Here is a 54,302-nt window from a genome sequence, read left to right as displayed (position 1 = left end):
CCTGCTCGCGATGAGGCCGGTACAGGCAACAAAAATGCCCAACAGAGGCAGCACCTCTATCACCGTGAGGCCAAAACCGTGATCAAGACCCTGACCCATCTCCCGCACCCGTACGAGAACGCGGCCGTCCTCGCCGGTCACTTCACCGACCTGGCGCCGCCGCTCAACGACCGACAAGCCCACCTGGAAGCCTCGCGCTGCCTGTATTGCTACGACGCGCCCTGCGTCAACGCCTGCCCCAGCGAGATCGACATTCCCTCTTTCATCCGCAACATCCACCAGGAAAACGTCCAGGGTGCCGCGCAAAAAATCCTGTCGGCCAACATCCTTGGCGGCAGCTGTGCGCGGGTCTGCCCCACCGAGATCCTCTGCCAGCAAGCCTGTGTGCGCAATAACGCCCATGAGTGCGCGCCGGTGCTGATCGGTCTGCTGCAGCGTTATGCCGTGGACAACGCGCATTTCAGCCAGCATCCCTTCCCTCGCGCCGCCGCCACCGGCAAACGCATCGCCGTGGTCGGCGCAGGTCCCGCGGGATTGTCCTGTGCTCATCGCAGCGCCATGCACGGCCACGACGTGGTGATTTTCGAAGCACGGGAAAAGGCCGGCGGCCTGAATGAATACGGCATCGCCAAGTACAAGCTGGTGGACGACTACGCACAGAAGGAACTGGATTTCCTGCTGGAGATCGGCGGCATCGAAATCCGCCATGGGCAGAAACTTGGCGACAACCTGAGCCTCAGCGAACTGCATCAGCAATACGACGCGGTGTTCCTCGGCCTTGGCCTGAACGCCAGCAAACAACTGGGTCTGGCCAACGAAGAGGCCCCCGGCCTGCTCGCCGCCACCGACTACATCCGCGAATTGCGCCAGGCCGATGACCTGACCCAACTGCCGCTGGCCGACCACGCCATCGTCCTCGGCGCCGGCAACACCGCCATCGACATGGCGGTGCAAATGGCTCGCCTCGGTGCCCACGATGTCAACCTTGTGTATCGGCGTGGCGTCGAGGACATGGGCGCCACTCACCACGAACAGGAGATCGCCAAGGCCAATCAGGTGCGTCTGCTGACCTGGGCGCAACCGGAAGAAGTGTTGCTCGATGACCAGGGCCAGGTGCGCGGCATGCGCTTTGCCCGTACCCACCTGGTGGAGGGCCGCCTGCAGACCACCGGCGAAACCTTCGAACTGGCGGCCGACGCGATCTTCAAGGCCATCGGTCAGAGCTTCGACGACAGCGCCCTCGCCGACCCGTTGGCCGGCCAACTCAAGCGCCAGGGCGATCGGCTGCTGGTGGACGAGAACCTGCGCACCAGCATTCCCGGCGTGTATGCCGGCGGCGATTGCACCAGCCTCGATCAGGACCTCACCGTGCAGGCTGTGCAGCACGGCAAACGGGCCGCCGAGGCCATTCATGCTCAACTGATGCTCAACGTGGAGGCTGCGTAAATGGCCGATCTGTCGATTGTCTTCGCCGGCATCAAAAGCCCTAATCCGTTCTGGCTGGCCTCCGCGCCGCCCACCGACAAGGCCTACAACGTGGTCCGCGCCTTCGAGGCCGGCTGGGGTGGCGTGGTCTGGAAAACCCTGGGTGAGGACCCGGCGGCGGTCAACGTCTCGTCACGCTATTCGGCGCACTACGGCGCCAACCGCGAGGTGCTGGGCTTCAACAACATCGAACTGATCACCGACCGTTCGCTGGAGATCAACCTGCGGGAAATCACCCAGGTCAAGAAGGACTGGCCGGACCGCGCGCTGATCGTGTCGCTGATGGTGCCCTGCGTCGAAGAATCCTGGAAACACATCCTGCCGCTGGTGGAAGCCACCGGCGCCGACGGCATCGAACTGAATTTCGGCTGCCCCCACGGCATGCCGGAGCGCGGCATGGGCGCGGCGGTCGGCCAGGTGCCGGAGTACGTCGAGCAGGTCACGCGCTGGTGCAAGACCTATTGCTCGCTGCCGGTAATCGTCAAGCTGACGCCGAACATCACCGACATCCGCGTCGCCGCCCGCGCGGCCCATTGCGGTGGCGCGGATGCAGTGTCGCTGATCAACACCATCAACTCGATCACCAGCGTCGACCTGGAACGCATGGTGGCCAACCCGATCGTCGGCAGCAAAAGTACTCACGGTGGTTACTGTGGTTCAGCGGTCAAGCCGATCGCCCTGAACATGGTCGCCGAAATCGCCCGCGATCCGCAGACTGCCGGCCTGCCGATCAGCGGTATCGGTGGCATCAGCAACTGGCGCGATGCCGCGGAGTTCATGGCGTTGGGCTGCGGGTCGGTGCAGGTGTGCACGGCGGCCATGCTGCATGGCTTTCGCATCGTCGAAGAGATGAAGGACGGCCTGTCGCGCTGGATGGACAGTCAGGGCTACGCCAGCATCGCCGAGTTCTCCGGACGCGCCGTGGGCAACACCACGGACTGGAAGTACCTGGACATCAACTATCAGGTCATTGCGAAGATCGACCAGGAGGCCTGCATCGGCTGCGGCCGCTGCCACATCGCCTGCGAAGACACCTCGCACCAGGCCGTGGCCAGCCTGAAGAAACCCGACGGCACCCACAGCTATCAGGTGATCGACGAAGAATGCGTGGGCTGCAACCTGTGCCAGATTACCTGCCCCGTACAGGACTGCATCGAGATGGTCCCGGTGGACACCGGCAAACCGTTCCTGGACTGGAACCATGATCCGAGGAATCCCTATCACGTTGCCGTTTGAAATTTGCGGCGTCTGAACCGACGCCTTCGCGGACAAGCCTCGCTCCTACAGGTTTTGCGGTCGTTTGCCGGATAACCCTGTAGGAGCGAGGCTTGCCCGCGAATAGGCCGTCCGCAACAGCGACAACCTCAAGGCTCCAACCCAATCCCCCGCAAGATCACCTGCGTCACCGTCTGCACCGCCCGCTCGAACTGCATGTCCGACAGCGCCTGATGCTCGTTGAGAATGTTCACCTGATGATCGAAATCCGCGTAATGCTGGGTCGAGGCCCAGATCATGTGGAGCAGGCTTGAGGGCTCCACCGGCAGGATGCGTTTATCGTCGACCCACTGGCGGATCTTCGCTTCCTTCATCTTGGCCCAGTCATAGAGGCTGGCGTCCAGGGCTTCGCCCAGGGTCGGGGCGCCGTGGATGATTTCGTTGGCCCAGACTTTAGAGCCGTAGGGACGGGTGCGGGAGTGGTGCATCTTGGCGCGGATGTAGCTGCTGAGGACCACGCGGGGGTCGTCGAACATCTCGAAGCACAGCGCATCCTGCTTCCACACTTCCAGCAGGTCGAACAGCACGGCGCTGTACAACTCGGTCTTGGTGCTGAAGTAGTAATGCAGGTTGGAACGCGGCAGTTGGACCTCGGCGGCGATGTCGGCCATGGCGGTGCTGCCGAAGCCTTTTTCGGCGAAGACCTTTTCGGCGGCGAGGAGAATTTTCTCGACGTTACTGCGACGAATCTCGATCTTGTGATTGCCCATGTGGGCTCCCTGACAACAGCGTTAAACAAGACTAGCATCCGCTCTGACACGCGGCGACAGGGGAACGGCAAACTTCCTGAAACCGGTACGCCCCGACTAGACTTGCGCCCACATCGAACCTGCCATCGAGGGATTGAACATGTTTAAGAAAACCCTGATCACCACCGCGCTGCTCGGCTCACTTTTTGCCGCGTCCTCGGTGTGGGCCCATGCTCATTTGAAGAGCCAGACGCCCGCCGCCGACAGCACCGTCAGCCCGCCGGCGGAACTGAGCCTGACGTTTTCCGAAGGCGTTGAAGCCGACTTTTCCAAAGTGACGATTACCAAGGACGGCGCCGATGTCCTGGTGAAAAGCCTGACCACTCAGAGTGACAAGAAGACCCTGATCGTCACCCCGGCGGTGCCGTTCACCGCGGGCGATTACAAGGTCGAATGGCATGTTGTGTCGGTCGACACCCACAAGAGCGAAGGCGCCTATGCCTTCAAGGTGGGCCAGTAATACATGACCGATGCGATGGTGCTGTGCCGCTTCCTGCATTTCACCATGGTGCTGATGCTGTTCGGGGCCTGGGTGTTCAAACCGCTGCTGCTGGGGCGCGACACTGCGCTCGATCAATCGTTGGCCTTTGTCTGTCGCTGGCTGGTGGCGGTGGCGCTGATCAGCGGCGTGGGCTGGTTGCTGCTGGTCACCGCCAGCATGGCCGGAAACTGGAGTGCGGCGTCTGACCCATCGACGCTGCACCTGGTGCTCGAGCGCACATTCTTCGGCCAGGTGTGGCGCTGGCACTTGCTGATCAACGCCCTGCTGCTTCTGTTGCTGCTGTCACCGCTACGGGCTAACCGAACCCTGCAACTGATCCTCGGCGGTCTGCTGCTGGCGACCCTCGCTCCGATCGGTCATGGCGCCATGTTCGATGGCGTCGAAGGCCGATGGTTGATGTTCAATCAACTGCTTCACCTGACCTGCGTCAGCGTGTGGCTCGGCGGGCTGATGCTGCTGCTTCTGATCCTGCGTCGACCTGACGGGCATTCCATCGAGACGTTGTTACGCAAGTTCAGTGGCGTCGGCTATGGCCTGGTGGCCGGCTTGCTGATCACCGGCTTGATCAACGTTCGCGCCCTGACCGGAGCGTTCTGGCCCACGCCCCTGTTTACCGGCTTTGCCTTGATCCTGTTGATCAAGGTTTCGCTGGTGGGTGCGATGCTCGGGTTGGCGCTGTTCAACCGGTTGCGCATCAACGACTGCGAACAACACCTTCCGACGTTGCGCCGCAGTGTGCTGCTGGAGTGGTTGCTGGGGATGGGCGCGGTCGCGGCAGTCTCGTTGCTGGGCACCCTGCCCCCGATGATTTCAGGCTGACGCAATCCCTGTAGGAGCGAGCACGCTCGCGATGGTCGTCAACGAAAACGTTGGCTGCCTGACACCCCGCGGTGTCTGTGCCTCCATCGCGAGCATGCTCGCTCCTACAGGGGTCTGATACAGACGCAACACATCGTACGCCCAGAAGATCGCAGCCACGGTGCATTCGATAGCCTCTGCACGGGCCAGTATCCGTACGCCCTCTCGTCAATTTCCCAAAACGTCGCGTTGACAAGACGCGAAAACCCCACCAATACTCCCGCACAGTCATACGACAACCTACAACGACCAATAATAAGAACGTGTAAAGGGATTTCCATGACGACCACTGCATCGACACGCGCTCCGTTCAATCGCCTGCTTCTGACCGGCGCCGCCGGCGGGCTGGGCACAGTCTTGCGCGACAGCCTGCGCCCCCATGCCAATGTCATTCGCCTCTCGGACATCGCCCCCATGGCGCCAGCCATCGATGACCGTGAAGAAGTCGTGGTCTGCGACCTTTCCGACAAGCAGGCCGTGCACCAACTGGTCGAAGGCGTGGACGCGATCCTGCACTTTGGCGGCGTCTCCACCGAACATGCCTTCGAAGAAATCCTCGGTGCCAACATCTGCGGGGTGTTCCACATCTACGAAGCGGCCCGCCGGCATGGGGTCAAACGCATCATCTTCGCGAGCTCCAACCACGTCATCGGCTTCTACAAGCAGGATGAAGTGATCGACGCCCACTCCCCTCGACGCCCGGACAGCTACTACGGCCTGTCCAAGTCTTACGGCGAGGACATGGCGACGTTTTACTTCGACCGCTACGGCATCGAAACCGTCAGCGTACGCATCGGCTCCTCGTTCCCGGAGCCGCAGAACCGCCGGATGATGAGCACCTGGCTGAGCTTCAGCGATCTCACCCAATTGCTCGAACGCGCGTTGTACACCCCCGACGTTGGCCACACAGTGGTTTACGGGATGTCTGACAACAAGGACGTCTGGTGGGACAACCATCTCGCCTCCCGCCTGGGCTTTGCCCCCAAAGACACCTCCGAAGTGTTTCGCGAAAAAGTCGAAGCCCAGCCACTGCCAGCTGCCGATGATCCGGCGCGGATCTACCAGGGCGGTGCCTTCTGCGCAGCCGGCCCCTTCGGAGATTGAGTCAAGCCGTCACTGGATCTTCATCACAACGCCAAGGGAATGAATCGCCATGCAAGCCGAATTGATTGTCGATGCCCGCAACGCAGTCGGTGAAAGCCCGGTCTGGGTCGCCGAGGAAAACGCCCTGTACTGGGTCGATATTCCCGCCGGAGGCTTGCAGCGCTGGAGCGCCGAGCGCGGACATGTCGAGAGCTGGAGAACGCCGGAAATGCTCGCCTGCATCGCCCGTCATCCTGACGGTGGCTGGGTCGCCGGCATGGAAAGCGGCTTCTTCCATTTGCATGCCCATAACGATGGCAGCCTCGACAGCGAACCTTTGGCCGCGGTCGACCACATTCGCCCCGACATGCGCCTCAACGATGGTCGCTGCGATCGCCAAGGGCGTTTCTGGGCCGGCAGCATGGTGCTGGACATGGGCGCCAATGCCGACGATGGCGCGCTGTTCCGCTATAGCGCCGGCCAAGAGGGACCGCTGACACCGCGCCTGAGTGGCTTCATCGTGCCCAACGGCCTGGCCTTCAGCCCGGACGGACGCACGATGTACCTGTCCGACTCGCACCCGCAGATCCAGCAGATCTGGGCGTTCGACTACGACATCGACAGCGGTACGCCGAGCAATCGCCGGGTGTTCGTCGACATGCGCAAGTTTTGCGGCCGTCCCGACGGTGCCGCGGTGGATGCCGAGGGCTGCTATTGGATCTGCGCCAACGACGCCGGGCTGATTCACCGTTTCACCCCCGATGGACGACTGGACCGTTCCCTCGCCGTCCCGGTGAAAAAACCGACCATGTGCGCCTTCGGCGGCAGTCGACTGGACACGCTGTTCGTGACCTCGATCCGCCCCGGCAATGACCTTGATCCACATTCCATTGCCGGCGGCGTGTTCGCCCTCGATCCCGGCGTGAAGGGCTTGCCCGAACCTCTGTTCAACGATCTGTTTTAACGACCGCTCCCGCTGCACCGCTGCGCTTTTGAATACAAAAATAACAAGACTGGAGAAATGCCCCATGGACTTCAAACGCACCTTGCTCCTCGCTTCGCTCCCGCTCACCTTCATCCTCGGCAACGCCGCCCAGGCACTGGAAATCAAATTCGCCGACATCCACCCCGCCGGTTATCCGACAGTGGTGGCCGAGGAACAGCTGGGCAAGACGCTGGTGGCGGAAAGCGACGGCAAACTGACCTTCAAGATGTTCGCCGGCGGCGTGCTCGGCTCGGAGAAGGAGGTGATCGAACAGGCTCAGGTCGGCGCCATCCAGATGGCCCGGGTCAGCCTCGGCATCGTCGGGCCGGTGGTGCCCGACGTGAACGTGTTCAACATGCCCTTCGTGTTCCGCGACCAGGCACACATGCGCAAAGTCATCGACGGCGAAGTCGGCGACGAGATCCTCGACAAGATCACCAACTCCGAATTCAACCTGGTGGCCCTGGCCTGGATGGACGGCGGCACCCGCAACATCTACACCAAAAAGCCGGTGCGCAGCCTCGAAGACCTCAAGGGGATGAAGATCCGTGTGCAAGGCAACCCGATGTTCATCGACACCATCAACGCCATGGGCGGCAACGGCATCGCCATGGACACCGGTGAAATCTTCAGCGCCCTGCAGACCGGGGTGATCGACGGCGCGGAAAACAATCCGCCGACTCTGCTCGAACACAACCACTTTCAGAGCGCCAAGTTCTACAGCCTGACCGGACACCTGATCCTGCCGGAGCCCATCGTGATGTCGAAAATCACCTGGGAAAAACTCACTCCCGAGCAGCAGGTATTGGTGAAGAAAACTGCCAAAGCCGCCCAGGCTCAGGAACGCACGTTGTGGGACGCCAAATCCGCCAGCAGCGAGGAAAAACTCAAGGCGGCCGGCGTCGAATTCATCACCGTCGACAAGAAACCTTTCTACGAAGCGACCGCCTCGATCCGCGAGAAATACGGCGCACCCTATGCCGATCTGATCAAGCGCATCGAAGCCGTGCAGTAACCCTACCGCTCTCCTGAAAGGCCCGACGCCACGGCGGTTGGCAAACCTCCGTGCGCGCCCGGTTACGGTGAAACCCGATGAAGAATCTCGCGCTGCGCGTCAACGACAGGCTGTATATGGCCTGTATCTGGATCGCCGGTCTGTCGGTCCTGACCATTTCCCTGATCATTCCCTGGGGCGTGTTCGCCCGCTATGTGCTTGGCACCGGCTCCAGCTGGCCGGAGCCCACGGCGATCCTGCTGATGATGGTGTTCACCTTCATCGGCGCCGCCGCAAGCTATCGCTCAGGTTCGCATATGGCTGTAGCGATGCTCACCGATCGCCTGCCGCCGCATCTGCGCAAGACCATGAGCATCGTCGCGCAATTGCTGATGGCGACCATCTGCCTGTTCATGACGATCTGGGGCACCAAGCTTTGCATCTCGACCTGGAACCAGTACATGAGCGCCCTGCCCACCTTGCGGGTCGGCATCACTTACATGCCGATCCCGGTGGGTGGCCTGCTGACGCTGATCTTTGTCCTGGAAAAACTCCTGCTCGGCGATCAGAGCAACCGTCGGGTCGTGCGCTTCGACCTCGTGGAAGAAAACGAAGGGGCTGCCTGAATGGACGCTTTGATTCTGCTGGGCAGTTTTATCGCATTGATCCTGATCGGCATGCCGGTCGCCTACGCCCTGGGGCTCTCGGCCCTGATCGGTGCCTGGTGGATCGACATTCCCTTCCAGGCCCTGATGATTCAGGTTGCGGGGGGCGTGAACAAATTCTCCCTGCTGGCGATTCCGTTCTTCGTCCTGGCCGGCGCGATCATGGCCGAAGGCGGCATGTCACGACGCCTGGTGGCGTTCGCCGGGGTGCTGGTGGGTTTCGTACGCGGAGGCCTGTCGCTGGTCAACATCATGGCCTCGACCTTCTTCGGCGCGATCTCCGGCTCCTCGGTCGCTGATACCGCGTCCGTCGGTTCGGTGCTGATCCCGGAAATGGAACGCCGCGGCTATCCAAGGGAATTCGCCACGGCGGTGACCGTCAGCGGCTCGGTGCAGGCCCTGCTGACACCGCCAAGTCACAACTCGGTGCTCTATTCGCTGGCGGCGGGCGGCACGGTGTCGATTGCCTCGCTGTTCATGGCCGGCGTGGTCCCGGGCCTGTTGATGAGCGCGTGCCTGATGGTCCTGTGCCTGATCTTCGCCAAGAAGCGCGACTACCCCAAGGGCGAAGTGATTCCGATGCGCGAAGCGCTGAAGATCTGCGGCGAAGCGATGTGGGGCCTGATGGCCATGGTGATCATCCTCGGCGGCATTCTGTCGGGCATTTTCACCGCCACCGAATCGGCGGCGATCGCCGTGCTCTGGTCGTTTTTCGTGACCATGTTCATCTATCGCGACTACAAGTGGAGTGAACTGCCGAAACTGATGCATCGCACGGTACGGACGATTTCGATCGTGATGATCCTGATCGGTTTTGCCGCCAGCTTCGGCTACATCATGACCCTGATGCAGATCCCGGCGAAGATCACCACGCTGTTCCTGACCCTGTCGGACAACCGCTACGTGATTCTGATGTGCATCAACGTCATGCTGCTGTTGCTCGGTACAGTGATGGACATGGCGCCGCTGATCCTGATCCTGACGCCGATCCTGATGCCGGTGATTCTCGGCATTGGCGTGGATCCGGTGCAGTTTGGCATGATCATGCTGGTCAACCTGGGCATCGGCCTGATTACACCGCCGGTGGGCGCGGTACTTTTTGTGGGGTCTGCGGTGGGTAAGGTGTCAATCGAAACGACCGTGAAGGCCTTGCTGCCGTTTTACGCCGTGCTGTTCCTGGTGCTGATAGCCGTGACGTATATCCCGGCACTGTCGCTGTGGTTGCCGCATTTGGTGTTGTAAAACGCCAAAGCTCGCAGCCTGGAAGCTCCTGCATTGGCATAGCGTAAACCCTGTAGGAGCGAGCATGCTCGCGATGGTCGCCAACGATAAAGTTGGCGGCCTGACACCCTGCGGTGCCTGTGCCTCCATCGCGAGCGTGCTCGCTCCTACAGGTTTGCGGTGATCAGGGGGTGCCCAGCAACTGGCTCAGTACCGCGCGCAACTTGCCGGGTTTGACCGGTTTATTCAGCAGCGGCGCGTCGAGTCGTTGCAGGGCGCTTCGGCACTGGTCGGTACGGTCTGCGGTGATGATTACCGCGGGTATCGACTGGTGGAAATGCTCGCGCAAATGCCGCACCACGTCGCAGCCGATCACGGCGTGATCAAGGTGGTAATCCGCCAGAATCAACTCCGGTGCCCTCCCCGCCAACGCCGCCAGCGCCGCACTTTCATCAGTAGCCGTGACCACTTCGCAGCCCCACTGCCCGAGCAACGCGCTCATGCTTTGCAGAATGCTCACTTCATTGTCCAGCACCAGCAATCTGCGGCCCGGCAATGGGTCTCCGGTGCTCGGCTGCGGTACGCTCTGGCCGATCGGCAAGGGAATGTCATGGGACAGCGGCACATCGATGCTGAACATCGATCCGCGCCCAGGCCGCGATCGCACGCCGACGGGATAACCAAGGATCTTGGCGATACGCTCGACAATCGCCAGCCCCAGGCCTACGCCCTTGCGGTCTGCAGCGCGCCCGACATCCAGCTGGTTGAATTCGAGGAAAATCGAATCGAGTCGATCCGCCGGAATCCCGCGGCCTGTATCCCATACCTCCAGGCGCAGAGACTCACCGCGCCGCCGCGCGCCGAGCAGGATGCTGCCTTCGTCGGTATAGCGGCAGGCATTGCTGAGAAAGTTGCGCAGGATCCGCGTCATCAGGCGCAAGTCGGTGCTGATGGCGAAATCGCCCATGTGTGCGCGCAGGTTCAAGCCCGCCGCCTGGGCCACGGACTGGAACTCCGAGACCAGCGGCCCGAGCAACTCATCCAGTCGATAGGGCGCGATGTCAGGCTTGACCGCCGACTGATCGAGCCGGGAAATGTCCAGCAGATCGGTGAGCAAATCCTCCGCGCCTTCAAGAGCCTGGTGCGTACGCTCCACCAGCACCTGCTCGTCTCCCGGCAACCTGCGTTCGCGCAGGGTCGAAATCAGCAAGCGCGCCGCGTTCAGCGGTTGCAGCAGGTCATGGCTGGCTGCCGCCAGGTACTTGTCCTTGCTGCGATTGGCGGCCTCGGCGGCATCCCGGGCATCGCGCAGGGCCTGGGCGATCTGTTTACGCTGGGTGATCTGCTGTTGCAGGTTGCGGTTGGCTTCGAGCAGCTCATCGGTGCGCGCAGTGACCCGTTGCTCCAGTTCGTCATTGAGCTGTTGCAGGCGCTCCTGGGCCTGTTTGCGCTCAGTGATGTCGGCGACAAAACCTTCCACCAGTCCTTCCTGGCCGGGCTTGAGCAACAGGTTCATCAACACATCGATGTGGCTGCCGTCCTTGCGCCGCAGACGGGTTTCGTAGCCGTTGAGGCTGCGCTGGCGCTGGAGGATTTCGCCGATATCCTCCAGTTCCTGCGCCCCGCCGCAGAACAGTTTGCTGGCCAGGTCATTCAGGGAAAAAAGCACCGCCTGTGGGTCCTGATAGCCAAGCATCCGCGCCAGCGCCGGGTTGGCGGCGCGCATGCCGTCTTGCAGGCTGGCCTGGAAAATCCCGTGGACGGCGTTTTCGAACAGCCATTTGTAGCGGTTGCGCTCGGCTTCCAGTTCATCCAGGCGGGCGGCCAGTTCCGGGTAATGGCTCTTGCGCGCCGAGTGGCTGCCCAGTCCCAAAAGCCCCGTCAAGGCCGCACGTTGTTGCTCGTCAGAGGGCTTCGCCATAGACGACCTCGACATCACGCTGACTGGACTCGCGCGGGTTGGTCAGAATGCACGGGTCGTCCATGGCGTGTTGCGACAGGAAGGGAATGTCCGAGGTGCTGACCCCGTGCAAGCCGAGGGTTTCGTGGAAACCGATGGCGTGTTTCAGCGCGATCAGGTGTTCCACCAGACGCCCGCAGATCTGCCGGTGGTTAAGGCCCCGGCAATCGATGCCGAAGGTCTCGGCAATGACCTTGAAGCGTTCCGGCGCAGAGCTGTAGTTGAAGGCCACCACGTGCTCCACCAGTACCGCGTTGCACAGGCCGTGGGGCAAGTCGAGGAAGCCGCCCAGGCTGTGGGACATGGCGTGCACCGCACCGAGGATCGCATTGGAGAACGCCAGCCCGGCCTGCATGCTCCCGAGCATGATTTTCTCTCGCAGGGCGATGTCCGTGGGGTTGGCGATCATCTGCACCAGGTTGCCATTGATCAGGCGCATCGCCTCCAGCGCATGGGGATCGGTCAGCGGCCCGTGACCGGTGGACACAAAGGCTTCGATGGCGTGCACCAGCGCATCGATACCGGTACAGGCCGAGAGGAACGGATCCATGCTCAGGGTGGTTTCCGGGTCGATCAGCGACACGTCCGGCACCACTGCCTTGCTGACGATGGAGAACTTCATGCGCTCCTGCTGATTGGAAATGATCACGAACTGCGAGACGTCGGCCGAAGTGCCAGCGGTGGTCGGGATCAGGATCAGCGGCGGGCTGGGCACTCGGATGGTGTCCACCCCTTCGAATTCGAGGATGTTGCGCCCGTGGGCGACGACGATGCCGATGCCCTTGCCGCAATCCATCGGGCTGCCGCCGCCGACCGCGACAATCACGTCACAGTGATTTTCCCGGTACATGTCGGCCCCGAGCATGACCTCTTCGATCCGCGGATTGGGCGAGACGGCGCTGTACAGGCAGTATTCGATGCCCAACGCCTGGAGGCTGGCCTCGACGTCAGCGACCCAGCCGGCGGCAATCACCCCCGGATCGCTGACCACCAGCACCTTGCGCGCGCCGAAGGTCTTGGCGTAGTTGCCGACGTTGTGCCGGCAACCGGCACCGAAAATGATTTCAGGCGAGACGAACTTGCGCAGCTGACTGAGACTCTGGCTCATGGGAAGCCTGTTCTTATTGTTTTGAAATGTAACGTCCACACTAAAGCATCCGGTGGTGAATGCAATGAGACCAATGACGGGAGCGTGAATACAGCACAAAACCCTGTGGGAGCGGGCTTGCTCGCGAAGGGGTCGTGTCAGTCGACCTCTATGGTGATTGACACTCCGCATTCGCGAGCAAGCCCGCTCCCACAGGGGACCTGCGCCGGGTCATTCAGCCGCGATAGATCAGCTGCGAAGCTTTCTCATTACGCAATGTCAGATGTTCGATGCCGAGCCCTGGGGCTTCGGCCTCTTCCCGCGCCTTGAGAATCACCCCGTGATGCGGCGACTTGGCGCACACCGGATCGGCATTGGCCGCATCCCCCGTGAGCATGAACGCCTGACAGCGGCAGCCCCCCAGGTCCTTGTGCTTTTCGTCGCAGGAGCGGCACGGCTCCTTCATCCAGGCATCGCCGCGAAAACGGTTGAAGCCGAACGAATCGTTCCAGATATGCTCGATGCTGTGCTCGCGCACATTGGGAAACTGCACCGGCAACTGCCGGGCGCTGTGGCAGGGCAATGCAGTGCCGTCGGGGGTGATGTCGAGAAACAGGTTGGCCCAGCCGTTCATGCAGGTCTTGGGGCGTTCCTCGTAATAGTCCGGGGTGACGAAAATCAGTTTGCACGGATGGCCCTGGGCCTCGAGGCGCTGGCGATAGTCATTGGTGATGCGCTCGGCGCGCTGTAATTGCTCGCGTGTCGGCAGCAGGCCGACTCGGTTGAGTTCGGCCCAGCCGTAGAACTGGCAGGTGGCCAATTCGACGAAATCCGCTTCCAGTTCCAGGCACAGGTCGATGATCCGGTCGATGTTGTCGATGTTGTGCCGGTGAGTGACGAAGTTCAGCACCATTGGATAGCCCTGGGCTTTCACTGCGCGGGCCATGGCCAGCTTCTGCGCAAAGGCCTTGCGCGAGCCGGCGAGCATATTGTTCACCGCTTCGTCGGCGGCCTGGAAACTGATCTGGATATGGTCGAGCCCTGCAACCTTGAAGTCGCGCACCTTCTGCTCGGTCAGGCCAATGCCCGAAGTGATCAGGTTGGTGTAGTAACCCATGTCCCGCGCGGCCTTGATCAACTGCGCCAGATCCTGACGCACCAACGGCTCGCCACCGGAAAAACCCAGTTGCGCGGCGCCCATCTCCCGCGCTTCGCGGAACACGCGAATCCACTCCGCGGTGCTCAGCTCCTCGCCGTGCCGGGCGAAGTCCAGCGGATTGGAGCAGTACGGGCATTGCAGCGGGCAACGATAGGTCAGCTCCGCCAGCAGCCACAGCGGTGGCCCCGGCAGCGTTTCACTCGATCCAGAACTGCGCATGGGCCACCTCCAGGAACGCCAGCACATCCTCGTCGATCCCCGGCACGCCGGGATGCTTCGCCGACAATTGGGCGATGATCGCGGCGACGCTGCGCCGGCCGTCCAGCAATTCGAGAATCTGCCCGGCGCTGGGGTTGAGCTTGATCATGCCTTCGGGGTACAGCAGCACATGGCAGTCCTGGCGCGGTTCCCATTGCAGGCGAAAGCCGCGGCGCAACGAGGGTGACTGTTCGCGGTTGATCAGGTTCACAGGGCGATCCCCCGATGCCAGACGTTGTCACGAGTGACGCTGTGATAAGGCGGGCGCTCCAGCTCATAGGCCATGCTCATGGCGTCGAGCATGCTCCAGAGAATGTCCAGTTTGAATTGCAGGATTTCCAGCATGCGCGACTGTCCTTCCAGGGTCCGATAATGCTCGAGCGTGATCGCCAGGCCGTGCTCGACATCGCGTCGGGCCTGGCCCAGTCGGGTGCGGAAATATTCGTAGCCGGCCGGATCGATCCAGGGGTAATGCTGCGGCCAGCTGTCCAGGCGCGACTGGTGGATCTGCGGTGCGAACAGTTCGGTCAGGGAGCTGCTGGCGGCTTCCTGCCAACTGGCGCGGCGGGCGAAGTTGACGTAGGCATCCACCGCGAAACGCACGCCGGGCAGCACCAGTTCCTGCGAAAGGATCCGCTCGCGATCCAGCCCCACCGCTTCGCCCAGGCGCAGCCAGGCTTCGATCCCGCCTTCACTGCCAGGCGCGCCGTCATGGTCCAGCAGGCGCTGAATCCATTCGCGGCGGATTTCTCGGTCGGGGCAGTTGGCGAGGATTGCGGCGTCTTTGAGGGGGATGTTGACCTGATAGTAGAAGCGGTTGGCGACCCAGCCCTGGACCTGCTCGCGGGTGGCGCGGCCCTGGTACATCGCCACGTGGAATGGGTGATGGATGTGGTAGTAGGCGCCCTTGGCGCGCAGGGCGGCTTCGAATTCGGTGGGGGTCAGTGGAGTGTTGGTCATTGTTATTCTCCGGGAATCTTTTGGTGTCTGGTCCGGCCTCTTCGCGGGCAAGCCTCGCTCCTACAGGTGCGTGGCGCTCCGCTACAGCACAATATCCATGCCGTCATACGCCACCTCGATCCCCCGCCGCACCAGCAGCGCCCTCTCAGCCGAGTCCTCATCAAGGATCGGGTTGGTGTTGTTGATGTGAATCAGCACCTTGCGCTGCCGCGGGAACGCCTCCAGCACTTCCAGCATGCCGCCCGGCCCGCTCTGCGCCAGGTGGCCCATTTCACTGCCAAGGCTGTGGCCGACTTCGCACACGCGCATCTCGTCATCGCGCCACAGGGTGCCATCGAGCAGCAGGCAATCGGCGCGCTGCATCCAGTCCAGCACTTCGTCGTCGACCTGCCCCAGCCCCGGCGCGTAGAACAGCGAGGCGCCGCTGCGCTGGTCCTCGATGAACAGGCCGATGTTGTCCCCTGGCTGCGGATTGCCACGATTGGGTGAATACGGCGGTGCGTTGCTGATCAACGGAATGGCACAAAACCTGAGGTGGTAGCAGGCCGGAATACGGAACGGTTCGCGATTGAGACGCACAGGTTGCCACTGCAATCCGCCGTTCCAGTGACTGAGCATGGTGAACAGCGCAAAGCCGGTGCTGAGGTCCTGGTGAACCCGTTCGGTGCACCAGACGTTATGCGGGCAGCCTTCGCGCAGGCTCAGCAGGCCGGTGCAATGGTCGATCTGGCTGTCCATCAGCACCACGCCGGCGATGGCGCTGTCACGCAGGCGGCGCGCCGGTTGCAATGGCGGGAAGCTCTCGAGTTGCGCGCGGATGTCCGGCGAAGCGTTGCACAGCACCCAGTCCACTCCGTCGTCGCTCAGAGCAATCGACGACTGCGTGCGCCGCTGCGCGCGCAGGCTGCCGTTGCGTACTCCGGCACATTGCCGACAATTGCAGTTCCACTGCGGAAAACCGCCACCAGCGGCGGAACCCAGAACCCGGATGTGCATGAGCAATGCTCCAGAAGGCAGACCCGGCCAACGCGGCGGCTGGCCGGGTGAACAATCAACGGTTGGCGAAATACATCGTCACTTCGAAGCCAATGCGCAGATCGGTAAACGCGGGTTTAGTCCACATGGGTCATTCCTCTTCTTGTGCCGGGTGATTCCGGTAGTGCCATTAATGCACGGGGTGTCGGGCAGCCGAATGCTACTTTCGAAGGAGGCTTGGGGGTGCGTTGGTAGGGGGTGAGAAACACAAAAGACCTGTGGGAGCGGGCTTGCCCGCGATGAGGCCGGAACATTCAACATTGATGTCGACTGTCAGACCGTCATCGCGGGCAAGCCCGCTCCCACAGGGTATGCGGCGTATTTAATGAATCAGAAGAACCCCAACGGATTAATGTCATAGCTCACCAGCAGGTTCTTGGTCTGCTGGTAGTGATCGAGCATCATCTTGTGGTTCTCCCTGCCGACGCCGGACTTCTTGTAACCACCGAACGCGGCATGAGCCGGGTACAGGTGGTAGCAGTTGGTCCACACCCGCCCGGCCTTGATCGCCCGGCCCATGCGGTAGGCGCGGTTGATGTCGCGGGTCCAGAGGCCCGCACCGAGACCGAATTCGGTGTCGTTGGCGATCGCGAGGGCTTCGGCTTCGTCCTTGAAGGTGGTGACGCCCACCACAGGGCCGAAAATCTCTTCCTGGAACACGCGCATCTTGTTGGTGCCCTTGAGCAGCGTTGGCTGGATGTAGTAGCCGCTGGACAGATCGCCCTCCAGACGCTCGGCCGCGCCGCCAGTAAGCAGCTGGGCGCCCTCCTCCTGGGCGATGCTCAGGTACGAGAGGATCTTGTCGTATTGCTGCTCGGAGGCCTGGGCGCCGACCATGGTCTCGGTGTCCAGCGGGTTGCCGCGCTTGATCTTGACGACCTTCTTCATGACCTCGGCCATGAAAGGTTCGTAGATCGATTCTTGCACCAGGGCCCGGGACGGACAGGTGCAGACTTCGCCCTGGTTGAAGAACGCCAGCACCAGGCCTTCGGCGGCTTTCTCGATGAATGCGGGCTCGGCCTGCATGATGTCTTCGAAGAAGATGTTCGGCGACTTGCCGCCCAGCTCGACGGTGCTCGGGATGATGTTCTCGGCGGCGCAATGCAGGATGTGCGCGCCGACCGGGGTGGAACCGGTGAAGGCGATCTTGGCGATGCGCTTGCTGGTGGCCAGCGCCTCGCCGGCTTCGCGACCGAAGCCCTGGACGATGTTGAGCACGCCGGCCGGCAGCAGGTCGGCGATCAGCTCGGCGAAGACCATGATCGACAGCGGCGTCTGCTCCGCCGGCTTGAGCACGATGCAGTTGCCGGCGGCCAGGGCCGGGGCGAGTTTCCAGGCCGCCATCAGCAGCGGGAAATTCCACGGAATGATCTGCCCGACCACACCCAGCGGTTCGTGGAAGTGGTAGGCGGTGGTCAGTTCGTTGATCTCGGCCGCGCCGCCTTCCTGGGCGCGGATGCAACCGGCGAAATAGCGGAAGTGGTCAGCGGCCAGCGGCACGTCGGCGTTAAGGGTTTCGCGCACGGCCTTGCCGTTGTCCCAGGTTTCGGTGACGGCGAGAATTTCCAGGTTCTGTTCGATGCGGTCGGCGATTTTCAGCAGGACCAGCGAACGGTCCTGGGCCGAGGTCTTGCCCCAGGCATCGGCGGCGGCATGGGCGGCGTCGAGGGCCTTGTCGATGTCGGCGGCGCTGGAGCGCGGGAATTCGGCAATCACCTCACCGTTGACCGGCGAGCTGTTGGTGAAGTACTCGCCATTGACTGGCGCGACGAATTCGCCACCGATGAAATTGCCGTAGCGCGGTTTGAAGGAAACGACGGCACCGGGTGTTCCGGGTTGGGCGTAGATCATGATGAGGCCTCTGTCTGGGTCGATGCCTGCCGTGGCGACAGGCGATGACCCGATACTAGAGAGCCCCGCGCGCCAGACGAATGCATCGTTGGCAGGAGGGGCTCTCGTTATTTGGTATTAGATTCACGCAGCCCCTGTGGTGATCGTTCCCACGCTCCGCGTGGGAATGCAGCCCGGGACGCTCTGCGTCCCAAAGGCCGAACGCGGAGCGTCCGTTGAGGCATTCCCACGCGGAGCGTGGGAACGATCACTTGGGTGTGGTCAGTGCTTGGCCACCAACTCCTTCGGCAATTTGAAGGTCCAGAGCATGCCGCCCTGGTTGAAGTCCTTCACGCGTTTGGCCACTTCGCCGCCCCACAGCGGCACCGCGCCACCCCAGCCGGACAGCACCGAGACGTACTGTTCGCCGTCCATTTCCCAGGTCACGGGCGAGCCCAGTACGCCGGAGCCAGTCTGGAACTCCCAGACCTTTTCGCCGGTCTTGGCATTGAATGCCTGCAGGAAACCTTCTGGCGTACCGGTGAACACCAGGTTGCCCTTGGTGGTCAGCACCCCGCCCCACAGCGGCGCGAAGTTCTTGTGGCGCCAGACTTCCTTGCCGGTTTTCGGATCAATGGCACGCAATACGCCGATGTAATCTTCGTTCAACGGCTTGATGGTGAACCCGGCACCGAGGAACGCCGCGCCTTTTTTGTAGGCGATGCCCTCGTTCCAAATGTCCATGCCCCACTCGTTGGACGGCACGTAGAACAGCCCGGTGTCCCTGTTGTAGGCCATCGGCATCCAGTTTTTCGCACCGAGAAATGCCGGCGCGACGAATACAGAAGTGCCGTGAGCTTCGGCCCCTGGCGCGCCGGGGCGGCTGGCGTCGTTGTAGATCGGCCGGCCGTCCTTATCCAGGCCGGTGGCCCAGGTGATCTTGTCCACGAACGGGAAGCCGCGGATGAATTTGCCGTTGGTGCGGTCCAGCACGTAGAAGAAACCATTGCGGTCGGCGGTGGCCGCCGCCTTTATTTCCTTGCCGCCTTCGCTGTAGTTGAACGACACCAACTCGTTCACTCCGTCGAAGTCCCAGCCGTCATGAGGCGTGCTCTGGAAATGCCATTTGATGGTGCCGTCGTCCGGGTTGAGCGCCAGGCGCGACGAGGAATAGAGGTTGTCCCCTGGACGCAGGTGCGAATTCCACGGCGCCGGGTTGCCGGTGCCGAACAGCAGCAGGTTGGTTTCCGGATCGTAGTAACCGCCCAGCCACGGCGCCGCGCCGCCGGTCTTCCACAGATCGCCCGGCCAGGTCTTGCCCGCTTCGCCGCCGGAGATACCGTTCTCGACCGCCTTGCCGTCCTTGTAGACATAACCCATGTGGCCTTCGACGGTCGGGCGGGTCCACAACAGATCGCCGTTTTTCGGATCGTAGGCCTCGATCTTGCCCACCACGCCGAACTCGCCACCGGCGACGCCGGTGATCAGCTTGCCGTTGATCACCAGCGGCGCGGCGCTGATCGAGTAGCCTTCCTTGTGGTCGGCGACTTTCTTGCTCCAGACCACCTTGCCGGTGTCCTTGTTCAGCGCAACCAGCTTGGCGTCGAGGGTGCCGAAGATCACCAGGTCGCCATACAGCGCCACGCCACGGTTGATCACGTCGCAGCAAGGGCGAATGTCATCCGGCAGGCGCGCATCGTATTGCCAGAGCTTCTTGCCGGTGCGCGCATCCACCGCGAACACCCGCGAGTAGGAACCGGTCATGTACATCACGCCATCCTTGACCATCGGTTGCGCCTGCTGGCCGCGCTGCTTTTCGCCGCCGAACGAGAACGCCCACGCCGGGCGCAGTTCCTTGACGTTGTCGACGTTGAGAATGTCCAGCGGGCTGTAGCGCTGACCCTGAACGCCCAGACCGTTGGTCACGATCTGCTCGGGGTTCTTCGGGTCCTGGAGAATGTCCTGGTCGGAAACCCCGGCCATTGCCTGGCCGGACAACAGCATGGCACTGAGCAACAGGCTCAGGACGAAGGGCTGGCGACGTGCGGGTTGAGTCATGACGGCTTCCTCTGCGGTTTTTGTTTTATTTCCGGGAAATTTTCCCGGGTTGATGCAGATTCTTGAGCGCAGGCGTCGGGACAACAATTGGCCGCAGTGTGGAGATTTCTAGTTCCTTGGTATTGGGCTGGGGGATGGATTTCCAAATCCCCTGTGGGAGCGGGTGGTGATCATGGGGTCGCGCTACTGTCGACCCGCGTCATCCGCGCCCGCTCATACCGCGGATACAGATGGCTGACACTGCGAATCAACTCATACCGGCTCAGGCTGATTCCGGCGAATCGTTCGGGGATGGGGCTGCGGATCATCTCGGCCATGTCGCTGCCATTGGCGGCGCCGTCGCGCATCAGCTGGTCGAGCCACCCCAGGTAATCGCGCATCTGCACGAAGGGCAGCGGATCGCTGGCGACAGGCCCGTGACCGGGCACGATCATCGTCCAGGGCAAGCCTTGCAGGGTGGCAATGTCCGCCAGCCACACCGACAGGCCGGGACTGTTGGGCGTGGTCAGCGCCCGTTTATAAAACACCAGGTCCCCGGCGAATAGCACGCCGGTTTGCTGGTCGAGAATAGCCAGATCAGCACCCGTATGCCCACCCAGACCTAGCAGGCGCAGATCATGATTCCCAAAACTTTTCACGCCCGGGGTCAGCGTGCGGGTCGGCAACACCACCTCGGTGCCGCGCATCCAGTCGCCGACCAGCCGATACATGTTCTCGGCCATCGCATCACCCTGCTTTTGCAGCAGCTCGGTGGTACCGGCCAGCGCGCCGATCGGCACATCGCCGAAGGCCTGATTGCCCAGCACATGGTCAGGGTGATGATGGGTCAGCAGGACCTCGATCACCGGCTTGTCGGTTACCCCGGCGATGGCCAGGCGCATGGCCTCGCCGTAACGCTTCGAAGGGCCGGTATCGATCACCACCACGCCACGCTCGGTAACGATGAACGCGGTGTTGACGATGTTGCCGCCGTTGTCCCTGGCGAAATTATCGGTGCTGCCTTCCAGCAGCCAGGTGTCCTGGGCGATCTGCCGGGGCTTGAGCGAGTATTGGAGATCGGCCGTGGCGTGCAGGCTCAGGCCGATGAACAACAGCAGCATCCAGCGCATGAGTGCTCCTTTGGCTCAGGGAATTAACGCATCGAACAGGTTGCCGCCACTATCGCGCAACAGCAGACGTGTCTGCCCTGCCCCCTCCAGATCAAAGCCCAGGCTGGGGTTTTCGCTGACAGCGGGAAACAGTTCGAGGCGGGCAAGCAGTTGATTCTGGCTGTCCCGCAGTTCGGCATGATTGATGTAAAACTCCGGAATGCCGCTGACCATGCCGTTGTCCATCGGATGCGCCACCTGCACCCGCAGGCGACTGAAGTCCCGGCGCGGGTAACGCCCGCCCAGCACTTGACCGATGCGCTCCTCCCAACCCGGCTCGGTGCGAACCACGCTTGGTGCAGTGCAGCCACCTCCCGCTGCGTCGATCAGGGTCGAACCGACATGCCACAGTCCATCGCGCGTCAGTACGGCCGCGCGCAGGGGCGTAGCCTGCTCGACTCGAATGCGGATCGACAGCCAGGGCAACAGTCCATTTACCGGCTGGAAATCGACGATTTTCGGCAAGGGGTTGAGCTCGGCCCAGGCAAGGATGGTCACTACATCGCCCTTGAATGCCCGGGCATCGATTTCCAGCGGGACCTGCCGTGCGTCTTCAGCGAACGGTGGCGCCAACAGCTTGACCCGATCATCGAACACGAACGGCGCATCTGCGAGGATCTGCTTGTGATAGAAGCTCCACATCACCGACGGCACCGGGTCCTTGCCTGGATCGACGGCGGCCTGCGCCGTCAGATTCAGGCAGCACGCCAGCAGACAAATCCTTTGCCATTTCATCAGCCACTCCTATTGATACATCTCGGGCACGTCATACCGCAGGCCGTAATGGCCATAGATGGTCTTCACCGAACCTTCGCGAATCAGTCCTTCCAGCGCCTCTTCCACCGCATACGCCAGTTGCCGGTTGCTTTCGTGCACCGCCATGCCGATTTCCCAGAGCTGCTTGCCCATGTTCGGATAGGCGTTCTCCGCCAGCGCCAATTGCGGGTCGGCGGCTTCGTGCACCTGCCAGTCAATTTCACCGCGTATGGCCATGACCGCGTCGACCTCCCCGGCCTTCATCGCGGCAAAGGCCTGGGACACGCCCGGATAGTGATGGGTCTTGCCGGCGAGCATGCCGTTGAACACCGAAGTGAGGTAGAACGACGGCACGCTGTCGACCTCGACGCCGATCGGGTGCTGCTCAAACACCGCGACACTGGCAACCTTGTCCAGTCGACGACGGTCGTAGGCGACCTGCCATTGTTCGTTCTGGTAGGGGCCGAACATCACCACATGGCCGTTTTCCAGTTCGCCGAATTCGTTGCGCTTTTGCGCGTAATCGCGGTCGTAAGGCACGCGCATCATCAGGTCGGCCAGTTGCTGGTTGTGCAACGCACTGGCGCGCCAGATGTAGTCGCGCAGGTCGTCGTCGAGCTTTTCACCGGGCGGCGCCCAGATCAGCGTCAGGCGCACACCCATTGCCTTGGCCAGGGCCTGGGCCAGTTCGACGTCAACACCCTTGGGCTGACCGCCCTGTTCGAAGCTGTAGGGCGCGAAATCCTTGTACACCGCCACCTTCAGCTCTCCGGCGGCGATCATTTCATCGTAGTTGCGCACCTGCGCCTGCACCGACTGGCAGCACAGCCACACAGCGCCGACCAACATCGCAAGCAGGCGCATGGGATCATTCCTCGACGTGCACGGTGTCCAGATAAGTGCGTACCGCCCACAGGGCTTCCTGGCTCAGGTAGTCGGCCATTTTCGGCATGTACACCCGACCGTCGCGCACCGCACCATTGCGTACCCGCTCGACGAACCATTCATCACCGGCATCGCCAGCGTCGAGCATGCGCAGGTCGGGAGCTATACCGCCGGACTTGGCTTCCAGGCCATGGCAGGCCGCGCAGTTCTGGTTGTAGGCCGACGCGCCGATCTCCACCGCCTTGTCGTGTTCCGGCGTGGTGCGATAGGGATTCACTTCGGCCCAGCCATCGGCATTGAGTTTCACGCCGGCATCCTTGATCGGGGTCAGGCCCTGGGTGGCGACGGCCTGCGGCACCACATTGCCGTGGGCCCACACGGAACCGGCACTGAGAAGACCGGCCAACAGGCCGGTGACGAGCAAGGCGTTGCGTTTCGTTGTCATTGTTATGCCCTCAGGTTGCACGCAAAACCTCTTTGCAGAGGCTATGGCAGCCATCTTAGGAAGCCTGTCGGGCGGGCCCCATGCTGCTTTGGTGGCCAGCATCTAGTCCCTTGGTAGTAAGGCGTTTGAGGGACGCCCAAATCAGGTGTTCGATGGGAAGTTTTCCCGGCGACGGCGGGACTTTTTCCGTATCCGTCTACCGCCCCGCACCGCCACCCTGTGCAGGCCAAAACCTCCACTGGGAACTGCAACCATGACAATAAGATCGCTACCCGCCCTTTCCCCCCTGACCGCGGCCGTCCAGGCCTTTGTGCTGGTCGGCAGCCTGGCGCTGAGCGCCGCGGGGTACGCAGCAAACGCTCCGGCCCCGCGCAACGTGAGTTGGGAAGACATCGCCAACGATCACCTGACCACCAAAGACGTGCTGCAATACGGCATGGGCACCAACGCCCAGCGCTGGAGTCCGCTGAATCAGGTCAACGACAAGAACGTGTTCAAGTTGACCCCTGCCTGGTCCTACTCCTTCGGGGACGAAAAGCAGCGCGGCCAGGAATCCCAGGCCATCGTCAGTGACGGTGTGGTGTACGTCACCGGGTCGTATTCGCGAGTGTTCGCTCTGGACGCCAAGACCGGCAAACGTCTGTGGACTTACAACCATCGCCTGCCGGACAACATTCGTCCGTGCTGCGACGTGGTCAACCGCGGCGCCGCGATCTTCGGCGACAAAATCTACTTCGGCACTCTCGATGCGCGGCTGATCGCCCTGGACAAGAACACGGGCAAGGTGGTGTGGAACAAGAAATTCGGCGACCACGCAGCCGGCTACACCATGACCGGCGCGCCGGTGTTGATCAAGGACAAGACCAGCGGCAAGGTGCTGCTGATCCACGGCAGCTCCGGCGACGAGTTCGGTGTAGTCGGGCAGCTCTTCGCCCGCGATCCCGACACGGGCGAAGAAGTCTGGATGCGGCCTTTCGTCGAGGGTCACATGGGCCGTCTCAATGGCAAGGACAGCACCCCGACCGGCGACGTCAAGGCGCCGTCCTGGCCGAACGACCCGACTACGGAAACCGGCAAAGTCGAGGCCTGGAGCCACGGTGGCGGTGCGCCCTGGCAGAGCGCGAGTTTCGATGCCGAAACCAACACCATCATCGTCGGCGCCGGCAATCCAGGCCCATGGAACACCTGGGCGCGCACCTCCAAGGATGGCAACCCACACGACTTTGACAGCCTTTACACTTCCGGCCAGGTCGGCGTCGACCCAAGCACCGGCGAAGTGAAATGGTTCTATCAGCACACGCCGAACGACGCCTGGGACTTCTCCGGTAACAACGAGCTGGTGCTGTTCGATTTCAAGGACAAGGATGGCAAGACGGTCAAGGCCACCGGTCACGCCGACCGTAACGGTTTCTTCTACGTGGTGGACCGCAACAACGGCAAACTGCAGAACGCTTTTCCCTTCGTCGACAACATCACCTGGGCCAGCCACATTGACCTCAAGACAGGCCGACCGGTGGAGAACGCAGGCCAGCGTCCGGCCAAGCCGTTGCCGGGGGAAACCAAGGGCAAACCGGTGGAAGTGTCGCCACCCTTCCTCGGTGGCAAGAACTGGAACCCCATGGCCTACAGCCAGGACACCGGGTTGTTTTACATTCCGGGCAATCAGTGGAAAGAGGAATACTGGACCGAAGAGGTCAACTACAAAAAAGGCTCGGCCTACCTGGGAATGGGCTTTCGCATCAAGCGCATGTACGAAGATCACGTCGGCACGCTGCGGGCGATGAACCCCACCACCGGCAAGCTGGTGTGGGAACACAAGGAACATCTGCCGCTGTGGGCCGGGGTATTGGCGACCAAAGGCAACCTGGTGTTCACCGGCACAGGCGACGGTTTCTTCAAGGCCTTCGATGCAAAAACCGGCAAGGAACTGTGGAAATTCCAGACCGGCAGCGGCATCGTCTCGCCACCGATCACCTGGGAACAGGACGGCGAGCAGTACATCGGCGTGACAGTCGGCTACGGCGGCGCAGTGCCGTTATGGGGCGGCGACATGGCCGAGCTGACCAAGCCGGTGGCACAGGGCGGGTCGTTCTGGGTGTTCAAGATTCCGAGTTGGGATAACAAGACGGCGCAAAGATAACCCCTAACCCGCCGTCCCTGTAGAAGCGAGCATGCTCGCGATGGTCGTCAACGATAACGTGGACTGCCTGACAACCCGCGGTGTCTGCGCCTCCATCGCGAGCATGCTCGCTCCTACAGGAGATGGGCTCGTCCGGAGACATTGCCATGAAATACCTGTCCCTTATGCTTCTGTTGAGCATTGCCACGGTGCATGCCGATGACGATGAAGGCCCCCTGATCATCAACGGCTGCACCATCGCCGAACACAGCCAGTGCCCCGGCGCCAACCTCAAGGGCGCCAACCTCAGCAATCAGGACATGCGAAACATGAACCTCAGCGGCGCCGATCTGCGCGACGCCGATCTGCGTCATGCCCGACTCGACCTGGCCAACCTGGAAAAAGCCCACCTGCAAGGGGCGAACCTTACCCGCGCCAGCCTGCAGCAAAGCAATGTCCGACTGGCCGACTTTACCTCGGCCAATCTGATGGCGATCCAGGGTTGGGGACTATTTGCCCAGGGCGCGCAGTTCCAGAACGCCAACCTCAGCGCCGCGTATCTGCAATTCGCCCGGCTCTCGGGAGCGAAACTGCACAACACCAACCTGCACGCCGCCGATCTGGAAATGACCTGGCTGAGCAAGGCCGACCTCAAGGACGCCAACCTGAGCGACGCCAACCTGCAGGAAGCCAAGCTGGGCGAAAGCAATCTGGAACACGCCAACCTCAACGGCACTCGCCAGCATTATGCGAATTTTCAGGACGCGAACATGGAAGGCTGCAATGGATGTCCGCAGGACTGGACACAATGAAGCCCCTGTAGGAGCGAGCATGCTCGCGATGAACGCAAGAACACCGCGGGGTGTCAGGCACCCAGCGTTATCGTTGACGTCCATCGCGAGCATGCTCGCTCCTACAGGGCTCTGGTTTTCAGTCACCCCGCCTTGCGCACCACGCCCATATCAATCCCCAGATGCACCAGCTCGGCATGTGAGCTGACCTGCAGTTTGTTTTTGAGCAGCGTCAGATGGTTGGAGACGGTCTTGCTGCTGATGCTCAGCTGCTCGGCGATTTGCCGCGCGGGGGTGCCTTTGGCCAACATGACGAAAATTTCCAGCTCGCGCTGGGTCATGCTGTGCAGTCGCGGGTCACTCGTGCCCCGCTGTGCGCGGCACGCCAGCTGCGTGGCCAGTGGTTGCTCGATGTAGGCATGTCCGGCGAGGACCCGCCGCACTGCTTCGATCAGTACCTCGGGCGCCGAGTTCTTGGTCAGATAACCCATCGCCCCGGCATCCAGTGCCTGTCGCACCAGCGGCAGCTCATCGTGCATGCTGAAAAACAGCACCCGTAGTTGCGGCAAACGCTGGCGCAGACGCCGGGTGGTTTCCAGGCCACTGATGCCGGGCAGTCCGAAATCCATGATCACCAGATGCGGCACGCTTTCCTGCACGCGGGTCAGCGCCTCCTCACCCGTTGCCGCCTCCCGTACCTCCATCGCAGGCAACATTGCCCGCAACAGACTCGCATACCCCTGACGGACCACTGCATGATCATCGACCAGCAGAATATTCATGACACCTCCAAAGGCATGCTCAAGGTCAGCGCCCAACCGGCGCCGGGATGACTGATCACACGCAATTCGCCTCCCAGGCTGCGGGCGCGTTCGCGCATTGAATAAAGACCCACGCCGGGGCGCTGCCGGGGCGTACCTCCGCGACCGTTATCGCGCACCAGCAGACGCAACTGTGCACCGTGGTGTTGCAGACGAACCCGCACCCGGCTGGCATCGGCGTGCCGGGCGATATTGGTCAGGGCCTCCTGTAGCAGGCGATACAGATGGGTCTTGTGCGACGCCGACAGCGTTGGCAGCCGCTCACTCAAGCGCAACTGGCACTCGATGCCCTGGCGTGCCTGCCATTGTTCCACCAGCAAGGCGAACGCCTCGTCCAGCGGCAAATGCTGCAGCACCACCGGATATAGGTTCTGCACCAGCGCCCGGAAGCCTTGTTGCAGGTGCTCGCAGTTGTGCTCCAGATCGCGCACCGTGCGCTCCACTGCTTCCGGGCGCTCAGCGACCAGGCGTAACAGACACGCCTGCGCGCGAATCCCGGCCAGATATTGACCAAGGTCATCGTGCAGCGTCTGGGCCAGTTCGGTGCGCTCGCGCTCCTGAACGGCCAGCAAGGCCTGAGTCAGACGGGCGTTGTCGGCACCGGCCTGCTCCAGCGCGGCGGTCATTCGATTGAAATGCAGCCCCAGTTGCCGCGCTTCCGGTGCTCCTTGTGTGGGCAGACGCACCTTGAGCTGGCCGGCGCTGACCTGCTGCAAAGCCCGCAGCAGTTCATCGAGCAGGCCCATTCCTCGTCGCACCGCCCAGCGAATGGTCAGCAGGCTGACGATCAGTGCCAGCGCGCACAGGCTCAGCAACTGTTGCAGGGAATCTCGGACTTCGTCGATTTCATCCCGAGGATCCACGGCGATCTGCACCCGTCGACCGTCCGCCAGGTCCACTACTCTGACGCGGTGTATGACGTCGGCGAACAGCAGATCTGCGAGCCACCCCTCGAACCCATCCTGCATCGGCGAGGGCATCACTGCCCCAGGTTCCATCCAGAGCACACGCACATGGCGCAGGCTGCGGGTGAGGCGCGGTTGCAGGCTGACAGGATCACGAGCGGCGGTTTCGCTCAGGTACTCGACCACCGCTTCGGCCGATTGCATCTCACGTTCCACGTCCGCCAGCGCCTGGTGCAGCAACACGCACATGCAGGCAAGAGTGACCACGGCGAAAAAGCCGCCCACCCACAGGTTGATCCGCCACAGGGCCGACATCGCTAGTGCCCCGGTGTCGAGGGCATGACCGGGGGCGGAACCGCGCGCGGCCCGTGCAGCCGGTCGACGCCAATCAGAGTCAGGATCAGCAGCAATGGCAGCAGCAATGTCTTGACGATGCGCATGGCCAGTTCCCTCCAGAGTCACGGCTGCGGGTTTGGGTGAGGGTTCCCATGCTAAGACCGAACCGCCCGCGCGCGGCTACTACCTTGGTACTGCCCGGTCGGTACTTTCTGCATATTTCCACCCCGTCACGAGCTTCCTATGCTGGCGCTACCTGTAATGGAGAGCCCTATGCGCCAGCTTGCCCCTTACGCCCTGATCTATCTGCTGGCAATCGTCTGCGCCGCCGGGCTGGCGACTCGAAGTCAGGCGGCGGATGCGCCCTTGCAGGTGCGGATCGGTTATCTGGGTTATCGCCCTGACCCCGGCCCGTTGCTGTCCAACGTCATTCCAGAACCCGTCGACGCCGGCCTGCGCGGTGCAGAACTGGCGATCACCGACAGCAACAGCACCGGGCGTTTTCTCAATCACGGTTACAGCCTGGAAAGCGCCAGCGTCGACAGTCCCGAAGCCTTGCTCGCAGCGGCGCAAGCCCAGCATGCGCAAGGCCTGCGCCTGTTCGTGGTGAACGCCCCCGCCAGCAGCCTGCGCCAGCTCAGTGCGGCACTGCCCGACAGCCTGCTGTTCAATGCCGGCAGCCCCGATGACAGCCTGCGGACCACCGATTGCCTGCCCAACGTGCTGCACAGCCTGCCGAGCCGGGCGATGCTGGCCGATGCGCTGGCGCAGTTCCTGGTGGTGCGCAAATGGCAACGGGCGCTGCTGATCGTCGGCCCCACCGTCGACGACCAGGCCTACGCCGCCGCTCTGCGCCGCGCGGCCAAGCGCTTTGGCTTGCAACTGGTGGCGGAGAAACCCTGGACCTTCGATAACGATCAACGACGCAGCGCCCAGGCCGACATGCCGCTGTTCACCCAGACTGCCGAATACGATGTGGTGCTGGTGGCCGACGAGCGTGGCGACTTTGGCGAGTACGTGCCCTACCAGACCTGGTACCCGCGCCCGGTCGCAGGCACTCAGGGCCTGACTCCGACCGGCTGGCACAAGACCGTGGAAACCTACGGCGCCGCGCAGTTGCAGAAACGCTTCGAAACCCTCGCCGGACGCTGGATGAACGACCGCGACTTCGCCGCCTGGATCGCCGTGCGCAGCATCGCCAGCGCCGTGAGCAAACTGCGCCAGACCGACCCCATGGCGATCCGTGCGCTTGAACTCGGCGATCAACTGCCACTGGACGGTTTCAAGGGCCGCAAGCTCAGCTACCGCCCATGGAACGGCCAACTGCGCCAGCCGATCCCGATCGTGCAGCCCCGGGCGCTGGTCAGCACGGCGCCTCAGGACGGCTTTCTGCACCCTTTCAACGAAATGGACAGCCTGGGTTACGACAAGCCCGAGGTCAGCTGCCGCTTTCCCTGAACACAACAACTACAACAAGGAAACTGCCATGCACCCCACGCGTTTTCACTTCAACCTGATCTCATTCACCCTGCTGCTCGTCGCCGGACACGCCAGTGCCAGCACCGCCTGGGTATCCAACGAAAAGGACAACAGCCTGAGCCTGATCGACATGCAGACCCTGCAGGTCACCGACACCCTGCCCGTCGGCCAGCGCCCACGTGGCCTGCTGCTGTCCCATGACAACAGGCTGCTGTACATCTGCGCCAGCGACTCGGACCGGGTCCAGGTCATGGACGTGGCCACCCGCAAGATCATCAAGGAACTGCCCTCGGGCAAGGACCCCGAGCAATTCGCCCTGCACCCCAACAACCGCTGGCTGTACGTCTCCAACGAAGACGATGCGCTGGTCACCGTGATCGACACCGAAACCTCCAAGGTCCTCGGCCAGATCAACGTCGGCGTCGAGCCCGAAGGCATGGCCGTCAGCCCCGACGGCAAATGGGCGGTCAACACCAGCGAAACCACCAACATGCTGCACTGGATCGACACCAGCACCCAGACCCTGGCCGACAGTACGCTGGTGGATCAGCGCCCGCGTTTCGTCGAGTTCAGCAACGATGGCAAGCAACTGTGGGCCTCGGCGGAAATCGGCGGCACGGTGACAATTCTCGACGTCGCCAACCGCAACGTGCTCAAGACGCTGAACTTCCAGATCAAGGGCGTGCACCCGGACAAGGTGCAGCCGGTGGGCATCAAGCTCAGCGCCGACGGCAAATACGCCTTCGTGGCCCTGGGGCCGGCCAACCACGTGGCGGTGATCGACGCCAAGACTTTCGAGATCCTCGATTACCTGCTGGTGGGCCGGCGCGTATGGCAACTGGCGTTTACCCCGGACCAGAAGCAACTGCTCGCCACCAACGGCGTCAGCGGCGATGTGTCGGTGATCGATGTCGACAGCCTCAAGGTCAGCAAATCGGTGAAGGTCGGGCGCTATCCATGGGGCGTGGTGGTGACGCCATGAACACCCTGGAAGTCAGCGACCTGAGTTTCGCCTACGGGTTGCGGGAGGCTTTGCGGCAGGTGAGTTTCAGCCTGGCACCGGGCCGTTTCGCCGCATTGCTGGGGCCCAATGGTGCCGGCAAATCAACGCTGATCGCCCTGCTGACCCGGCTCTACGATCTGCAGCAAGGCGATATCCGGGTGGGCGGCTGCTCGTTGCGCGACACACCGCGCCCGGCGCTCAAGCAATTGGGCGTGGTGTTCCAGCAAAGCACCCTGGACCTGGACTTGAGCGTGGAACAGAACCTGCGTTATCACGCGGCGCTGCATGGCATGTCCTGCCGCGAGACCACCCTGCGCGTCGATGCGGAACTCGCCCGGCAAGGCCTGGATGAGCGTCGCGGCGAACGAGTGCGCCAGCTCAATGGAGGCCATCGCCGCCGGGTGGAAATCGCCCGCGCCCTGCTGCATCAACCACGCCTGCTGCTGCTCGACGAAGCCAGCGCCGGTCTCGACCCGGCCAGCCGCCTGGCGCTCAACAGGCACATTCGCAACCTGTGCAGCGAGCAGCGGATCAGCGTGCTCTGGACCACCCATCTACTGGATGAAGTGCAGCCCAGCGACGACCTGCTGATCCTGCATCAGGGCCGACTGGTCGCCAGCGGACAGGCCGACGCGCTGAGCCAGGAACACGGCGGCGACCTGGATTCGGCCTTCACTCGCCTGACTGCCACGGGAGCTGCCCGATGAACGCTTACTGGCAATGTTTCAGCGGCATCGTGCTGCGCGAGTGGCTACGCTTCGTGCTGCAACGCACCCGTTTCCTCAGCGCCCTGGTCCGGCCGTTGCTGTGGCTGCTGGTGTTCGCCGCCGGCTTTCGCGCGGCCCTGGGCATCGCCATCATCGAGCCCTACGACACCTACATTCCCTACGAGGTCTACATCATCCCGGGACTGGCCTGCATGATCCTGTTGTTCAACGGCATGCAGGGCTCGCTGTCGATGGTCTACGACCGCGAGATGGGCAGCATGCGCGTCCTGCTCACCAGCCCACTGCCGCGGACCTTTCTGTTGTGCAGCAAACTGCTGGCCACCTCGCTGATTTCGCTGCTGCAGGTCTACGCGTTCCTCGCAATCGCCTGGCTCTACGGCGTACAACCCCCGGCCATCGGCCTGCTGCTCGCTCTGCCCGCCCTGCTGCTGGTGGCCTTGATGCTTAGTGCCCTGGGGCTGCTGCTGTCCAACGCCATCCGCCAACTGGAGAACTTCGCTGGCGTGATGAATTTCGTGATCTTCCCGCTGTTCTTCCTGTCATCGGCGCTCTACCCGCTCTGGAAAATGCGCGAAGCGAGCGAGTGGCTGTACTGGCTCTGCGCGGTAAACCCGTTCAGCCATGCAGTAGAACTTGTGAGGTTTGCCCTGTATGAGCGCTTCAACCCAGTGGCGTTGGCGGTGTGTGCTGGATTGACGCTGGTCTTTGCCCTGCTGGCGGTCCTGACCTTCAACCCACAGCATGCGGCGCTGCGCAAATCCAGCTGAACCCACAGATTATGCGGCGAACACCAAATCACTGTAGGAGCGAGCATGCTCGCGATGGTCGTCAACGATAACGTTGGCTGCCTGACACCCCGCGGTGTCTTTGCCTCCATCGCGAGCCTGCTCGCTCCTACACAGGGCGTTGGGAAATTACAACTTTAGTACTGGTTTCCCCTGCCTATCGTCGCATTCCCAACGCCCCCCGCCTGGCATGTAATGGACTTATAACGATAAGGATAAAACCCATGCCGCGTGCCCGACGTCGCCTGTTGCGTCCCACCCTCGCCGCGCTATCCCTCAGCCTGTGGCTGGTTGGCGCCTGCGCACAATCGCTGCTGTTCTCCCCCGACGGCTATCGCATCGATCTGTACCGCAGCCCCACACCCGACCAGGTGCAAGGCGCAACCATCGTCGACACCGCCGCCGTACAAGCATTGCTCGACCAAACCCCGCGCCCGCTGCTGATCGATGTCTACCGCCGCCAATGGCTGCAAGGCCGTTTCATCGAAGACCAACCCCACGAAAACCTGCCCGGCAGCCACTGGCTGGCCAATACCGGCGACGGTGAGCTGACACCGCAATGGCAGGCCTACTTCGCCGACAACCTGAACAAACTGACCAGCGGCAACCTCAGGCAACCGCTGGTTTTTTACTGCCGCTCCGACTGCTGGTTGAGCTGGAACGCCGTCAAACGTGCGGCCAGCCTCGGCTATAAGTCGCTGTATTGGTATCGCGACGGCCTGGATGCCTGGCAGGCGGCCAATCTGCCGGTCACACCCGCCAGCCCCGCGCCCTTCCCCTGAGCTTTACGCCTGCGTGTAGTTGCCACACCATAATCAAAACAAAGAGGTGAAATGGCCATGTACAAAATTCTGATTGCCGATGATCACCCGCTGTTTCGCGAAGCCATACACAACGTCATCAGCGATGGTTTCGACGGCAGCGAGGTCATGGAAACCGCCGATCTGGACAGTGCCCTGGCCCTGACTCAGGAACACGATGACCTGGACCTGATCCTCCTCGACCTGAACATGCCCGGCATGCACGGGCTCAATGGCCTGATCAACCTGCGCAACGAAGCGCCGACCATTCCGGTGGTGATCGTCTCCGCCGAGCAGGACAAGCAGATCGTCCTGCAAGCCATCACCTATGGCGCGGTGGGCTTCATCACCAAATCCTCGCCCCGCACGCAGATGACCAACGCGATCCAGCAGATCCTCAACGGCAACGTCTACCTGCCACCGGACATCATCCGCACCGGCAACAGCAGCTCGCACCGGCGCATGAACGACACGCCGAGCATTCCGCCGGAACTGTTGCAAGCCCTGACCCGCAAGCAGTTGCAGGTGCTGGAACGGATGACCAAGGGTGAATCGAACAAACAGATCGCCTACACCCTGGAAATCGCCGAAACCACGGTCAAGGCCCACGTCTCCGCTATCCTGCGCAAGCTCAACGTGCACAACCGCGTGCAGGCGATTCTGAGTGCCGGCGACATAGATTTCGGGTCGTATCTGAGAAGGTGAACACCCAAACCCTGTAGGAGCGAGCAGGCTCGCGATGGTCGTCAACGATGACGTTGGCTGCCTGACACCCCGCGGTGTCCGTGCCTACATCGCGAGCATGCTCGCTCCTACAGGGGTCCCAGCAAATGGCTCATGGCGGTCTTAAGCTTCATCGGCCGCACCGGTTTGTGCATCAGCGTATGGCCCAGTTCGCGGATCTGCTGTTTGAGGTCGTTGCTGTAATTGGCCGTGATCATCATCACCGGGATCGCGCAGGCCCGGCGGGCGTTGATCCGGGCTACGGCGTCGATGCCGTTGCGGTCGTTGTCCAGGTGATAGTCGGCGATCAGCAAGTGCGCCTCGGCATGGTAGTTGTCCACCTGCCGCGCCAGGTCCTCTTCCGACAGCGCCGTCACCACCCGGCAACCCCAACCCTCCAGCAACGTGCGCATGCCGGCGCAAATGGTGGCATCGTTGTCCAGCACCCAGACCTTCGCGCCGCGCAGCCGCTCCAGCATCGGCTCGCTCATCGGCGGGCTCGGCAACGGTTTGGGAGCGGTGGCGCTCAATGGCACCTCCACGGAAAACATCGAACCCTTGCCCGGCCATGAGCGCACCTGAATGCGGTGCCCGAGAATGCCGGCGATCTTCTCGACGATCGCCAGCCCCAAGCCCAGACCGCGATCCTGATCCGGGCGCTGCACGTCACCACGCTTGAACTCCTGGAAAATTTCTTCCAGGCGATCCTCGGCAATGCCCATGCCGCTGTCCCAGACCTCGATCGACAGGCGCTGGCGATGACGCCGGCAACCCAGCACCACACGGCCGCTGTAGGTGTAGCGAATGGCGTTGCTCAGCAGATTGCGCAGGATCCGCGCGAGCAATTGAATGTCACTGCGCACCAGCGCCGAACAACCAATGAAATGCAGTTGCAGGCCTTCGCTGCGCGCCACCTGTGTGTATTCGGCGGCGAGGTTTTCCAGCAGCTCGCTCAAAGCGAACGGCGCGATATCGGCCTTGATCACACCGGCATCAAGCTTGGAAATATCCACCAGCGTGCCGAGCAGGGTCTCCACGTCTTCCAGGGAATTGCTGACATTGCGCACCAGAATCTCGTTGGACATGGGCTCGCGCCGTTCCAGCAACGCGCTGGTGAACAGCCGCGCGGCGTTCAGCGGTTGCAACAGATCGTGACTGACGGCGGCAAGGAACTTGGTCTTCGACAGGTTGGCCTGCTCCGCTTCCAGCTTGGCCTCCAACAGGCGCGACTCGACCCGGCGACGCTCATCGATTTCCCGCAGCAACTGGTGGTTGAGGTCGGTCAATTCTGCCGTGCGTTCGCGAACCCGCAATTCAAGATTCTGATAAGCCTGATGCAAGGCCTCGGCAGTGCGCCGTCGTTCGGTGATGTCGCGGATCAACACGAAGATCCCCACCACCTCGCCACTGGCCAGGCGGTTGGGCACGTATGAGCGCAACATGTAGCGCTCCTGATTGTTGACGTTGGTCTCGGCGAATTCGAACGTCACGCTCTCCCCGGCCAGCGCCCGGGCCACATAGGACTCCAGGCGCTGGTAATGCTGTTCGCTGTGTACTTCGCGCAGGCTCTGGCCGAGCATCACCCCGCGCGGCCAGCAGTACCATTCTTCATAGACCTTGTTGGTGAACTCGTAGACCAGATCGGCATTGAGGTAGGCGATCAGCGCCGGCACGTGGTCGGTGATCAGGCGGATCCAGCGTTCGCTTTCGCTCAGGGCCTCGGCGTGCTGGTAGCGCTCGGTGATGTCGGTGAAGGTATTGACGAAACCGCCGGTGGGCAGCGGATGCGTACGGATTTCCAGGACCCGGCCATCGTGCAGGCGCTGCTCGCACTCCTGCACCGGCCGCCCGTTGAAGCCACGACTGGCCGGGGTCAGCAGGGTCAATTCGCTGTCGGCGATCACCTCGGCAAACGGCCGATGCGCGGCCACCGGCGCCAGACCGCTGAGTTCGAGAAACCGGCGGTTCCACAACTCCAGAATGCCCTCGGCATTGACCATCGCCACACCCTGGGACAGGTTGTCGACCGCCCGCTGCAACAGGTGCGACTTTTGCGCCAGTGCCTGTTCGCGGCGCACGGTTTCGCTGAGTTTGACGTCGGTGATGTCGGTGAACAGAATCACCCGTCCGCCTTCCTGGGTCGGCCGTTCGCTGACCTGCAGCCAGCGTCCGTCCTGCAATCGGTACAGCAGGTTTTCCTCGGCATGCCCGCGAGGCTCCTCGGTAAACATTCCATTGTTGAGCATCAGCCGCTTGACCTCGGCTAGGCGCATGCCGGCGTGGATGCGCGCCCGGCTGTTGCTCCAGAACGCCTTGAACCGGCTGTTGAACAGGACGATGCGCTGTTCGGCGTCAAACAGCACGAAGGCATCGGAAATGCTCTCGATGGCATCGATCAGGTGTTGATGAGCGGTTTCGGCGCGCAGCCGGGCTTCGCTGAGCAAATGGTTGCCGGCCTTGAGTTCGGCCATGGCCTGGTTCAGCGCGTCGGTACGTTCGCGCACCTGTTCGGCCAGCACCACCGAATGCTGGAAGGCTGCGTAGGGATCATTGCCGCGAGTGATGCCCGACTCGATCCGCTCGATCAGCGCCGCGTTGATCCGTTGCAGCTTCCGGTTGTCGTGCTGCAGGGCGTCGATCTGCGCCCGCAGCTCAGTGTTTTCCGAGAGACCGGCCCCTTGCAATGGCAACGCCGGTGAAGGTCTGGTTGATGTGCATGCCATTGAACTGTTCTCCGTAGGAGTTGAACCCCATCACCCGCTGCTCGCGCAAAAACGCGCCGATCTGTTCCAGGCTGCCGTGGTCTTCCAGTTCCAGGCGCCGCAAGAAGCAGTCGCAGCCGATGGTCAGCAACAAATCGCCAAGCCGCTCCTGCAAACCGTCGAACAGGCTTTGCAGGTTCGGCAGCAGCGGCCCCGGGGTCATGGCGGTGAGAACGATGCCGTTCTCCACCGCGCAGTAAAAACTCAGGCTGAGATCCGGGTGAACCTGCTGGATGGCGCGCACGTAGTACTGCTCGTTGATTCGCACGGCCAAGGGGTGCGCGGCGAAGATCCGGTGGTCGAGTTCGGCCACCGGCACGCCAATGTGCCGGGCATACTCGGCGGCGGCCGGCTCGGCATTGAGTTCGAAGACCCGCCGCGAAGCGCTATCGGCACCGGTGACCACCAGCTTCTCGGCCTGGGGCAGCATGTGGTGGGTGGTGAACACTTCGAAGTCCAGCCAGGTGTTGACCAGTACCACCACCGCCGCGCCGCTGTGGAATTCGCCGTCGAAATACACATGGGTATGGGTCAGGTAGTTGTCGTCACCGGCCGAGCCACCAAAATGCGGAATGGCGCCCAGTGCCGCGCTCAGGGCAGCGAGCACCATTTCTTCGCGGCTGGACAGGCCATCGAGCAGGGTCAGGGCGAAGCTGTTGCCCTTGATCGGCGCCAGCGTGTTGCTGCGACAGCCGCCGACCAGGCGCTCGACCATCTGCTGGGCGTCGATCAGGCTGAAGTGCTCCATTTCATCGATCAGTTCCAGGGCGATGGAAAAGTGCCGATGGTCGAAGCCAATCGCCGTGACGCAATTGCGCCCGTAGCCCAGCGGCGTGATTTCCCCGGCGCTGGTGCAACCGGCCAGGCGAATGCCACCGAAGCTCTGCTGCAAAGCCTGGCCCAGCGCCGGCAGGTCGTATTCGGCGGAACAGAAGAACAGCACGAAGCCCAGGTTCGGGTGCAACAACTGCCGCGCCAGCTCTTGCGCCGCCTGTTGCGGATCGGTGGCCAGAGACATGGCGCTGACGACACCTTCGCTATGGACCTGCTGCATCATCGCCCCCCGCAGGTGCGTGTGTATGAGGCACGAGTGTACGAAGGCTGCGGGGCGGGACGAATGCTACTTGGGTAGTGGGTGGGCAGTTCGATGGGATTAGATAATCGCAAATCCCTTGTAGGAGCGAGGCTTGCCCGCGAAGGCGGCATCTCAGGCAACATTGATGCGCAATGTGCCGCCGTCTTCGCGGGCAAGCCTCGCTCCTACAAGATGTGTGTGGTGCTGGCGCAGTGGCTTACCAGGTCAACACCGCCCCCACCGCAAAGGTATCGGTGTCTTCATTCTGTGCACTGGTGTCGTGGCCGTTGATCTCGAACTGGTTGTACTCGGCCACCAGTTTCAGGTTGTCGTTGACGTCATGGAACAGCGCAATACCACGAGTCTCATAGTCCGCGCCGCTGCCCACCGCGCCGTTGCCATCGTCCTTGGTCTTGCCGTAGGACAGCGCCAGGCGGTTCTTGCCCAGTTTGTACGAGCCCTGCAACAGATAGCCGTCGCTGTCGACGTTGCGCAGGGTCGGCTCGCCGGCGTTGTTGGTGAAGAATGGGTTGATGCCCTTGGCCTGGAAACCCGACCCGGTCAGGGACAGGCCGCCCATTTTTGCCTGCACGCCGTAGCCGACGCCTTTGGACGTGACGGTATCGACGGTGGAATCGGTGTTATCCGAAGTCTGGTAGCTGCCGTTGACCCAGCTGTAGATCTGCGCGCCGGCGAGATCGAACTGGTAGGTGATCTCGCTCTCGGTGCGCGGGTTTTCCTGGTAGGCCTTGCCGGTCGGGCTGCTATCGTTGGTGTCCACCGGGTCCATGATCCCCACGGCCACGCGCAGCCCGTCCATCACCGGGGTGCGGTAGGTGATCTGCGAGGTCGGGAACGGGTATGGATAGCCGGTGCCAATGTTGCCGAACGACACCCCGCCGCCATCCACCAGCCCCAGGGTATCACTGACCTGACCGTAACCGGCCAGCAGCTCATCGAGCAGGATGTTAGAGCGGGCGAACAGGCCGAAATCCTTGCCGATCAGCACTTCGCCCCACTCGGGATTGGCCACGGTGCCGTAGAACTGGCGTACGTCGATGGCGGTGTCGGTGCCGTTGGTTTCGCTGTCGTTGATGGTCACCCAGAACGAGGCACGGGCACCGAGCTTGAGGTCATCGACCTGCTTGCCCATGTTGAAGCCCAGATAGTTGGGCAGAAAGCCCATCTTTACCCGCGACTGGCGGCGGTCGAACTGATCGCCGGCGCGGTCGACATCGCTATTCACGTAGAAGGCATTGATGTAGCCATCGGTGGAGAACGTGGTCTGGTCCTTGTCGTACAGCATGATCTCCGCCTGGACGGCGGAACTCAGGCCAAGGGTGGACAGGCTCGCAATGAAGGCCGGTAAAAAAAGGTGGGTGAAGTTCTTATTGTTGTGCATGGCGCGCTCCGCGACGGGGGACGAGGTGTCGGAGGCGATTATCGAAAGCGGACGGATGGCGCCATACGCTGCCTTGGAGGCGGTTTTCAGGTGCTTTGGAGGGGACGGTGATGCGCGGGATTTAGGATGTAAGACCGGTTGTCGGCCAGGTTAGCCACCAAGGGCGTACACCTAAAGAATCTTGTAGGAGCGAGCTTGCTCGCGATGGAGGCACAGGCACCGCGGGCTGTCAGATACCCAGCGTTATCGTTGACGACCATCGCGAGCAAGCTCGCTCCTACAGGGGATTGTGGTGTTCAGAGGGCCGTGCGCAGCAGCATGTAGGCTGCGACGATCAGGCAGACGCTGGCAAACCCCACCTGCAACACCCGCGCCGGCACCCGGGCGCAGAGTTTGCGGCCGACGATCATGCCGACGATGCTCGAAGCGATAAACGATGCTCCGAGTCCGTCGATGCGCACCCCGGCATGCAGCGCACCGATGACACCAATGGCCGAGATCAGGCTGATCACCATCAGCGAGGTGGCGATGATCCCACGCATCTGCACGTCGGTCAGTTGCTTGAACGCCGGCACGATCAGGAAGCCGCCGCCTACCCCAAGCAATCCCGAGACCACGCCGGTCACCGCGCCGAGGGCGGCGAGGGTCGCGGTGCATTTAGCGGTCCAGGAAAAGCGTCCGGTGTGCTGGTCGAGCATGCAGTTCTTCTGCCCCCAGTTGGCGTGACCGTGATCGCTGGGGCCCTCTTCCTTGCGCTCGCGGCGCAACATTCGCGCGGCGACCATGACCATCAGCAGGCTGAACAGGATGATCAGGACCTTTTCCGGCAGCTGATGGGCAAAGTAGATGCCCACCGGTGAAAACACCGCGCCCAGCGCCGCGATCAACATCGCCGCGCGATAGCGCACCAGGCCATGACGCAAGCCGTCGATTGCACCGACCGCAGCCGAACTGCCCACTGCGAACAGCGCGACCGGCGCCGCATGGGTCATGGTCCAACCCAGGCCGAGCACCAACGCCGGCACGGCCAGAATGCCGCCGCCGGCTCCGGTCAGGCCCAGCACCAACCCCATCACCACCCCAAAAAAACTCGCCAGCAACATAAAACGCTCGTAATCCATGACAAAGGCCGGGAACGCCCGGTATCGATTGAGTAACAGGATAATGCTTATACCCACTCCTGCACGACTCGCTTCATGTAGCAGCTGTCGAGCTTGCGAGGCTGCGTTCGGCGGCGAAGCCGTCGTGAAATCAGGCGGCGCGGTGTTTCAGACTGACCTCGTACTCAGGTTTTGCGACGGCTGCGCCGCCGAACGCAGCCTCGCAAGCTCGACAGCTGCTACAGGGATCTTGTGTCGGCTTGATTGACGCAGAATTGAGAGGGGGACTGGTCAGCAATGGGAAAATGAATCTACCCTCTTGGCTTGCCCATGACAGAAACCGTCACCATGCCTGCCTTGATTGAAGCCTTTTTCGACGAAGCCTCGTCCACCTACAGTTACGTGATCCACGAAGCCGATGGCGGGCAATGCGCGATCGTCGATCCGGTGCTCGACTACAACGCCGCCGCCGGGCGCACCACCACCGTGCAGGCCGACCGGATCATCGCCTTCGTGCGCCAGCACCGTCTGCAGGTGCAATGGCTACTGGAAACCCACGCCCACGCCGATCACTTGTCCGCCGCGCCGTACCTGCGTCGGGAGCTGGGCGGCAAGATTGCCATCGGCGAGTCGATCTGCAAGGTGCAGAACGTGTTCAAGACGCTGTTCAACCTGGAGCCGCAATTCTGCATCGACGGCTCGCAGTTCGATCACCTGTTCGCCCCCGACGAGTCGTTCATGATCGGCAACCTCAAGGCCACCGCCCTGCATGTGCCCGGGCATACCCCGGCGGACATGGCCTACCTGATCGACGGTGAGCAGATTCTGATCGGCGACACCTTGTTCATGCCGGACGTGGGCACCGCGCGCTGCGACTTTCCCGGCGGCAATGCCAACCAGATGTATGCCTCGATTCACAAGCTGCTGGCCTTCCCCGCCAGCGTGCGCCTCTACGTCTGCCACGATTACCCGCCTGAAGGCCGCGCACCGCAGTGCATGACCACCGTGGGCGAACAGCGCAAAAACAACATTCATGTGCGCGATGGCGTCGATGAAGCGGCGTTCGTTGCGATGCGCACCCAGCGCGATGCGGGGTTGGGCATGCCGACGCTGTTGCTGCCGGCGATTCAGGTCAATGTGCGGGCGGGGAACCTGCCGCCGGCGGAAGACAACGGCGTTACCTATCTGAAAATCCCCCTGAATCAATTCTGATTCTCTTGTAGCAGCTGACGAGCACCGCGAGGCTGCGTCAGCGATCGACCTGAATGACATCGGTGTCAGGAATATCGCGGACGCAGCCTCGCGGTGCTCGTCAGCTGCTACAGGGGTTTCGTTCAGATATCGAGGGTCAGTCCGTTCGCCGGCAACGGCAGCGCCGTCTTGTAGCGCACCTGCTTGAGCGCGAAGCTGGAACGGATATTCGCCACCCCCGGCACCTTGGTCAGAAAGTCCATCATGAAGCGCTCCAGCGACTGGATGCTCGGCACCAATACTCGGATCAGATAGTCCGGATCACCGGCCATCAGGTAGCACTCCATCACCTCCGGGCGATCGGAAATCGCCTCCTCGAAATGCTGCAGCGCCCTCTCCACCTGCTTTTCCAGGCTGACATGGATGAACACGTTCACATGCAGCCCCAGCATGTCGGCGTCCAGCAGCGTCACCTGCTCGCGAATCACCCCCAGCTCTTCCATCGCCTTGACCCGGTTGAAACACGGTGTCGGCGACAGGTTCACCGAACGCGCAAGGTCAGCGTTGGTGATGCGCGCATTCTCCTGAAGGCTGTTGAGAATGCCTATATCGGTACGGTCAAGTTTGCGCATGAGACAAAAACACCTGTTTTTTATTCGTGTGCAGATTTTTTATCTGCAAATAGTCTTTAGCGCAACGAAACAGAGAGAAATATTCTCCTTGGCCGGGCCTATGATTGTTGTAGGACAAGATTTCTTCCATCGAACGAAATCTGTCAGCTCACTACAAGAAATTCACAAGATCGAGCGTAGAAGCCATGACCCAAGCGTATGAACCGCTGCGCCTGCACGTCCCTGAACCCTCGGGCCGCCCGGGCTGTAAAACCGACTTCTCCTACCTGCACCTGACCGATGCCGGCACCGTGCGCAAGCCACCTGTCGACGTAGAACCCTCGGACACCGCTGACCTGGCCCGTGGCCTGATTCGCGTGCTCGATGATCAGGGCAATGCCCTGGAACCGTGGGCCGAAAACGTGCCGGTGGAGATCCTGCGTAAAGGCATGCGCGCCATGCTCAAGACGCGGATCTACGACAACCGCATGGTGGTCGCCCAGCGCCAGAAGAAAATGTCCTTCTACATGCAGAGCCTCGGCGAAGAAGCCATCGGCAGCGCCCAAGCGCTGGCACTGAACATCGATGACATGTGCTTCCCGACCTACCGCCAGCAAAGCATCCTGATGGCTCGTGACGTACCGCTGGTGGATCTGATCTGCCAGTTGCTGTCCAACGAGAAGGACCCGCTCAAAGGCCGCCAGCTGCCGATCATGTATTCGGTCAAAGATGCCGGCTTCTTCACCATTTCCGGCAACCTCGCCACCCAATTCGTCCAGGGCGTCGGTTGGGCCATGGCCTCGGCGATCAAGGGCGACACGAAAATCGCTTCGGCCTGGATCGGCGACGGCGCCACCGCCGAGTCCGACTTCCACACGGCCCTGACCTTCGCCCACGTGTACCGCGCGCCGGTGATCCTCAACGTGGTGAACAACCAGTGGGCGATCTCCACCTTCCAGGCGATTGCCGGTGGTGAAGCCACCACCTTCGCCGGTCGTGGCGTCGGTTGCGGCATCGCCTCGCTGCGGGTCGACGGCAACGATTTCTACGCGGTCTACGCCGCTTCCGCCTGGGCCGCCGAACGCGCCCGGCGCAACCTCGGCCCGACCATGATCGAATGGGTCACCTACCGCGCCGGCCCGCACTCGACCTCCGACGATCCGTCCAAATACCGTCCCGCCGACGACTGGAGCCACTTCCCGCTGGGTGACCCGATTGCGCGTCTCAAGCAGCACCTGATCAAGGTTGGCCACTGGTCCGAAGAGGAACACGCCGCCGTCAGCGCCGAGCTTGAAGCCGAAGTGATCGCCGCGCAGAAGCAGGCCGAGCAGTTCGGCACCCTCGCCGGCGGCCAGATTCCAAGCGCCGCGACCATGTTCGAAGACGTCTATAAAGAGATGCCGGAGCACTTGAAGCGCCAGCGTCAGCAGTTGGGGATCTGACATGAACGATCACAACAACAATATTCAGCTGGATACCGCCATGACCACGACCACCATGACCATGATCCAGGCCCTGCGCTCGGCCATGGACGTGATGCTTGAGCGCGACAACAATGTGGTGGTGTTCGGCCAGGACGTCGGTTACTTCGGCGGCGTGTTCCGTTGCACCGAAGGCCTGCAGAACAAGTACGGCACCTCGCGGGTGTTCGACGCGCCGATCTCCGAGAGCGGCATCGTCGGCGTCGCCGTGGGCATGGGTGCCTACGGCCTGCGTCCGGTCGCCGAAATCCAGTTCGCCGACTACGTCTACCCGGCTTCCGACCAGATCATCTCCGAAGCCGCGCGCCTGCGTTATCGCTCGGCTGGCGAGTTCACCGCGCCGATGACCCTGCGCATGCCTTGCGGCGGCGGCATCTACGGCGGCCAGACTCACAGCCAGAGCATCGAGGCGATGTTCACCCAGGTTTGCGGCCTGCGTACTGTCATGCCGTCCAACCCCTACGACGCCAAGGGCCTGCTGATCGCCTCCATCGAAAACGATGATCCGGTGATCTTCCTCGAGCCAAAGCGCCTCTATAACGGCCCGTTCGACGGCCACCACGACCGCCCGGTAACCCCGTGGTCGAAACACCCGGCAGCGCAGGTTCCGGACGGTTACTACACCGTGCCGCTGGACGTCGCCGCCATCACCCGCCCGGGCAAGGATGTGACCATCCTGACCTACGGCACCACCGTCTATGTGTCGCAAGTGGCCGCTGAAGAAAGCGGTGTCGACGCTGAGGTCATCGACCTGCGCAGCTTGTGGCCGCTGGACCTGGAAACCATCACCAAGTCGGTGAAGAAAACCGGCCGTTGCGTGATCGTCCACGAAGCGACCCGCACCTGCGGTTTCGGCGCCGAACTGGCCGCATTGGTGCAAGAGCACTGCTTCCATCACCTGGAAGCGCCGATCGAACGCGTCACCGGTTGGGACACCCCCTACCCGCACGCGCAAGAGTGGGCGTATTTCCCCGGTCCGTCCCGAGTGGGCGCGGCTTTGAAACGGGTCATGGAGGTCTGAATGGGCACGCACGTTATTAAAATGCCGGACATTGGCGAAGGCATTGCAGAAGTTGAACTGTCGGTATGGCACGTCAAGGTTGGCGACATGGTCGTCGAAGATCAGGTGCTGGCCGATGTCATGACCGACAAGGCGATGGTGGACATTCCATCGCCGGTGCATGGCAAGGTGATTGCCCTCGGCGGTCAGCCGGGTGAAGTGATGGCGGTCGGCAGCGTGCTGATCAGCATCGAAGTGGAAGGTGCGGGTAACGTCAAAGAATCCGCGCAACAGCCGGCGCCTGCCGCTGCCGTTAAAGAAGCGCCAGTGGCCGCGCCCAAGGTAGATGCGGTCGTCGAAAGCAAACCCGCTCCGGTGGCTGCCCCGCGTCCGACTCCGGTTTGCCAGGCTCCGATGGTCGCGCGCACAGCTGATGAGCGTCCGCTGGCCTCCCCGGCCGTGCGCAAACATGCGCTGGACCTTGGTATTCAATTGCGTCTCGTGCGCGGATCCGGCCCGGCCGGTCGCGTACTGCATGAAGACCTCGATGCCTATCTGGCGCAGGGCCAGTCCAATGCTTCGTCCGTGAGCAGCGCCTATGTGCAGCGCAACGATGAAGAGCAGATTCAGGTCATCGGCATGCGCCGCAAGATTGCCCAGCGCATGCAGGAAGCCACCCAGCGCGCCGCGCACTTCAGCTATGTCGAGGAAATCGACGTCACCGCTGTCGAAGAATTGCGTGCGCACCTGAACGAAAAACACGGCGCGACCCGCGGCAAGCTGACCCTGCTGCCGTTCCTGGTCCGCGCCCTGGTCGTCGCCCTGCGCGATTTCCCGCAGATCAACGCCCGCTACGACGACGAAGCCCAGGTGATCACCCGTCTCGGCGCGGTGCATGTGGGCATCGCCACCCAGGCCGATATCGGCCTGATGGTTCCGGTGGTGCGTCACGCCGAGGCGCGCAGCCTGTGGGACAGCGCTGCGGAGATTTCCCGTCTGGCTACCGCCGCGCGCAACGGCAAGGCCAGCCGCGATGAGCTGTCTGGCTCGTCCATTACCCTGACCAGCCTCGGCGCGCTGGGCGGCATCGTCAGCACCCCGGTGCTGAACCTGCCGGAAGTGGCGATTGTGGGGGTGAACAAGATCGTCGAACGGCCGATGGTGATCAAAGGCCAGGTGGTGATCCGCAAGATGATGAACCTCTCCAGTTCGTTCGATCACCGCGTGGTCGACGGCATGGACGCGGCGCTCTTCATCCAGGCCGTGCGCGGCCTGCTCGAACAACCCGCCACTTTGTTTGTGGACTGATTTCTGGTGGAGAGCTGCATGCAAACTTTGAACACCACACTGCTGATCATCGGCGGCGGCCCTGGCGGTTATGTGACGGCGATCCGTGCCGGCCAACTGGGCATCCCGACCATTCTGGTCGAGGGCGAATCCCTGGGCGGTACCTGCCTGAACATCGGCTGCATTCCGTCCAAGGCGCTGATTCACGTCGCCGAACAGTTTCATCAGACCCGCCACCACAACCAGCATTCGGCGCTGGGCATCAACGTGTCGGCGCCAACTCTGGACATCGGCAAGAGCGTCGAGTGGAAGGACGGCATTGTCGATCGCCTGACCACCGGAGTCGCCGCGCTGCTGAAAAAGAACAAGGTTCAGGTGATTCAGGGCTGGGCCAAGGTGGTCGACGGCAAAACCGTCGATGTCGGCGATACCCGCATCCAGTGCGAGCACCTGGTGCTGGCCACCGGTTCGAAAAGCGTGAACCTGCCGATGCTGCCGATTGGCGGGCCGATCATCTCCTCCACCGAAGCCCTGGCGCCGACTGCCGTGCCCAAGCGTCTGATCGTCGTCGGCGGTGGTTACATCGGCCTGGAACTGGGGATTGCCTATCGCAAGCTCGGTGCCGACGTCAGCGTGGTCGAAGCTCAGGAGCGCATCCTGCCGGCCTACGACGCCGAACTTACCCATCCGGTGCAGGAAGAATTGCGCAAGCTCGGCGTGAAGCTTTACTTGAAACACAGCGTCCAAGGCTTTGATTCCAATTCAAATACTTTGCAGGTGCTGGACCAGCAAGGCGTCACTCTGAACCTGGAAACCGATCAGGTGCTGGTGGCCGTGGGCCGCAAGCCGAACATCCAAGGCTGGAACCTCGAAGCGCTGAGCCTGGAGATGAACGGTGCCTCGATCAAGGTCGACAACCGTTGCCAGACCAGCATGCGCAACGTCTATGCCATCGGTGACCTGAGCGGCGAACCGATGCTCGCCCACCGGGCCATGGCCCAGGGCGAAATGGTGGCCGAGCTGATCAGCGGCAAATCCCGCGAGTTCAACCCCACCGCCATCGCCGCCGTGTGCTTCACCGATCCGGAACTGGTGGTGGTCGGGATGACGCCGGACGAGGCCAATGCCGCGGGTCTGGACTGCATCGTCGCCAGCTTCCCGTTCGCCGCCAATGGCCGGGCCATGACGCTGGAGTCCAAAAGCGGCTTCGTGCGCGTGGTCGCCCGTCGCGACAATCATGTGATCGTCGGCTGGCAGGCGGTGGGTGTCGCGGTCTCCGAATTGTCTACCGCGTTCGCGCAGAGCCTGGAAATGGGCGCACGCCTGGAAGACATCGGCGGCACCATCCATGCTCACCCGACACTGGGCGAGGCGGTGCAGGAAGCGGCGTTGCGGGCCCTCGGCCACGCGTTGCACATCTGAACCGCAGCGCGGCAATCGCGAGCAGGCTCGCTCCCACATTTGCAATGCACTGCCCTGTGGGAGCGAGCCTGCTCGCAATTTCTTGAGGCCGATGCGATTTATCTGCCCGTCATCCGATAGTCCGGGCTGCGAAACAGGCCCGGAATGAAGTATTGTTGTCCCCATCCAAAAAACGTCAGAAGCCTTGTACCGTTTCGACGGTTGTTAAGTGATAGAGGGTGTCATGGGTAACGAAAGCATCAATTGGGACAAGCTGGGTTTTGACTACATCAAGACCGACAAGCGCTATCTGTCGTACTTTCGCAATGGCGAGTGGGACAACGGCACCCTGACCGAAGATAACGTGCTGCACATCAGCGAAGGCTCCACTGCCCTTCACTATGGTCAGCAATGCTTCGAAGGCCTGAAGGCCTATCGTTGCAAGGACGGCTCGATCAACCTGTTCCGTCCCGACCAGAACGCGATGCGCATGCAGCGCAGCTGCGGTCGCCTGCTGATGCCACAGGTCGACACCGAGCAGTTCGTCGAAGCCTGCAAAGCCGTGGTTCGCGCCAACGAGCGTTTCATCCCGCCTTACGGCACCGGCGGCGCGCTGTACCTGCGTCCGTTCGTGATCGGCGTGGGTGACAACATCGGCGTGCGTACCGCGCCGGAATTCATCTTCTCGATCTTCTGCATCCCGGTCGGCGCCTACTTCAAGGGCGGCCTGACCCCGCACAACTTCATCATCTCCGACTTCGACCGCGCCGCGCCTCAGGGCACCGGTGCCGCCAAGGTCGGCGGCAACTACGCCGCCAGCCTGATGCCGGGCTCCCAGGCCAAGAAGGCGCACTTCGCCGACGCCATCTACCTGGACCCGATGACTCACTCGAAAATCGAGGAAGTCGGTTCGGCCAACTTCTTCGGCATCACCCACGACGACAAGTTCGTGACCCCGAAATCGCCATCGGTATTGCCGGGCATCACCCGTCTGTCGCTGATCGAGCTGGCCAAGTCCCGTCTGGGCATGGAAGTGATCGAAGGCGACGTGCTGATCGACAAGCTCTCGGACTTCAAGGAAGCCGGTGCCTGCGGTACCGCCGCGGTGATCACCCCGATCGGCGGCATCAGCTACAAAGACCACCTGCACGTGTTCCACAGCGAAACCGAAGTCGGCCCGATCACCCAGAAGCTCTACAAAGAGCTGACCGGCGTGCAAACCGGCGACGTCGAAGCGCCAGCGGGCTGGATCGTCAAGGTTTGACCTGACGCCAGCAGCAAACAGAAGCCCCCCACTGCCTCGGCACTGGGGGGCTTTTTGTTGGGCGCGATCAGCGGCGCTCGGCGATGCGCTTGCCTGTCCTGCCTTTGATCCCGCTGGCTTGGCCGTCCTGTTGTTTGCCGGTGCGCGCCTGGGTGATCAGCTCGGGAATCAATGCGCCTTCGGGCAGGTTTTTCCAGAACCGCGCCGGCAAATGCCCCTGCATGACTTTCGGGTTCAATCGCGCCGGGTTGAACGTATGGCTGTAGTAGGTCAGCCACATGGCACTGTGGGGATCGTCGGCGTTTTTCGCCAGTTGCTGCCAATGCGGCGGACACTGGCGCTGGTAAATCAGCTGTTCGCCATCGTAGTAAACCCCGTCGCGGGGTGTCGCGATCAGCCAGCGGTGACGGCCCATACGGCCGATGAAATGCTCGCTGGCACTGCGCAGGATGTCGTGTGCCGGTTCGTGCCAGGCCACGTATTCCGGACCCTCCCCCTGGGCCACCGCCACAAAACGTACGAATGCATGTAAATGGTGAGCTTCACGTTTTACCTGCTTGATTCTCCTGGTTAATTCACTGCCAAGCCGATCACCGGCCAGCATTGCTGTTCGGTCACCATGACTGACCCGCCAGAGCACTTCATACAGCAAGCTCCAGCGCTGGTCGCCCCGGTATTGAGCGGCATGCTCAAGGGTATCGAGCAAGGCGCGAGGTACACGCGCCATGAACGGCCCCTGGGTTTGCGGCGGCGCGTCATCACTGGCAAACAGATCCGCCACGCTGTCACTGGCCCAGCTGACCCGGCTGGGGTCGACCTCGTGACTGAGCAGCCAGCGCGCCTGCTGACGCCAGTTGTCGAACAGGTCGTCGCAATCGAGGTGGATCATCCCCACAACCCCATCTGTTGCGGCTGAGGCCGGTCGCGCAGTTGCTGGTAAAGCAGCTGGCTGGTGACTTCCGCCTGCTGCGGGTGGTAATCGCTGGTGATCACGAAGGGTTTGGCCTTGGCCAGCACGCAACGCATCCGGGCCAGGTCCTCATAACGAATCCGCCGCTCCCGGCGCAATGCCACCAAACGCTCGGTGGTGCGCAGGCCGATACCGGGGATTCGCGCGATCAGGGATGCCTCGGCGCGATTGAGATCAAGCGGAAACACCTCGCGATTGGCCAGCGCCCATGCCAGTTTCGGGTCGATGTCCAACGCCAGGTTCCCCGGTCCCTTGAGCAGTTCGCCGGCGGAGTAGCCGTAGCTGCGCAGCAGAAAATCGGCCTGATACAGCCGGTGCTCGCGCATCAGCGGCGGCGCGGCCAGGGGCACGCTCTTGGGGCTATGGGGAATCGGGCTGAACGCCGAGTAATAGACCCGGCGCAGTTTGAAGTTGCCATAGAACGCCTGCGCGCCATGAAGGATGGTGCTGTCATCGGTGTCGTCGGCTCCGACGATCATCTGCGTACTTTGCCCGGCCGGGGCGAATCGGGGCGCCCGGGGTTCGTTGAGCACGGTTTGCTCGCCGGTGTAGATGTTCCGCATCGCCTGCCTGATCGAGCCCAGCTGTTTTTCCGGGGCCAGGGTCTGCAGGCTGGCATCGGTGGGCAGCTCGATGTTGACGCTCAGGCGGTCGGCGTAACGCCCTGCCTCCTCAATCAAAGCCGGATCGGCTTCGGGAATGGTCTTGAGGTGGATGTAGCCACGAAACTCATGCTCCTCGCGCAGCAAACGGGCGACGCGGACCAGTTGCTCCATGGTGTAGTCGGCGCTGCGGATGATCCCGGAACTGAGGAACAGCCCGCTGACGCAATTGCGCCGGTAGAAATCCAGGGTCAGCGCCACCACCTCTTCCGGCGTAAAACGCGCGCGAGGCACATCGCTGGAGCGGCGGTTGACGCAGTACTGGCAGTCGTAGAGGCAGAAATTGGTCAGCAGGACCTTGAGCAGCGAAACGCAGCGCCCGTCCGGTGTATAGCTGTGGCAGATGCCCATGCCATCGGTCGAACCCAGTCCCCGCTTGCCCTCGGAACTGCGCTTGGGCGCACCACTGCTGGCGCAGGAAGCGTCGTACTTGGCGGCGTCGGCGAGAATGCTGAGCTTGTCGATGAGTTCCATGGGGCGGACCTGTACTGTTTGCATATACAGTAATGCGTCTGCCGTCACGAAACAACCCGGGCATTTACCCCCGGTCGGATTACTCCAACCGCCCGATCCGCTCGGCGTCCGGCCAGAACAGCGCCGCCTGGCCCTGGTGCTCGCCATTGTGATCAAGCAACGTCCAGACCTTGCCCTCATGAATCATGAACGCATGCCCTTCCCTGTCGACCCGATAGCCGCTGTAGCCATGGGCGATGCCATTGGCCGTGACCTGTTCGAGCAGCGTCTGGCGCATGGCGCGGTCCAGCGGCGATGCACTGAAGCGCGAGGGCATGCCGATGAATTGCTCGCGTGGGTACTTGAAGCTGTCCAACGCCTGCTCATTGGCATAGTAGAAAACCGGATCGGCCTGCGTGCCATGGGCAAGCAAGGCGTAAGGCGCCCGGGCGTGCAACCACTCAAGTCGCTCGTCTTCGCTTGCAAAGGCGGGTGTTGGCAGGCCGGTGCCTGTCCATTGGCGATAGGCGGCGTCCAGTTGCTGGACCATTTCCTTGAAGTTCGACATGGGGATTGTTCCGATGACTTTCATGGGCAGCGACCCTACTCAAGCGCGCCGAAAAAATACAGCCCTACACCGCCCTCTGTAGGAGCGAGCTTGCTCGCGATGGTCGTCAACGATAACGATGGCAGCCTGATGCCCCGCGGTGTCCTGACGTTCATCGCGAGCATGCTCGCTCCTACAGTTAAGAGTCTTTATGACTGCGCACAAGTCTTAATGACCAATTTTGACCCAAGTCAAAATAACTACAACCAACCTGGAACGCCCGTACTTAAAGGCGTCTCACTTTGGCCCGCTTTTTGGAATTTGACCTGCAAAAGTTTACTGACCAAAAGGAAACCTCTGCATGAACAACGCTTTTCAAGATCGTCTGGCGGTGGTCACTGGTGCCAGTTCCGGGATTGGCCTGGCCGTCACCGAGCGCCTCCTCGGCCAAGGGGCTCGTGTGCTGGCGATGTCGCGTCAGATTGGTGGATTGGGGGAATTGGCCGAACGCTTCGGCAATCAACTGTCGTGGGTTGCGGGTGATGTGACTCAACCTGCCGACCTTGAGCGCCTGGCAAAACAAGCTTCGACCATGGGTCCAGTGAGTTTCCTGGTGCCAAACGCCGGCATCGCGCAACTGGCCGACGGCCTGGACCTGACGGCGTTCGACCGGCAATGGGCGGTCAACGGGGCCGGCGCACTGAACACCCTGGCCTGCCTGCGCGGACATCTGGCGGCGTCGGCCTCGGTAGTGTTCATCGGCACCTTCCTGGCACAGGTGACTTTCCCGGGCCTGGCCGCCTACATCGCCTCCAAGGCCGCGCTGATCCACCACGCGCGAACCCTGGCGGTAGAGCTGGCGCCCCACGGCATTCGCATCAACACCGTTTCCCCAGGCCCGACCGCGACACCCATCTGGTCGACTCTGGGTCTCAAGAACGAAGAGCTGAGCGCCGTGGCCAGCACGGTCAACCAGCGTTTGCTCGACGGTCAGTTTCTGGAGCCGGGGGCTGTTGCCGATGTGATTCTGTTCCAGCTCGGCAATGGCGCGCGTAACGTGATCGGCCAGGATTGGGTGGTGGATAGCGGGTATACCCTGCGCTGAAAACAACTGTAGGAGCTGCTGCGGGCTGCGATCTTTTGATCCTCAAAAATCGCAGCCTTCCGCCGCTCCTACAGGGTTTGTTGGTGGCTGCGATTTTTTGTGTGGGCTGCCGTAACGGGCGACTCGGCTGGCACGACCAAACCAAACCGCGCGCTGATCTCCTTGCGACCCAACGCCGTCAGGGCCAGGGCGCGACTGTCCAGATCCTGAGTCACCCATTTTCGCCTGATCGCCGTCTGCAACAGCGCGGCCCCCAACGCCCCGCCCAAATGCGGTCGACGCATGCTCCAGTCCAGGCATGGGCAGGCAAAGCGGCGGCGTGTCATGGCCAGATCCCTGACCTCGATGCCCAACCCCTCAAGCACCGCTTCGCCGTTGTCGCTCAGCCGGTAAAGCTGCTCGCCCACCTCCTGCAACCACCCCGCTTCGATCATCCGGTCATGCAGCAATACGGCCAGGGTTCCCGCCATATGGTCGTAACAGGTGCGGGCGAACTGCAGGCGGCCGGGTGTCCGCGACTGGTACTCGGGCACTGCGTTCTGGCCGATCACCATCAGGGCTTCCAGGGCCTGGGCCACCCGTTTGTCCGCCAGGCTGTAATAGCGATGGCGGCCCTGGACATGCAGCCGCACCAGCGCCAAGTCCTTGAGTTTGGCCAGATGGGCGCTGGCGGTGGAGGCGCTGACCTCGGCGATGGCCGCAAGCTCCGTGCTGGTCCGGGCATGGCCGTCCATAAGCGAACAAAGGATCTTGGTGCGGGCTGGCTCCGCGATCGCTGCCGCGACCTGCGACACGCCAATGTCTGAGTGTGCTTCGTTCATATTTCGCTCCCGGACGAATCAACGCCTGTTCGAGCTGGAGATAGTAGCAACACTTTCCCCCCACAAAGGCTGTGACCATGGACCCGCTTATCGCTGCAACCCATGCCGATCCGTACCCGTACTACGCGCAGTTGCGCGCTGAAGGCGGGCTGACCTTTCATCCGGGCCTGAACCTGTGGCTGGCCAGCAGCGCTCGCGCCGTCGCCGCTGTTCTGGCGCACCCGGACTGTCACGTGCGCCCTGCCCTTGAGCCTGTGCCCAAGGCGATTGCCGGTAGCCTGGCCGGTGAGGTGTTTGGCCGGTTGATGCGGATGAACGAGGGCGAACGCCAACGCTGCCCGCGTTCGGTCATCGAGCCTGGGCTGCAATTATTCGATCCTCTGGAAGTCGAGGCGCTGGTCGCGGCCCGATTGATCGCGCCGGGCGCCGAAGGATTGCAAGCGGCGATGTTCCTTGGCCCGGTTTGCGTGGTGGCGGCCTTGCTGGGGTTTTCACCAGCGCAGGGGCGCATCATCAGTGAGCTGACCGCGGACTTCGTCGCCTGCCTGTCGCCCCTCAGCACGGCGACGCAACGGGAAGCCGCCAATGCGGCCGCCGAACAGTTGGGCGGCTACTTCATGGAGCTGCTGGACGATCAGATGCCTCGTACTGCCCTGCTGTCAGGCATTTGCCAGCGTTTCGCCAAGGCATCGACCGACCCGCAAACCCTGACCGCCAACCTCATTGGCCTGTTGTCGCAGACGTTTGAAGCCACAGCCGGGTTGATCGGCAACAGCGTACTGGCGCTCAAGCAACAGCCGGCCCTGCACAGGGAATCGATCGACATCGACGATCTGTTGGCCGAAGTCCAGCGCTTCGATCCGCCGGTGCAGAACACCCGGCGCTTCGTCAGCACGTCGTGTGAAATCGAGGGTGTCAGGCTGAACGCCGGGGACACCGTTCTCGTTCTGCTGACATCTGCCAACCGCGACCCGCAACTCAACGACGATCCCGACCGTTTTCTGCTCGAGCGCCCGAACCGACGCAGCTTCACGTTTGGTGCCGGCCACCATCAATGTCCCGGGCAGAAGCTGGCGTTAAGCATCGCCAGCGCGACAGTTGCACGGATTCTGGCGGTCAATCCTGTGCTGGATACCCTTAAGTGGAACTACCGGCCTTCCCTCAACGGGCGCATCCCAAACTTCACTGAATGACACACTCCCCCTGTAGGAGCGAGCTTGCTCGCGATGGACCCAAGAACACCGCGGGGCCTCAGGTCTCCCGCATTATCGTTTACGACCAT

Annotated in this window: 51 protein-coding genes; 25 read left to right on the top strand and 26 right to left on the bottom strand. The window is 62.2% G+C overall.

The features are described from left to right. Positions 1 to 78 precede the first annotated feature (78 nt). Together K9857_RS10085 and preA are read left to right on the top strand one after the other, a co-directional pair. Positions 79 to 1,446 (top strand): NAD(P)-dependent oxidoreductase, encoded by a 1,368-nt coding sequence (locus K9857_RS10085; RefSeq protein ID WP_224535379.1) that lies wholly within the window; start codon positions 79 to 81, stop codon positions 1,444 to 1,446. Further along, positions 1,447 to 2,721, top strand: a complete 1,275-nt coding sequence (gene preA / locus K9857_RS10080; protein ID WP_224535375.1) for an NAD-dependent dihydropyrimidine dehydrogenase subunit PreA — start codon at positions 1,447 to 1,449, stop codon at positions 2,719 to 2,721. Between the two features lie 128 nt (positions 2,722 to 2,849). On the opposite strand, the gene K9857_RS10075 is transcribed toward preA, so the two are convergent. Next, entirely contained in the window at positions 2,850 to 3,470 is a 621-nt protein-coding gene (locus tag K9857_RS10075) for a TetR/AcrR family transcriptional regulator (RefSeq protein WP_224535373.1), read from the bottom strand. 139 nt (positions 3,471 to 3,609) lie between these two features. On the opposite strand from K9857_RS10075, the gene copC reads away from it, so the two are divergent. The 7 genes from copC to K9857_RS10040 all read left to right on the top strand — a co-directional run bounded on the left by copC (position 3,610) and on the right by K9857_RS10040 (position 9,838). Further along, positions 3,610 to 3,969: a copper homeostasis periplasmic binding protein CopC gene (copC, locus tag K9857_RS10070; RefSeq protein ID WP_224535372.1), complete on the top strand. Its 360-nt coding sequence runs from the start codon at positions 3,610 to 3,612 to the stop codon at positions 3,967 to 3,969. 3 nt (positions 3,970 to 3,972) lie between these two features. Beyond that, on the top strand, positions 3,973 to 4,830 hold the full coding sequence (gene copD, locus K9857_RS10065) for a copper homeostasis membrane protein CopD (RefSeq protein ID WP_224535370.1): 858 nt from the start codon (positions 3,973 to 3,975) through the stop codon (positions 4,828 to 4,830). Positions 4,831 to 5,148: 318 nt separating this feature from the next. Further along, positions 5,149 to 5,973: an NAD-dependent epimerase/dehydratase family protein gene (locus K9857_RS10060; protein ID WP_224535367.1), complete on the top strand. Its 825-nt coding sequence runs from the start codon at positions 5,149 to 5,151 to the stop codon at positions 5,971 to 5,973. A gap of 49 nt (positions 5,974 to 6,022) precedes the next feature. Beyond that, entirely contained in the window at positions 6,023 to 6,916 is an 894-nt protein-coding gene (locus K9857_RS10055; RefSeq protein ID WP_224535365.1) for an SMP-30/gluconolactonase/LRE family protein, read from the top strand. A 64-nt stretch (positions 6,917 to 6,980) separates the two neighbouring features. Then, positions 6,981 to 7,952 carry a TRAP transporter substrate-binding protein gene (locus K9857_RS10050; RefSeq protein WP_224535363.1) on the top strand — a complete coding sequence of 324 codons (972 nt, stop codon included), beginning with the start codon at positions 6,981 to 6,983 and terminating at the stop codon, positions 7,950 to 7,952. A gap of 77 nt (positions 7,953 to 8,029) precedes the next feature. Then, positions 8,030 to 8,557, top strand: coding sequence for a TRAP transporter small permease (locus K9857_RS10045; RefSeq protein WP_224535361.1), 528 nt, complete (start codon positions 8,030 to 8,032; stop codon positions 8,555 to 8,557). Continuing rightward, positions 8,558 to 9,838, top strand: a complete 1,281-nt coding sequence (locus tag K9857_RS10040) for a TRAP transporter large permease (RefSeq protein WP_224535359.1) — start codon at positions 8,558 to 8,560, stop codon at positions 9,836 to 9,838. Between the two features lie 163 nt (positions 9,839 to 10,001). On the opposite strand, the gene K9857_RS10035 is transcribed toward K9857_RS10040, so the two are convergent. The 13 genes from K9857_RS10035 to pedF all read right to left on the bottom strand — a co-directional run bounded on the left by K9857_RS10035 (position 10,002) and on the right by pedF (position 23,398). Then, positions 10,002 to 11,738, bottom strand: coding sequence for a NahK/ErcS family hybrid sensor histidine kinase/response regulator (locus K9857_RS10035; protein WP_224535357.1), 1,737 nt, complete (start codon positions 11,736 to 11,738; stop codon positions 10,002 to 10,004). Next, positions 11,722 to 12,885, bottom strand: coding sequence for an alcohol dehydrogenase-like regulatory protein ErcA (gene ercA / locus K9857_RS10030; RefSeq protein WP_224535355.1), 1,164 nt, complete (start codon positions 12,883 to 12,885; stop codon positions 11,722 to 11,724). Before ercA ends, K9857_RS10035 begins: the two co-directional genes overlap by 17 nt. 214 nt (positions 12,886 to 13,099) lie before the next feature. After that, positions 13,100 to 14,242 carry a pyrroloquinoline quinone biosynthesis protein PqqE gene (gene pqqE, locus K9857_RS10020; protein ID WP_224535354.1) on the bottom strand — a complete coding sequence of 381 codons (1,143 nt, stop codon included), beginning with the start codon at positions 14,240 to 14,242 and terminating at the stop codon, positions 13,100 to 13,102. Continuing rightward, positions 14,220 to 14,492 (bottom strand): pyrroloquinoline quinone biosynthesis peptide chaperone PqqD, encoded by a 273-nt coding sequence (gene pqqD / locus K9857_RS10015; RefSeq protein ID WP_224535352.1) that lies wholly within the window; start codon positions 14,490 to 14,492, stop codon positions 14,220 to 14,222. Before pqqD ends, pqqE begins: the two co-directional genes overlap by 23 nt. After that, positions 14,489 to 15,241 (bottom strand): pyrroloquinoline-quinone synthase PqqC, encoded by a 753-nt coding sequence (gene pqqC, locus K9857_RS10010; protein ID WP_224535350.1) that lies wholly within the window; start codon positions 15,239 to 15,241, stop codon positions 14,489 to 14,491. The genes pqqD and pqqC overlap by 4 nt, the downstream gene beginning before the upstream one ends. Before the next feature lie 81 nt (positions 15,242 to 15,322). After that, positions 15,323 to 16,237 carry a pyrroloquinoline quinone biosynthesis protein PqqB gene (gene pqqB / locus K9857_RS10005; RefSeq protein ID WP_224535347.1) on the bottom strand — a complete coding sequence of 305 codons (915 nt, stop codon included), beginning with the start codon at positions 16,235 to 16,237 and terminating at the stop codon, positions 15,323 to 15,325. A 55-nt stretch (positions 16,238 to 16,292) separates the two neighbouring features. Next, a complete protein-coding gene (gene pqqA / locus K9857_RS10000; protein WP_003253598.1) occupies positions 16,293 to 16,364 on the bottom strand; it encodes a pyrroloquinoline quinone precursor peptide PqqA in 72 nt (23 codons plus the stop codon). A gap of 242 nt (positions 16,365 to 16,606) precedes the next feature. Further along, positions 16,607 to 18,127, bottom strand: a complete 1,521-nt coding sequence (locus tag K9857_RS09995) for an aldehyde dehydrogenase family protein (RefSeq protein WP_224535345.1) — start codon at positions 18,125 to 18,127, stop codon at positions 16,607 to 16,609. A 261-nt stretch (positions 18,128 to 18,388) separates the two neighbouring features. Then, on the bottom strand, positions 18,389 to 20,164 hold the full coding sequence (locus K9857_RS09990) for a PQQ-dependent methanol/ethanol family dehydrogenase (protein ID WP_224535344.1): 1,776 nt from the start codon (positions 20,162 to 20,164) through the stop codon (positions 18,389 to 18,391). Positions 20,165 to 20,334: 170 nt separating this feature from the next. Next, on the bottom strand, positions 20,335 to 21,273 hold the full coding sequence (locus K9857_RS09985; RefSeq protein WP_224535341.1) for a quinoprotein relay system zinc metallohydrolase 1: 939 nt from the start codon (positions 21,271 to 21,273) through the stop codon (positions 20,335 to 20,337). Positions 21,274 to 21,288: 15 nt separating this feature from the next. Further along, positions 21,289 to 22,047, bottom strand: a complete 759-nt coding sequence (locus K9857_RS09980) for a quinoprotein dehydrogenase-associated SoxYZ-like carrier (RefSeq protein ID WP_224535339.1) — start codon at positions 22,045 to 22,047, stop codon at positions 21,289 to 21,291. A 9-nt stretch (positions 22,048 to 22,056) separates the two neighbouring features. Beyond that, positions 22,057 to 22,932, bottom strand: coding sequence for a substrate-binding periplasmic protein (locus K9857_RS09975; RefSeq protein ID WP_224535338.1), 876 nt, complete (start codon positions 22,930 to 22,932; stop codon positions 22,057 to 22,059). A gap of 4 nt (positions 22,933 to 22,936) precedes the next feature. Then, positions 22,937 to 23,398, bottom strand: a complete 462-nt coding sequence (gene pedF / locus K9857_RS09970; protein ID WP_175377274.1) for a cytochrome c-550 PedF — start codon at positions 23,396 to 23,398, stop codon at positions 22,937 to 22,939. A gap of 253 nt (positions 23,399 to 23,651) precedes the next feature. On the opposite strand from pedF, the gene exaA reads away from it, so the two are divergent. Beyond that, positions 23,652 to 25,538 carry a quinoprotein ethanol dehydrogenase gene (gene exaA, locus K9857_RS09965; protein ID WP_224535336.1) on the top strand — a complete coding sequence of 629 codons (1,887 nt, stop codon included), beginning with the start codon at positions 23,652 to 23,654 and terminating at the stop codon, positions 25,536 to 25,538. A 146-nt stretch (positions 25,539 to 25,684) separates the two neighbouring features. After that, positions 25,685 to 26,329 (top strand): pentapeptide repeat-containing protein, encoded by a 645-nt coding sequence (locus K9857_RS09960; RefSeq protein WP_224535334.1) that lies wholly within the window; start codon positions 25,685 to 25,687, stop codon positions 26,327 to 26,329. Positions 26,330 to 26,451: 122 nt separating this feature from the next. On the opposite strand, the gene K9857_RS09955 is transcribed toward K9857_RS09960, so the two are convergent. The 3 genes from K9857_RS09955 to K9857_RS30270 are packed head-to-tail and all read right to left on the bottom strand — an operon-like array spanning position 26,452 to position 28,474. Further along, complete coding sequence (locus K9857_RS09955; RefSeq protein ID WP_224535332.1) at positions 26,452 to 27,090, bottom strand: response regulator transcription factor; 639 nt, start codon at positions 27,088 to 27,090, stop codon at positions 26,452 to 26,454. Continuing rightward, on the bottom strand, positions 27,087 to 28,349 hold the full coding sequence (locus tag K9857_RS09950) for an ATP-binding protein (protein ID WP_224535330.1): 1,263 nt from the start codon (positions 28,347 to 28,349) through the stop codon (positions 27,087 to 27,089). The genes K9857_RS09955 and K9857_RS09950 overlap by 4 nt, the downstream gene beginning before the upstream one ends. Before the next feature lie 2 nt (positions 28,350 to 28,351). Further along, positions 28,352 to 28,474, bottom strand: coding sequence for a hypothetical protein (locus tag K9857_RS30270; protein ID WP_263487818.1), 123 nt, complete (start codon positions 28,472 to 28,474; stop codon positions 28,352 to 28,354). A 169-nt stretch (positions 28,475 to 28,643) separates the two neighbouring features. Here K9857_RS30270 and K9857_RS09945 point away from each other — a divergent pair, with 169 nt between their 5' ends. From K9857_RS09945 to K9857_RS09920, 6 genes are all read left to right on the top strand, one after another. Next, positions 28,644 to 29,828 carry an ABC transporter substrate-binding protein gene (locus K9857_RS09945; RefSeq protein ID WP_224535328.1) on the top strand — a complete coding sequence of 395 codons (1,185 nt, stop codon included), beginning with the start codon at positions 28,644 to 28,646 and terminating at the stop codon, positions 29,826 to 29,828. Positions 29,829 to 29,856: 28 nt separating this feature from the next. Continuing rightward, positions 29,857 to 30,831: a YVTN family beta-propeller repeat protein gene (locus K9857_RS09940; protein ID WP_224535326.1), complete on the top strand. Its 975-nt coding sequence runs from the start codon at positions 29,857 to 29,859 to the stop codon at positions 30,829 to 30,831. Continuing rightward, the gene (locus K9857_RS09935; RefSeq protein ID WP_224535324.1) at positions 30,828 to 31,559 is read left to right on the top strand and encodes an ABC transporter ATP-binding protein; all 732 of its coding nucleotides are present in this window, start codon (positions 30,828 to 30,830) and stop codon (positions 31,557 to 31,559) included. The genes K9857_RS09940 and K9857_RS09935 overlap by 4 nt, the downstream gene beginning before the upstream one ends. Beyond that, complete coding sequence (locus K9857_RS09930; RefSeq protein WP_224535321.1) at positions 31,556 to 32,347, top strand: ABC transporter permease; 792 nt, start codon at positions 31,556 to 31,558, stop codon at positions 32,345 to 32,347. The genes K9857_RS09935 and K9857_RS09930 overlap by 4 nt, the downstream gene beginning before the upstream one ends. A 242-nt stretch (positions 32,348 to 32,589) precedes the next feature. Then, positions 32,590 to 33,147 (top strand): PQQ-dependent catabolism-associated CXXCW motif protein, encoded by a 558-nt coding sequence (locus tag K9857_RS09925; RefSeq protein WP_224535320.1) that lies wholly within the window; start codon positions 32,590 to 32,592, stop codon positions 33,145 to 33,147. A gap of 57 nt (positions 33,148 to 33,204) precedes the next feature. After that, on the top strand, positions 33,205 to 33,870 hold the full coding sequence (locus K9857_RS09920) for a response regulator transcription factor (protein WP_224535318.1): 666 nt from the start codon (positions 33,205 to 33,207) through the stop codon (positions 33,868 to 33,870). Positions 33,871 to 33,977: 107 nt separating this feature from the next. Here K9857_RS09920 and nahK read toward each other — a convergent pair whose 3' ends face one another. The 4 genes from nahK to K9857_RS09900 all read right to left on the bottom strand — a co-directional run bounded on the left by nahK (position 33,978) and on the right by K9857_RS09900 (position 40,230). After that, the gene (nahK, locus tag K9857_RS09915; RefSeq protein ID WP_224535316.1) at positions 33,978 to 36,611 is read right to left on the bottom strand and encodes a hybrid sensor histidine kinase/response regulator NahK/ErcS'; all 2,634 of its coding nucleotides are present in this window, start codon (positions 36,609 to 36,611) and stop codon (positions 33,978 to 33,980) included. Continuing rightward, the gene (nosP, locus tag K9857_RS09910) at positions 36,541 to 37,704 is read right to left on the bottom strand and encodes a nitric oxide-sensing protein NosP (protein WP_224535313.1); all 1,164 of its coding nucleotides are present in this window, start codon (positions 37,702 to 37,704) and stop codon (positions 36,541 to 36,543) included. Before nosP ends, nahK begins: the two co-directional genes overlap by 71 nt. A 238-nt stretch (positions 37,705 to 37,942) precedes the next feature. Continuing rightward, positions 37,943 to 39,127: a porin gene (locus K9857_RS09905; RefSeq protein ID WP_224535311.1), complete on the bottom strand. Its 1,185-nt coding sequence runs from the start codon at positions 39,125 to 39,127 to the stop codon at positions 37,943 to 37,945. A gap of 296 nt (positions 39,128 to 39,423) precedes the next feature. Beyond that, the gene (locus K9857_RS09900) at positions 39,424 to 40,230 is read right to left on the bottom strand and encodes a sulfite exporter TauE/SafE family protein (protein WP_224535377.1); all 807 of its coding nucleotides are present in this window, start codon (positions 40,228 to 40,230) and stop codon (positions 39,424 to 39,426) included. Positions 40,231 to 40,575: 345 nt separating this feature from the next. Between K9857_RS09900 and K9857_RS09895 the strand changes: the two genes are divergently transcribed. Beyond that, positions 40,576 to 41,439, top strand: coding sequence for an MBL fold metallo-hydrolase (locus tag K9857_RS09895; RefSeq protein ID WP_224535309.1), 864 nt, complete (start codon positions 40,576 to 40,578; stop codon positions 41,437 to 41,439). Positions 41,440 to 41,561: 122 nt separating this feature from the next. On the opposite strand, the gene bkdR is transcribed toward K9857_RS09895, so the two are convergent. Continuing rightward, complete coding sequence (bkdR, locus tag K9857_RS09890) at positions 41,562 to 42,050, bottom strand: Bkd operon transcriptional regulator BkdR (RefSeq protein ID WP_175377262.1); 489 nt, start codon at positions 42,048 to 42,050, stop codon at positions 41,562 to 41,564. A gap of 185 nt (positions 42,051 to 42,235) precedes the next feature. Between bkdR and K9857_RS09885 the strand changes: the two genes are divergently transcribed. From K9857_RS09885 to K9857_RS09865, 5 genes are all read left to right on the top strand, one after another. After that, complete coding sequence (locus K9857_RS09885; protein ID WP_224535307.1) at positions 42,236 to 43,471, top strand: 3-methyl-2-oxobutanoate dehydrogenase (2-methylpropanoyl-transferring) subunit alpha; 1,236 nt, start codon at positions 42,236 to 42,238, stop codon at positions 43,469 to 43,471. 1 nt (position 43,472) lies between these two features. Next, on the top strand, positions 43,473 to 44,531 hold the full coding sequence (locus K9857_RS09880) for an alpha-ketoacid dehydrogenase subunit beta (protein WP_224535305.1): 1,059 nt from the start codon (positions 43,473 to 43,475) through the stop codon (positions 44,529 to 44,531). After that, positions 44,532 to 45,818, top strand: a complete 1,287-nt coding sequence (locus K9857_RS09875; RefSeq protein ID WP_224535303.1) for a dihydrolipoamide acetyltransferase family protein — start codon at positions 44,532 to 44,534, stop codon at positions 45,816 to 45,818. Between the two features lie 18 nt (positions 45,819 to 45,836). Continuing rightward, the gene (gene lpdA, locus K9857_RS09870) at positions 45,837 to 47,219 is read left to right on the top strand and encodes a dihydrolipoyl dehydrogenase (RefSeq protein WP_224535301.1); all 1,383 of its coding nucleotides are present in this window, start codon (positions 45,837 to 45,839) and stop codon (positions 47,217 to 47,219) included. 223 nt (positions 47,220 to 47,442) lie between these two features. Further along, the gene (locus K9857_RS09865; RefSeq protein ID WP_224535300.1) at positions 47,443 to 48,462 is read left to right on the top strand and encodes a branched-chain amino acid aminotransferase; all 1,020 of its coding nucleotides are present in this window, start codon (positions 47,443 to 47,445) and stop codon (positions 48,460 to 48,462) included. Positions 48,463 to 48,529: 67 nt separating this feature from the next. Here the strand turns inward: K9857_RS09865 and K9857_RS09860 are convergent, their stop codons facing one another. The 3 genes from K9857_RS09860 to K9857_RS09850 all read right to left on the bottom strand — a co-directional run bounded on the left by K9857_RS09860 (position 48,530) and on the right by K9857_RS09850 (position 51,115). Beyond that, positions 48,530 to 49,351: a TIGR03915 family putative DNA repair protein gene (locus tag K9857_RS09860; protein WP_224535298.1), complete on the bottom strand. Its 822-nt coding sequence runs from the start codon at positions 49,349 to 49,351 to the stop codon at positions 48,530 to 48,532. Then, the gene (locus tag K9857_RS09855; protein WP_224535296.1) at positions 49,348 to 50,568 is read right to left on the bottom strand and encodes a putative DNA modification/repair radical SAM protein; all 1,221 of its coding nucleotides are present in this window, start codon (positions 50,566 to 50,568) and stop codon (positions 49,348 to 49,350) included. Before K9857_RS09855 ends, K9857_RS09860 begins: the two co-directional genes overlap by 4 nt. Before the next feature lie 79 nt (positions 50,569 to 50,647). Then, entirely contained in the window at positions 50,648 to 51,115 is a 468-nt protein-coding gene (locus K9857_RS09850; protein WP_224535295.1) for an MEKHLA domain-containing protein, read from the bottom strand. A gap of 340 nt (positions 51,116 to 51,455) precedes the next feature. Here K9857_RS09850 and K9857_RS09845 point away from each other — a divergent pair, with 340 nt between their 5' ends. Beyond that, positions 51,456 to 52,199 (top strand): SDR family NAD(P)-dependent oxidoreductase, encoded by a 744-nt coding sequence (locus K9857_RS09845; protein WP_224535293.1) that lies wholly within the window; start codon positions 51,456 to 51,458, stop codon positions 52,197 to 52,199. A 68-nt stretch (positions 52,200 to 52,267) separates the two neighbouring features. Here K9857_RS09845 and K9857_RS09840 read toward each other — a convergent pair whose 3' ends face one another. Beyond that, positions 52,268 to 53,020 carry an ArsR/SmtB family transcription factor gene (locus K9857_RS09840; RefSeq protein ID WP_224535291.1) on the bottom strand — a complete coding sequence of 251 codons (753 nt, stop codon included), beginning with the start codon at positions 53,018 to 53,020 and terminating at the stop codon, positions 52,268 to 52,270. Positions 53,021 to 53,097: 77 nt separating this feature from the next. Here K9857_RS09840 and K9857_RS09835 point away from each other — a divergent pair, with 77 nt between their 5' ends. After that, on the top strand, positions 53,098 to 54,213 hold the full coding sequence (locus K9857_RS09835; protein ID WP_224535289.1) for a cytochrome P450: 1,116 nt from the start codon (positions 53,098 to 53,100) through the stop codon (positions 54,211 to 54,213). Positions 54,214 to 54,302: the final 89 nt, after the last annotated feature.

This window comes from Pseudomonas sp. REP124 (assembly GCF_020164475.1).
GTDB lineage: Bacteria > Pseudomonadota > Gammaproteobacteria > Pseudomonadales > Pseudomonadaceae > Aquipseudomonas.
This window is presented reverse-complemented; position numbering and strand designations above follow the sequence as displayed.

Excerpts from the sequence above, each read along its gene's own strand:
- preA (WP_224535375.1), top strand. The coding sequence starts at position 1,447 with ATGGCCGATCTGTCGATTGTCTTCGCCGGCATCAAAAGCCCTAATCCG.
- K9857_RS09945 (WP_224535328.1), top strand. The coding sequence starts at position 28,644 with ATGCGCCAGCTTGCCCCTTACGCCCTGATCTATCTGCTGGCAATCGTC.
- K9857_RS09865 (WP_224535300.1), top strand. The coding sequence starts at position 47,443 with ATGGGTAACGAAAGCATCAATTGGGACAAGCTGGGTTTTGACTACATC.
- K9857_RS09895 (WP_224535309.1), top strand. The coding sequence starts at position 40,576 with ATGCCTGCCTTGATTGAAGCCTTTTTCGACGAAGCCTCGTCCACCTAC.
- K9857_RS09885 (WP_224535307.1), top strand. The coding sequence starts at position 42,236 with ATGACCCAAGCGTATGAACCGCTGCGCCTGCACGTCCCTGAACCCTCG.
- K9857_RS09960 (WP_224535334.1), top strand. The coding sequence starts at position 25,685 with ATGAAATACCTGTCCCTTATGCTTCTGTTGAGCATTGCCACGGTGCAT.
- pqqB (WP_224535347.1), bottom strand. The coding sequence starts at position 16,237 with ATGCACATCCGGGTTCTGGGTTCCGCCGCTGGTGGCGGTTTTCCGCAG.
- pqqC (WP_224535350.1), bottom strand. The coding sequence starts at position 15,241 with ATGACCAACACTCCACTGACCCCCACCGAATTCGAAGCCGCCCTGCGC.
- K9857_RS10055 (WP_224535365.1), top strand. The coding sequence starts at position 6,023 with ATGCAAGCCGAATTGATTGTCGATGCCCGCAACGCAGTCGGTGAAAGC.
- K9857_RS09840 (WP_224535291.1), bottom strand. The coding sequence starts at position 53,020 with ATGAACGAAGCACACTCAGACATTGGCGTGTCGCAGGTCGCGGCAGCG.
- K9857_RS09925 (WP_224535320.1), top strand. The coding sequence starts at position 32,590 with ATGCCGCGTGCCCGACGTCGCCTGTTGCGTCCCACCCTCGCCGCGCTA.
- K9857_RS09935 (WP_224535324.1), top strand. The coding sequence starts at position 30,828 with ATGAACACCCTGGAAGTCAGCGACCTGAGTTTCGCCTACGGGTTGCGG.
- K9857_RS09850 (WP_224535295.1), bottom strand. The coding sequence starts at position 51,115 with ATGTCGAACTTCAAGGAAATGGTCCAGCAACTGGACGCCGCCTATCGC.
- K9857_RS09860 (WP_224535298.1), bottom strand. The coding sequence starts at position 49,351 with ATGATCCACCTCGATTGCGACGACCTGTTCGACAACTGGCGTCAGCAG.
- K9857_RS09920 (WP_224535318.1), top strand. The coding sequence starts at position 33,205 with ATGTACAAAATTCTGATTGCCGATGATCACCCGCTGTTTCGCGAAGCC.
- K9857_RS10050 (WP_224535363.1), top strand. The coding sequence starts at position 6,981 with ATGGACTTCAAACGCACCTTGCTCCTCGCTTCGCTCCCGCTCACCTTC.
- pqqE (WP_224535354.1), bottom strand. The coding sequence starts at position 14,242 with ATGCGCAGTTCTGGATCGAGTGAAACGCTGCCGGGGCCACCGCTGTGG.
- K9857_RS09985 (WP_224535341.1), bottom strand. The coding sequence starts at position 21,273 with ATGCGCTGGATGCTGCTGTTGTTCATCGGCCTGAGCCTGCACGCCACG.
- K9857_RS09875 (WP_224535303.1), top strand. The coding sequence starts at position 44,532 with ATGGGCACGCACGTTATTAAAATGCCGGACATTGGCGAAGGCATTGCA.
- K9857_RS10075 (WP_224535373.1), bottom strand. The coding sequence starts at position 3,470 with ATGGGCAATCACAAGATCGAGATTCGTCGCAGTAACGTCGAGAAAATT.
- K9857_RS09835 (WP_224535289.1), top strand. The coding sequence starts at position 53,098 with ATGGACCCGCTTATCGCTGCAACCCATGCCGATCCGTACCCGTACTAC.
- ercA (WP_224535355.1), bottom strand. The coding sequence starts at position 12,885 with ATGAGCCAGAGTCTCAGTCAGCTGCGCAAGTTCGTCTCGCCTGAAATC.
- K9857_RS30270 (WP_263487818.1), bottom strand. The coding sequence starts at position 28,474 with ATGCGCATCGTCAAGACATTGCTGCTGCCATTGCTGCTGATCCTGACT.
- nahK (WP_224535316.1), bottom strand. The coding sequence starts at position 36,611 with ATGGCATGCACATCAACCAGACCTTCACCGGCGTTGCCATTGCAAGGG.
- K9857_RS09950 (WP_224535330.1), bottom strand. The coding sequence starts at position 28,349 with ATGTCGGCCCTGTGGCGGATCAACCTGTGGGTGGGCGGCTTTTTCGCC.
- nosP (WP_224535313.1), bottom strand. The coding sequence starts at position 37,704 with ATGCAGCAGGTCCATAGCGAAGGTGTCGTCAGCGCCATGTCTCTGGCC.
- K9857_RS09955 (WP_224535332.1), bottom strand. The coding sequence starts at position 27,090 with ATGAATATTCTGCTGGTCGATGATCATGCAGTGGTCCGTCAGGGGTAT.
- exaA (WP_224535336.1), top strand. The coding sequence starts at position 23,652 with ATGACAATAAGATCGCTACCCGCCCTTTCCCCCCTGACCGCGGCCGTC.
- pedF (WP_175377274.1), bottom strand. The coding sequence starts at position 23,398 with ATGACAACGAAACGCAACGCCTTGCTCGTCACCGGCCTGTTGGCCGGT.
- K9857_RS10060 (WP_224535367.1), top strand. The coding sequence starts at position 5,149 with ATGACGACCACTGCATCGACACGCGCTCCGTTCAATCGCCTGCTTCTG.
- bkdR (WP_175377262.1), bottom strand. The coding sequence starts at position 42,050 with ATGCGCAAACTTGACCGTACCGATATAGGCATTCTCAACAGCCTTCAG.
- K9857_RS10045 (WP_224535361.1), top strand. The coding sequence starts at position 8,030 with ATGAAGAATCTCGCGCTGCGCGTCAACGACAGGCTGTATATGGCCTGT.
- lpdA (WP_224535301.1), top strand. The coding sequence starts at position 45,837 with ATGCAAACTTTGAACACCACACTGCTGATCATCGGCGGCGGCCCTGGC.
- K9857_RS09980 (WP_224535339.1), bottom strand. The coding sequence starts at position 22,047 with ATGAAATGGCAAAGGATTTGTCTGCTGGCGTGCTGCCTGAATCTGACG.
- K9857_RS09940 (WP_224535326.1), top strand. The coding sequence starts at position 29,857 with ATGCACCCCACGCGTTTTCACTTCAACCTGATCTCATTCACCCTGCTG.
- K9857_RS09900 (WP_224535377.1), bottom strand. The coding sequence starts at position 40,230 with ATGTTGCTGGCGAGTTTTTTTGGGGTGGTGATGGGGTTGGTGCTGGGC.
- copC (WP_224535372.1), top strand. The coding sequence starts at position 3,610 with ATGTTTAAGAAAACCCTGATCACCACCGCGCTGCTCGGCTCACTTTTT.
- K9857_RS09905 (WP_224535311.1), bottom strand. The coding sequence starts at position 39,127 with ATGCACAACAATAAGAACTTCACCCACCTTTTTTTACCGGCCTTCATT.
- K9857_RS09995 (WP_224535345.1), bottom strand. The coding sequence starts at position 18,127 with ATGATCTACGCCCAACCCGGAACACCCGGTGCCGTCGTTTCCTTCAAA.
- K9857_RS09845 (WP_224535293.1), top strand. The coding sequence starts at position 51,456 with ATGAACAACGCTTTTCAAGATCGTCTGGCGGTGGTCACTGGTGCCAGT.
- K9857_RS10040 (WP_224535359.1), top strand. The coding sequence starts at position 8,558 with ATGGACGCTTTGATTCTGCTGGGCAGTTTTATCGCATTGATCCTGATC.
- K9857_RS09990 (WP_224535344.1), bottom strand. The coding sequence starts at position 20,164 with ATGACTCAACCCGCACGTCGCCAGCCCTTCGTCCTGAGCCTGTTGCTC.
- K9857_RS09855 (WP_224535296.1), bottom strand. The coding sequence starts at position 50,568 with ATGGAACTCATCGACAAGCTCAGCATTCTCGCCGACGCCGCCAAGTAC.
- K9857_RS10035 (WP_224535357.1), bottom strand. The coding sequence starts at position 11,738 with ATGGCGAAGCCCTCTGACGAGCAACAACGTGCGGCCTTGACGGGGCTT.
- K9857_RS09975 (WP_224535338.1), bottom strand. The coding sequence starts at position 22,932 with ATGCGCCTGCTTGCGATGTTGGTCGGCGCTGTGTGGCTGTGCTGCCAG.
- K9857_RS09880 (WP_224535305.1), top strand. The coding sequence starts at position 43,473 with ATGAACGATCACAACAACAATATTCAGCTGGATACCGCCATGACCACG.
- copD (WP_224535370.1), top strand. The coding sequence starts at position 3,973 with ATGACCGATGCGATGGTGCTGTGCCGCTTCCTGCATTTCACCATGGTG.
- K9857_RS09930 (WP_224535321.1), top strand. The coding sequence starts at position 31,556 with ATGAACGCTTACTGGCAATGTTTCAGCGGCATCGTGCTGCGCGAGTGG.